The 56,697-nt window shown below is 71.5% G+C and carries 49 protein-coding genes, 2 pseudogenes and 1 riboswitch (2 of these 52 running past the window's edge); of the genes and pseudogenes, 14 read left to right on the forward strand and 37 right to left on the reverse strand.

The window, feature by feature from the left end; genetic code table 11:
* The 3 genes from ACWD1U_RS10070 to ACWD1U_RS10080 all read right to left on the reverse strand — a co-directional run.
* Positions 1–317, reverse strand: the 5' portion of a protein-coding gene (locus ACWD1U_RS10070; protein ID WP_451106109.1) for a roadblock/LC7 domain-containing protein. 115 nt of this gene lie to the left of the window's left edge; the window shows 317 of its 432 coding nt (coding positions 1–317); the start codon lies at positions 315–317; its stop codon lies beyond the left edge, outside the window.
* Between the two features lie 68 nt (positions 318–385).
* Positions 386–2,608 (reverse strand): ATP-binding protein, encoded by a 2,223-nt coding sequence (locus ACWD1U_RS10075; protein ID WP_451106110.1) that lies wholly within the window; start codon positions 2,606–2,608, stop codon positions 386–388.
* 530 nt (positions 2,609–3,138) lie between these two features.
* Positions 3,139–4,404: an MBL fold metallo-hydrolase gene (locus ACWD1U_RS10080; RefSeq protein WP_451106112.1), complete on the reverse strand. Its 1,266-nt coding sequence runs from the start codon at positions 4,402–4,404 to the stop codon at positions 3,139–3,141.
* Between the two features lie 140 nt (positions 4,405–4,544).
* Between ACWD1U_RS10080 and ACWD1U_RS10085 the strand changes: the two are divergent.
* Positions 4,545–4,763, forward strand: a pseudogene (locus ACWD1U_RS10085) (glutamate dehydrogenase); the annotation flags it as partial.
* Positions 4,764–5,145: 382 nt separating this feature from the next.
* Here ACWD1U_RS10085 and ACWD1U_RS10090 read toward each other — a convergent pair.
* The 4 genes from ACWD1U_RS10090 to ACWD1U_RS10105 form a co-directional block, all read right to left on the reverse strand.
* Entirely contained in the window at positions 5,146–5,931 is a 786-nt protein-coding gene (locus ACWD1U_RS10090) for an SGNH/GDSL hydrolase family protein (protein ID WP_451106419.1), read from the reverse strand.
* 145 nt (positions 5,932–6,076) lie between these two features.
* A complete protein-coding gene (locus ACWD1U_RS10095; RefSeq protein ID WP_451106113.1) occupies positions 6,077–6,358 on the reverse strand; it encodes a DUF6250 domain-containing protein in 282 nt (93 codons plus the stop codon).
* A 70-nt stretch (positions 6,359–6,428) separates the two neighbouring features.
* A complete protein-coding gene (locus tag ACWD1U_RS10100) occupies positions 6,429–7,367 on the reverse strand; it encodes a M23 family metallopeptidase (protein WP_451106115.1) in 939 nt (312 codons plus the stop codon).
* 4 nt (positions 7,368–7,371) lie between these two features.
* A riboswitch (cyclic di-AMP (ydaO/yuaA leader) is annotated at positions 7,372–7,526 on the reverse strand.
* Between the two features lie 318 nt (positions 7,527–7,844).
* The gene (locus ACWD1U_RS10105) at positions 7,845–9,920 is read right to left on the reverse strand and encodes an alpha-galactosidase (protein ID WP_451106117.1); all 2,076 of its coding nucleotides are present in this window, start codon (positions 9,918–9,920) and stop codon (positions 7,845–7,847) included.
* 179 nt (positions 9,921–10,099) lie between these two features.
* On the opposite strand from ACWD1U_RS10105, the gene ACWD1U_RS10110 reads away from it, so the two are divergent.
* Positions 10,100–10,897, forward strand: a complete 798-nt coding sequence (locus tag ACWD1U_RS10110; protein ID WP_451106119.1) for a tyrosine-protein phosphatase — start codon at positions 10,100–10,102, stop codon at positions 10,895–10,897.
* Between the two features lie 15 nt (positions 10,898–10,912).
* Here the strand turns inward: ACWD1U_RS10110 and ACWD1U_RS10115 are convergent, their stop codons facing one another.
* From ACWD1U_RS10115 to ACWD1U_RS10210, 20 genes are all read right to left on the reverse strand, one after another.
* Positions 10,913–11,032, reverse strand: coding sequence for a DUF6126 family protein (locus tag ACWD1U_RS10115; protein ID WP_451106121.1), 120 nt, complete (start codon positions 11,030–11,032; stop codon positions 10,913–10,915).
* Positions 11,029–11,676 (reverse strand): helix-turn-helix domain-containing protein, encoded by a 648-nt coding sequence (locus ACWD1U_RS10120; RefSeq protein WP_451106123.1) that lies wholly within the window; start codon positions 11,674–11,676, stop codon positions 11,029–11,031. Before ACWD1U_RS10120 ends, ACWD1U_RS10115 begins: the two co-directional genes overlap by 4 nt.
* Before the next feature lie 59 nt (positions 11,677–11,735).
* On the reverse strand, positions 11,736–13,151 hold the full coding sequence (locus tag ACWD1U_RS10125) for an aspartate aminotransferase family protein (RefSeq protein ID WP_451106124.1): 1,416 nt from the start codon (positions 13,149–13,151) through the stop codon (positions 11,736–11,738).
* Positions 13,148–15,043 (reverse strand): 1-deoxy-D-xylulose-5-phosphate synthase, encoded by a 1,896-nt coding sequence (gene dxs / locus ACWD1U_RS10130; protein WP_451106126.1) that lies wholly within the window; start codon positions 15,041–15,043, stop codon positions 13,148–13,150. Before dxs ends, ACWD1U_RS10125 begins: the two co-directional genes overlap by 4 nt.
* Positions 15,044–15,071: 28 nt before the next feature.
* Positions 15,072–16,229: a flavodoxin-dependent (E)-4-hydroxy-3-methylbut-2-enyl-diphosphate synthase gene (gene ispG / locus ACWD1U_RS10135; protein ID WP_451106128.1), complete on the reverse strand. Its 1,158-nt coding sequence runs from the start codon at positions 16,227–16,229 to the stop codon at positions 15,072–15,074.
* Between the two features lie 4 nt (positions 16,230–16,233).
* Positions 16,234–17,256, reverse strand: a complete 1,023-nt coding sequence (gene hpnH / locus ACWD1U_RS10140) for an adenosyl-hopene transferase HpnH (protein ID WP_451106130.1) — start codon at positions 17,254–17,256, stop codon at positions 16,234–16,236.
* Positions 17,257–17,261: 5 nt separating this feature from the next.
* Entirely contained in the window at positions 17,262–17,903 is a 642-nt protein-coding gene (locus tag ACWD1U_RS10145) for a phosphorylase family protein (protein ID WP_451106132.1), read from the reverse strand.
* A complete protein-coding gene (gene shc / locus ACWD1U_RS10150; RefSeq protein ID WP_451106134.1) occupies positions 17,903–20,014 on the reverse strand; it encodes a squalene--hopene cyclase in 2,112 nt (703 codons plus the stop codon). Before shc ends, ACWD1U_RS10145 begins: the two co-directional genes overlap by 1 nt.
* Positions 20,015–20,136: 122 nt before the next feature.
* Positions 20,137–21,204: a polyprenyl synthetase family protein gene (locus tag ACWD1U_RS10155; protein ID WP_451106136.1), complete on the reverse strand. Its 1,068-nt coding sequence runs from the start codon at positions 21,202–21,204 to the stop codon at positions 20,137–20,139.
* Between the two features lie 65 nt (positions 21,205–21,269).
* Positions 21,270–22,688, reverse strand: a complete 1,419-nt coding sequence (gene hpnE, locus ACWD1U_RS10160; RefSeq protein WP_451106138.1) for a hydroxysqualene dehydroxylase HpnE — start codon at positions 22,686–22,688, stop codon at positions 21,270–21,272.
* Positions 22,688–22,819: a DUF6380 family protein gene (locus ACWD1U_RS10165; RefSeq protein ID WP_451106140.1), complete on the reverse strand. Its 132-nt coding sequence runs from the start codon at positions 22,817–22,819 to the stop codon at positions 22,688–22,690. The genes hpnE and ACWD1U_RS10165 overlap by 1 nt, the downstream gene beginning before the upstream one ends.
* Complete coding sequence (hpnD, locus tag ACWD1U_RS10170; RefSeq protein ID WP_451106142.1) at positions 22,816–23,766, reverse strand: presqualene diphosphate synthase HpnD; 951 nt, start codon at positions 23,764–23,766, stop codon at positions 22,816–22,818. The genes ACWD1U_RS10165 and hpnD overlap by 4 nt, the downstream gene beginning before the upstream one ends.
* On the reverse strand, positions 23,763–24,665 hold the full coding sequence (gene hpnC / locus ACWD1U_RS10175; protein ID WP_451106144.1) for a squalene synthase HpnC: 903 nt from the start codon (positions 24,663–24,665) through the stop codon (positions 23,763–23,765). The genes hpnD and hpnC overlap by 4 nt, the downstream gene beginning before the upstream one ends.
* A 359-nt stretch (positions 24,666–25,024) precedes the next feature.
* Positions 25,025–25,813: an ABC transporter ATP-binding protein gene (locus ACWD1U_RS10180; protein WP_451106146.1), complete on the reverse strand. Its 789-nt coding sequence runs from the start codon at positions 25,811–25,813 to the stop codon at positions 25,025–25,027.
* On the reverse strand, positions 25,806–26,735 hold the full coding sequence (locus ACWD1U_RS10185; RefSeq protein ID WP_451106148.1) for an ABC transporter permease: 930 nt from the start codon (positions 26,733–26,735) through the stop codon (positions 25,806–25,808). Before ACWD1U_RS10185 ends, ACWD1U_RS10180 begins: the two co-directional genes overlap by 8 nt.
* A 99-nt stretch (positions 26,736–26,834) precedes the next feature.
* The gene (locus ACWD1U_RS10190) at positions 26,835–27,707 is read right to left on the reverse strand and encodes a glycosyltransferase family 2 protein (RefSeq protein WP_451106420.1); all 873 of its coding nucleotides are present in this window, start codon (positions 27,705–27,707) and stop codon (positions 26,835–26,837) included.
* A gap of 5 nt (positions 27,708–27,712) precedes the next feature.
* A complete protein-coding gene (locus ACWD1U_RS10195) occupies positions 27,713–28,492 on the reverse strand; it encodes a CDP-alcohol phosphatidyltransferase family protein (protein ID WP_451106150.1) in 780 nt (259 codons plus the stop codon).
* Positions 28,470–29,531: an iron-containing alcohol dehydrogenase family protein gene (locus ACWD1U_RS10200; protein ID WP_451106152.1), complete on the reverse strand. Its 1,062-nt coding sequence runs from the start codon at positions 29,529–29,531 to the stop codon at positions 28,470–28,472. The genes ACWD1U_RS10195 and ACWD1U_RS10200 overlap by 23 nt, the downstream gene beginning before the upstream one ends.
* Positions 29,519–30,271, reverse strand: a complete 753-nt coding sequence (locus ACWD1U_RS10205; protein WP_451106154.1) for a phosphocholine cytidylyltransferase family protein — start codon at positions 30,269–30,271, stop codon at positions 29,519–29,521. Before ACWD1U_RS10205 ends, ACWD1U_RS10200 begins: the two co-directional genes overlap by 13 nt.
* Complete coding sequence (locus ACWD1U_RS10210; protein WP_451106156.1) at positions 30,268–32,085, reverse strand: DUF5941 domain-containing protein; 1,818 nt, start codon at positions 32,083–32,085, stop codon at positions 30,268–30,270. The genes ACWD1U_RS10205 and ACWD1U_RS10210 overlap by 4 nt, the downstream gene beginning before the upstream one ends.
* 277 nt (positions 32,086–32,362) lie before the next feature.
* Between ACWD1U_RS10210 and galE the strand changes: the two genes are divergently transcribed.
* The 3 genes from galE (at position 32,363) to idi (ending at position 35,302) form a co-directional block, all read left to right on the forward strand.
* On the forward strand, positions 32,363–33,334 hold the full coding sequence (gene galE / locus ACWD1U_RS10215; protein ID WP_451106157.1) for a UDP-glucose 4-epimerase GalE: 972 nt from the start codon (positions 32,363–32,365) through the stop codon (positions 33,332–33,334).
* Positions 33,335–33,480: 146 nt separating this feature from the next.
* Complete coding sequence (locus ACWD1U_RS10220) at positions 33,481–34,416, forward strand: cation diffusion facilitator family transporter (protein ID WP_451106159.1); 936 nt, start codon at positions 33,481–33,483, stop codon at positions 34,414–34,416.
* 292 nt (positions 34,417–34,708) lie between these two features.
* Entirely contained in the window at positions 34,709–35,302 is a 594-nt protein-coding gene (gene idi / locus ACWD1U_RS10225; RefSeq protein ID WP_451106161.1) for an isopentenyl-diphosphate Delta-isomerase, read from the forward strand.
* Positions 35,303–35,321: 19 nt separating this feature from the next.
* Here the strand turns inward: idi and ACWD1U_RS10230 are convergent, their stop codons facing one another.
* On the reverse strand, positions 35,322–35,828 hold the full coding sequence (locus ACWD1U_RS10230) for an ATP-binding protein (RefSeq protein ID WP_451106422.1): 507 nt from the start codon (positions 35,826–35,828) through the stop codon (positions 35,322–35,324).
* 218 nt (positions 35,829–36,046) lie between these two features.
* On the opposite strand from ACWD1U_RS10230, the gene ACWD1U_RS10235 reads away from it, so the two are divergent.
* The gene (locus tag ACWD1U_RS10235; protein WP_451106163.1) at positions 36,047–36,802 is read left to right on the forward strand and encodes an enoyl-CoA hydratase/isomerase family protein; all 756 of its coding nucleotides are present in this window, start codon (positions 36,047–36,049) and stop codon (positions 36,800–36,802) included.
* Here the strand turns inward: ACWD1U_RS10235 and ACWD1U_RS10240 are convergent.
* Both ACWD1U_RS10240 and ACWD1U_RS10245 read right to left on the reverse strand, forming a co-directional pair.
* Positions 36,789–37,424, reverse strand: a complete 636-nt coding sequence (locus tag ACWD1U_RS10240; protein WP_451106164.1) for a DJ-1/PfpI family protein — start codon at positions 37,422–37,424, stop codon at positions 36,789–36,791. The genes ACWD1U_RS10235 and ACWD1U_RS10240 overlap by 14 nt on opposite strands.
* Before the next feature lie 70 nt (positions 37,425–37,494).
* Complete coding sequence (locus ACWD1U_RS10245; RefSeq protein ID WP_451106166.1) at positions 37,495–38,454, reverse strand: GlxA family transcriptional regulator; 960 nt, start codon at positions 38,452–38,454, stop codon at positions 37,495–37,497.
* A gap of 127 nt (positions 38,455–38,581) precedes the next feature.
* Here ACWD1U_RS10245 and ACWD1U_RS10250 point away from each other — a divergent pair, with 127 nt between their 5' ends.
* The 4 genes from ACWD1U_RS10250 to ACWD1U_RS10265 all read left to right on the forward strand — a co-directional run bounded on the left by ACWD1U_RS10250 (position 38,582) and on the right by ACWD1U_RS10265 (position 42,858).
* Positions 38,582–39,451 carry an SCO6745 family protein gene (locus ACWD1U_RS10250; protein ID WP_451106168.1) on the forward strand — a complete coding sequence of 290 codons (870 nt, stop codon included), beginning with the start codon at positions 38,582–38,584 and terminating at the stop codon, positions 39,449–39,451.
* Positions 39,452–39,579: 128 nt separating this feature from the next.
* Entirely contained in the window at positions 39,580–39,711 is a 132-nt protein-coding gene (locus ACWD1U_RS10255) for an LPFR motif small protein (protein ID WP_252100478.1), read from the forward strand.
* Positions 39,712–39,810: 99 nt separating this feature from the next.
* On the forward strand, positions 39,811–42,189 hold the full coding sequence (locus ACWD1U_RS10260) for a Tex family protein (protein ID WP_451106170.1): 2,379 nt from the start codon (positions 39,811–39,813) through the stop codon (positions 42,187–42,189).
* 108 nt (positions 42,190–42,297) lie between these two features.
* A complete protein-coding gene (locus tag ACWD1U_RS10265; RefSeq protein ID WP_451106172.1) occupies positions 42,298–42,858 on the forward strand; it encodes a putative glycolipid-binding domain-containing protein in 561 nt (186 codons plus the stop codon).
* A 93-nt stretch (positions 42,859–42,951) separates the two neighbouring features.
* On the opposite strand, the gene ACWD1U_RS10270 is transcribed toward ACWD1U_RS10265, so the two are convergent.
* Complete coding sequence (locus ACWD1U_RS10270; protein ID WP_451106174.1) at positions 42,952–44,592, reverse strand: ABC-F family ATP-binding cassette domain-containing protein; 1,641 nt, start codon at positions 44,590–44,592, stop codon at positions 42,952–42,954.
* A gap of 25 nt (positions 44,593–44,617) precedes the next feature.
* Positions 44,618–45,640: an oxidoreductase gene (locus ACWD1U_RS10275; RefSeq protein ID WP_451106176.1), complete on the reverse strand. Its 1,023-nt coding sequence runs from the start codon at positions 45,638–45,640 to the stop codon at positions 44,618–44,620.
* A gap of 66 nt (positions 45,641–45,706) precedes the next feature.
* Here ACWD1U_RS10275 and ACWD1U_RS10280 point away from each other — a divergent pair, with 66 nt between their 5' ends.
* Positions 45,707–46,657 carry an FAD-dependent oxidoreductase gene (locus ACWD1U_RS10280; protein ID WP_451106177.1) on the forward strand — a complete coding sequence of 317 codons (951 nt, stop codon included), beginning with the start codon at positions 45,707–45,709 and terminating at the stop codon, positions 46,655–46,657.
* Between the two features lie 277 nt (positions 46,658–46,934).
* On the opposite strand, the gene ACWD1U_RS10285 is transcribed toward ACWD1U_RS10280, so the two are convergent.
* The 3 genes from ACWD1U_RS10285 to ACWD1U_RS10295 form a co-directional block, all read right to left on the reverse strand.
* Positions 46,935–48,659, reverse strand: a complete 1,725-nt coding sequence (locus tag ACWD1U_RS10285) for a BCCT family transporter (RefSeq protein ID WP_451106179.1) — start codon at positions 48,657–48,659, stop codon at positions 46,935–46,937.
* Positions 48,660–48,741: 82 nt separating this feature from the next.
* On the reverse strand, positions 48,742–50,028 hold the full coding sequence (locus tag ACWD1U_RS10290; RefSeq protein WP_451106181.1) for a M14 family metallopeptidase: 1,287 nt from the start codon (positions 50,026–50,028) through the stop codon (positions 48,742–48,744).
* Positions 50,025–51,980 carry a Xaa-Pro dipeptidyl-peptidase gene (locus ACWD1U_RS10295; RefSeq protein ID WP_451106183.1) on the reverse strand — a complete coding sequence of 652 codons (1,956 nt, stop codon included), beginning with the start codon at positions 51,978–51,980 and terminating at the stop codon, positions 50,025–50,027. The genes ACWD1U_RS10290 and ACWD1U_RS10295 overlap by 4 nt, the downstream gene beginning before the upstream one ends.
* A 130-nt stretch (positions 51,981–52,110) precedes the next feature.
* Here ACWD1U_RS10295 and ACWD1U_RS10300 point away from each other — a divergent pair.
* Together ACWD1U_RS10300 and ACWD1U_RS10305 are read left to right on the forward strand one after the other, a co-directional pair.
* Positions 52,111–52,403, forward strand: a pseudogene (locus ACWD1U_RS10300) (M1 family peptidase); the annotation flags it as partial.
* Positions 52,404–52,553: 150 nt separating this feature from the next.
* Positions 52,554–52,862 (forward strand): arginase family protein, encoded by a 309-nt coding sequence (locus ACWD1U_RS10305; RefSeq protein ID WP_451106424.1) that lies wholly within the window; start codon positions 52,554–52,556, stop codon positions 52,860–52,862.
* A 29-nt stretch (positions 52,863–52,891) separates the two neighbouring features.
* Here the strand turns inward: ACWD1U_RS10305 and ACWD1U_RS10310 are convergent, their stop codons facing one another.
* A complete protein-coding gene (locus ACWD1U_RS10310; protein ID WP_451106185.1) occupies positions 52,892–54,358 on the reverse strand; it encodes an amino acid permease in 1,467 nt (488 codons plus the stop codon).
* A gap of 272 nt (positions 54,359–54,630) precedes the next feature.
* On the opposite strand from ACWD1U_RS10310, the gene ACWD1U_RS10315 reads away from it, so the two are divergent.
* Positions 54,631–55,347, forward strand: a complete 717-nt coding sequence (locus tag ACWD1U_RS10315; RefSeq protein WP_451106426.1) for a MerR family transcriptional regulator — start codon at positions 54,631–54,633, stop codon at positions 55,345–55,347.
* Here the strand turns inward: ACWD1U_RS10315 and ACWD1U_RS10320 are convergent.
* Positions 55,333–56,697: the 3' portion of a 3-hydroxyacyl-CoA dehydrogenase NAD-binding domain-containing protein gene (locus tag ACWD1U_RS10320; RefSeq protein ID WP_451106186.1), read on the reverse strand. It continues 822 nt past the right edge of the window; 1,365 of the gene's 2,187 nt are visible here — the last part of the coding sequence; the start codon falls outside the window, past its right edge; it ends in the stop codon at positions 55,333–55,335. The genes ACWD1U_RS10315 and ACWD1U_RS10320 overlap by 15 nt on opposite strands.

Consider the following 56,697-nt stretch of genomic DNA (forward strand, 5'->3'; position numbering starts at 1 on the left):
CGGCCGGCGAGCACGGCCAGGCACGTGCCGGAGCCGGCGGTGGTGACGAACAGCAGGGTCGCGGCGAGTTCGACGACGACCTGCCGTACGTCACCGCCGTCGCCGAAGCGGACACCGGCGCTGCGGCCGAGCGAGTACAGGCCGGACGCCAGGGCGGCCATGTGGTCGGCGCTGTCCGGGTCGAGGCCGTGCACGGACTTCACGAGCCCGTCGCAGGACAGGAGCACCGCGGCACTCGTGTGCGGTACGCGCTGCACGAGGCCGCTCATCAGCCAGTCGAGATCGGATACATGGGCGGTCGGCGCATCGCTCGCCATGGTGGATCGACTCCTTGGGGTACGAAGGTCTGCGGGAGCGCTGGGGGTGGGGGTGGATACGCGAGTGGTCATCCGGCGGGGGCGCTCCCGTCCTGCCGGGTGGTGGTGCTGTGGTCGGGGCGGGGCCCGGGGGCCGGGGCGGCCGAGGAGGACCGCTCGCTGGGGAGCGGCTCGAGGTGCACCGGCCGCAGGGGCCTGAAGTCCCCGTGCGCGGACTCCTGATGTGTCGGATCCCTGTGTTTCGGATCCCCGTGCGCGGGCGCCGTACGGGTCGACTCCACGGGTGGGAAAGCCACATGCGTCGCATCCATGTGCGCTGACTCCATGTGCGCTGACTCCATGTGGGCTGACTCCATGTGGGCCGGCGCCGTGTCGCCCCACTCCATGTCCCCGGCCTCCAGGTGCTGTTGGGCCTCGGCGAGGCTGATACCGCGCTGGAAGGCCGCCATCAGGCCGGGGTCGTGGCCCACGAGGAACTCGGGGTCCTGGCGCGGTGTCGGACCGTCGCGCAGCTGCGGTGCGATGTGCTCCTGGGCGCGGCGGCGGGGCAGTTGGGGCTTGCCCATGGTGCCGCGCACGGTGCCGTTGCGGGGGGTGGGCGGCGCGTCCCCGTGCTCGGCGAGGGCCCGCCGGTCCTCGGGCTTGATCCCGGGCCGTGCCTCGGCCGGAGTGGTCCGCTCCCTGCGGGCTCCGCGCACGGGCAGGGGCGCGGGGCGTCCGCTCCGCGCGCTTGCGTCCAGGGCCGGTTCGGCCGCGTGCTGCTGCCCGTGAGGAGCGGTGGGTGACCCGAGCGGGATCGAGGACCATACGTCGGACGCCGGCACCGACGCTGAGGGGTACTTGGGCGCGCCCCCCTCGTCCGGGGCCTGCTCTCCGAAGCCGCCACCGCCTCCGGCCCCGAAACCGACTCCCACCACGGCACCAGCACCAGCACCAGCCGAAGACGGGCCGTTCTGCCCGAGCTGCGACGGCTGCCCCGCCGACGGCCCTGACGGCCCAGGCTGCCGCATCGGCACCGCCGGACGCTCGGCCCCCGCCGCCCCGCCCTGCGGCTCCGCTCCCCCGGTCGCCCCCGCCTCCGCCCCGAGCATCGCCTGCGGCACCACGAGGACGGCCTGCACTCCGCCGTAGATGTTGGTCTGCAGGCGGACGGTGATGCCGTGCCGCCGGGCGAGCTGCGAGACGACGAACAGACCGATGCGACCGTCGGCGAGGAGCCGCGCGACGTTCACCTGGTCCGGGTCGGCGAGCAGGGCGTTCATCCGTGCCTGCTCCTCGACGGGCATGCCGAGGCCGCGGTCCTCGACCTCGACGGCGAGCCCGGAGGTGACGAGGTTGGCACGCAGCAACACCTGGGTGTGCGGGGCGGAGAACACCGTGGCGTTCTCGACGAGTTCGGCCAGCAGGTGGATGACGTCGGCGACGGCGTGCCCGCGCAGCTGTCCGTCGATCGGCGGGACGAGCTTGACCCGCGAGTACTGCTCGACCTCGGCGATGGCCGACCGCAGAACCTCGGTCATGGGGACCGGGTTGCTCCACTGCCGGCGGGAGACGGCCCCGCCGAGCACCGCGAGGTTCTCGGCGTGACGGCGGATACGGGTGGCGAGGTGATCGACGTGGAAGAGCCCTTTGAGCAGGTCGGGGTCCTCCATCTCGTTCTCGAGCTCGTCGAGGATGGAGATCTCGCGGTGGACCAGGGACTGCAGGCGCCTGGCGAGGTTGACGAACACCTCGAGCTTCTGTTCGCTGCCCGTCTGGCTGGAGAGCTGGGAGGCGTGGACGACGGCGGTGACGGCGCCGTCGTGCGCTCGGGCCAGGTCGGCGGTGAGGAGGTCGAAGTCGTCGGCGTCCTCGCCGGGGCCACCGGGCCTGCTCTGCGGATCGTGCTGCGGCGGGCCGTCGCCGCGGCGCAGCGCCTCGACCAGGGCGCGCAGATCCGCCTCACGGCGCGCGGTGGTGCGGCGCAGGAGGCCGACGCGGTCGTGCACGGTCCGGGCGGCCCGGTTGGCGGCCACCGCGGCGACGACGATGCCCACGAGGGTCACCGACACCGCGCCACCGAGCACGGCCCACAGGGTGAGGCCCGGCCGTACTCCGGTGGACCGGACGGTGAAGAGGACGGCCGCGCAGCCGCTGAGGGCGACGGCGACGGGCGGCAGTACGGCGATGCGCAGCAGTTGGGAGCGTATGTGGGTCTCGGGCAGCGCGGGTGCCGTGCGGGTGGCCGGGCGGCCGTGCCGCCCGCCCTCACGGCGTTCTGTGCGTGCGGCCGGGGCTCGGAGGTGAGACATCGGTGTCCTCGTACTCGTCCGTCGGGCCTGAGTGCCAGGGGGGCTTGCGGAGGTGCGCCCGGGCTCGGGGGGCCGCTTCCGCACGCCCCGACCGCCCGCGGTCTCACCCCGCTGCCGCCCGGCGCCGGCGCGAGCGGGGTCCGTGTGCCGCCCCGGGCCGGGGCCGACGGCGGCACCCGTGCCGGCGTCGGTGGTGCGCGGGCAGCGGGGATCCCCCTCGTGTCGGCTCCCTCGTCCGCCTTGCGCCTGCACGTGCCTGTCCCCCGCTCCCTGATCCGCACTGTTTCCCGACGGCCACTGACAGTAGTCGCCAGCGCATCATGTGCGGTGGGCAGTTGACAAACTCATACGGAGAGCGTCCCGCTCTGGTATGAGCTCTCGTACGACAGACCGATAACCCCCATATGAATCCGGCCAAGAACAGTCATGGTTCGATCCGACCTGGTCAGAAAGGGTCATACAGAAACGGCGAGGGGCCGGGGAGCCATCTGCTCCCCGGCCCCTCGCCGTCCGTCTGCCGTAGGCCCCGGTCAGCCCGCCGTGAGCGTCCCGGAATCCTCGGTCCCCTTGGCGCCCCTCCACCCTTCGTCACTCACTGTGTCGGTCTGGGCCAGGGCTGCCCGGTCCGACACGGTCTTGATCGTGGCGTCGGAGACGGCCTCCGCGACCGGACGGCCACCCGCCGGGGCGAGCGCCACCCCACGCCACCACGGCTCGGACGGGACGGTCCCGGCCGTGGGCTCGAAGGGCTCGCCCGGCCGGGGCAGGGCGATCCGCGCGCCCACGGCGCGCCCGGCCTCGAGCGTCCCCTCGCCGGGTTCCGCCCACGGGTGCGTGGCCAGATTGAAGGTGGCCCAGTGAATCGGCAGCATCGGTCCGTGCTGCGGTCCTCCCTGGAGGTCGAGATGGGCGCGCAAGCCCTCCTCGGGCGTCATGTGGATGTCGGGCCAGAAGCCGGAGTACGCGCCGATCTGGATCATCGTGGCGTCGAACGGGCCGTGCTCGGCACCGATCTCCTTGAAGCCGTCGAAGTAGCCGGTGTCGCCGCTGTGGTAGATCCGGCGCTCCTCGCCTTCGACGACCCAGGAGGCCCACAGCGTGTGCTGGGTGTTGCGCAGGCCCCGGCCGCAGAAGTGCCGGGCCGGGGTGGCGGTCAGGGTGAGGCCGCCGATCCTCGTCGACTCGTGCCAGTCCAGCTCGCGCAGCCGGCCGGCCGACACGCCCCAGTGCTCCAGGTGGGCACCGACGCCGAGCGGGACCGCGAACAGCGTGTCCGTGCCGGCCAGAGCCTTGATGGTGGGCATGTCCAGGTGGTCGTAGTGGTCGTGCGAGATGACCACGACGTCCACCGGGCCGAGCGCGGCGAGCGGCAGGGGCACGGGGTGCAGCCGCCTGGGACCGGCGAAGGCGAACGGGGAGCAGCGCTCGCCCCACACCGGGTCGAACAGGACCCGCCGGCCGTCGATCTCCGCGAGCACGCTGGAGTGCCCCATCCAGGTCAGCCGCAGCCCGGTGGCCGGGGGCCGGGCGATGTCGGCGAGGGTGGTGGCGTGCACCGGCACGGTGCCGTTGGGTATGCGGCGGGTGCGGGTCTCCTTGTCGAAGAAGACCTTCGCGAAGTCCAGGGCCGAGCCCGAGGGCCGGGTCCGCGCGACGCCGCCGGGGTTCTGGAAGACCCCGTCCTTGAAATGGGGCGATCTGCGGATGCGCGCCATGCGCTCACCGCGCGGGTCCGCGCCGAACGCCCCGGGCCGCAGCGCGCGGAGCCCGGAGCTCAGGGTACGGAAGCCGGCCACGGTACCTCCAGGTGGAGTCGGTCAGGCTTTCCATTATGGTCGGCCCCTACGACACCACTGGGGCGCAGGTGTCCCACTGACGGAGATACTGACCGACCATTCAGAAACCCGGTGGCGGAGGCTCCCCTGCGGCCAGCCCCCTGCTGTCCCTGGCCCGGGCCGATCATCACGGCCGGCAGGGCTTCCTGGTCGTCGACCGGCTGGTGCGCGGTGTCGCCGGCGGCGGTCTGCGGATGCGGGCGGGCTGCACCCTGGACGAGGTGACGGGCCCCGCCCGCGGCATGACCGTGAAGGAAGTCCTGCGCTACGCCCCCGCGAACCGCTACAAGCCGCTCGGCGGCGCCGAGGGCGGTATCGACGGGCTCGCCGCCCATGTGACGTCCTACGCCGGCGCGGTACCGCGGACGCGGGCGCAGCAGTGGGTGGAGGAGGCACTGTCGCGTGAACTGGCCCTGTAGTCACCCGCCTCGGCCCGGCCACAGGTTTCGCGGCACTGCGGGCGGGCCCGGCAAAGGCGCTGCGACGGGAGCCGTGACGCTCCCGCAACCGCCGGACGTCGGAAGGGGCCGTCTCAGGGTGTCCGCCCGCAGCGGTCGGCGCGTCGACGCCAGTGAGCCGGTAGGACACCCCATCACGCCGTTCCGAGGGCGTACCCCCCGGCGGCCCGGACCACCCACCGGCGTCATGCGCAAGCGCGCACCCCCACCGGCCAGCCACAGGCCACCGCAGGCACCCGCACCCTCACGCCACCGGAGCGATCCGCATCCGGATGTCCGCCGGGGACAGTGCCCCCTTGGCCGTCACATGGTCACCCGACGACTGCCCGCGCAGCCGGCGCCCGATCCACGGCACCAGGAACTCGCGTGCCCAGTGGACGTCGTCGCGCCGGATGTCGAGGGTGCCGCGCGGCGGCAGCGGTGGCCAGGGCTGCTCGGGGTCGGCCGGCACGTCGAGGCCGAGCACCTGGCCCGCCCGGAGCGCCACGCGCGTGTGCCCCTCGGGCGACAGGTGCAGCCGGTCGGCATCCCACGCCCTGCGGTCCTGGACACTGCGCAGGGACCACAGGTCGAGCACCGGGCAGCCGTACCGGTCGGCGATGGCCCGGACATGGCCGTTGTACGTAGCGATCTTGCCGCGCAGATGCTTGAGCACGGGCACGCCGCGGGTGTCGAATCCGGTCGTCACCATCACCGTGCCGGCCACGGCCGTGAGCTGGGCGAGAGCCCGCTCGAAACGCTCGGCCACCTCGTCCGGGTCGGTGCCGGGCCGGATGATGTCGTTGCCCCCGGCGCAGAACGAGACGAGGTCGGGGGCCATTTCGACGGCCCGCGGAACCTGGTCCGCCACGATCTGGTCGAGAAGCTTCCCGCGCACGGCGAGGTTGGTGTACTGGAAGTCGCCTTCAGGCCGGAGGTCGGCGAGCAGGACGGCGAACCGGTCGGCCCAGCCGACGAACGCCCCGTCGGGGCCGGGATCACCGACGCCCTCGGTGAAGCTGTCCCCCACCGCCACGTACGACCCGATCACTGCTCTGCTGTCACTCTTCGAATCGTCTGCCACAGCCGTTTATGATTCACCCTCGAATGTGACCTACGCGACCGTAGGCCGGGGTTGACGGGCGGTGAGAAAGGCCACTCCTAAAGTGTTCGCCAACTCCGGAATAGGCAGCCTGTCAGGGATGTTTCGGAGTGGACCGCCAAATCCGGAGGTCGGTGCGGTTCGGTTGGTTCGGGACCAGCAGCGTCTCGGTGCGGTCGTGGAACAGGGAGCGGACGCCGGATTCACCCACGTGACGGCGGAGCCCGGTGGTGGGGTCGCAGTTGTCGCCGTAACCGGCGTAGCAGGCCGTGGGGTGGTCGTACTCGTCGAGGGCACCCCCGCGCGGCGTGTCGAAGGGGGCGTCCGGGGACCGGACGTCGGTCGCGTTCCAGAAGTTGTTGATGGGTGCGCACACACCGAAGGCCGGACCCGGGGATCGGGGTCCGGCCTTCGGCCGCGTGTCGGGCAGGTGGTCGTGCGGTCGGTCAGCCGACGGAGACGCCGTGCGAGCGCAGGAAGGCGACCGGGTCCACGTCCGAGCCGTAGTCCGGCGTGGTGCGGATCTCGAAGTGCAGGTGCGGTCCGGTGACGTTGCCGGTCGCACCGGACAGGCCGATCTGCTGCCCGGCGGTCACGGTCTGGCCGGCCGAGACCGAGAGCTGGGACAGGTGGGCGTACTGGGCGTAGTAGCCGTCGTCGAGCTTGATGACGACCTGGTTGCCGTACGCGCCGCCCCAGCCGGCGGAAACGACCGTGCCCGCGCCGACGGCCTTCAGGGAGGTGCCGGTCGGGACGACGAAGTCGACACCGGTGTGGTAGCCGCTGGACCACATGCTGCCGGCCATGCGGTACGGCGTGCCGACGACGGCACCGGCCACCGGGAGGGTGTAGCCGCCGGCGTTGGTCTGGGCGGCCGGCTTGGCGGCGGCCGGCTTCGCAGCGGTCTCCGCCTTCGCGGCGGTCTCCGCCTTCGCGGACGACTCGGCGGAGGAGGACTTCTTCGCCGGCTTCTCGGCCGAGGCCTTCGGCGCGGACGAGGACGGCTTCTCGCTCGAGGCCGCCTTCTTGCCGATCGAGAGCTTGAGGCCCGGGTGGATCAGCGACGGGTCGTCGCCGACCGCGTCACGGTTGTCCGCGTAGAGCTTCTTCCAGCCGCCGCTGACGTGCTGGTCCTCGGCGATCTTCGCGAGCCAGTCGCCGGCCTTCACGGTGTACGTGCGGGTATCCGTGGCCTTTTCGGCGGCCTTCTTCTCGGCGGCCGGAGCGGACTGGACGGCCTTTTGCGGAGCCGACTGCGGGGCGGCCTGGGCGCCGGCGGCCCCCATGAGCGGAAGCGCGAGGGCGGCCCCGCCGGTTCCGGCGACGGCGATGGAACGGGTGAAACGCTGGGTCTTCGGGCGGCGGTGCTTACCCTTCGCGGGCATGGCGAATTCCTCTCCGTCGCCTGCGAGGTGAGCTGTCGGGTGCGGGCTGGAGATGCCCGGCCGCGCCCAGGCGCGGCTTAACCCCAAGCCGTTCCGGGAACCGGAACAGGCGTCTTACCTGTGGGTCCCCCGCTCCTGCCGTACGTCGGGTCAGTGTGTGGGGCTCCGGGCGGCGGCAGGATTAGGCGTCCGTCCGGATTGGTGTGGAACGTAAGCGACCAAGACGCAATGGGACAAGCTTGCGGTTGCCTGTGAAGCTCTTTTTCTTGACGCGTCGGCACATTTCATCGTCACCCAGCGTGGATTACCGATCTCCGGCTTTCACCAAGAACCCTGAATAACGCCAGAATTACGTGCACATGGCAACAACGCATCGTCACGAATATGACGATGGTCACGCACCCCGACCCCATCTCCTTTACGATCGGGGCACGTTATGGCTAAATGGCGAGAAAGCCCCCCATTAGGACATAAGGGCTACTTCTGTTTGAGGTGGACGACAGTAGCGTCCAGGTCGCCACGCAGACCGACCCGCAGGCCGTGATGCAACAGCACGGCGCCTCGGTGAATTTCGCCCGTTTCGAGGCATTCGTACGTTGCTGCCGGGTTGATACCGTGCAGCCGGAGCGCCGGCACGGGCTCGCCGTAGCGCTGCGCCTGGAGCCAGGCGAGGACGACGGTCTCGTCACCGAGGACGTACTGCACCGCGCTCAGACCACCCTCCGGGGGCCGCAGCCGATAGAGGTCGCCGCGCTGCACCACGGGCCGGATCTCCTTGTACAGCCCCACCCACTCCCGGGCCTCGGCGAGCTCCTCCTGCGTCCACCGCGTGAGGTCGCCGCCGACACCGAGCACCCCGGCCATGGCGCTGACGAACCGGAACCGCAGGGAGCTGGCCCGGTGGTTGAGCATGGCGTTCGGGCTGTCGGTGACCCAGGCGGCCATGACCCGGGCCGGGTGGATCTGGCTGAAGCCGTGCTGGACGGCGAGCCGGTCGAGCGGGTCGGTGTTGTCCGAGGTCCACACCTGGTCCGTCCGGCTCAGCACCCCGAGGTCGATCCGCCCGCCGCCGCCCGAGCAGGACTCGAAGGCCACGCCCGGGTGGGCGGCCCGCAGCCGGTCCAGCAGGGCGTACAAGCCCCGGACGTGGTCGACCCACAGCCGCTGCGGATAAGAGTCATCCGGCCAGCCGGCGTCGGTGAAGCAGCGGTTGAAGTCCCACTTGACGTAGTCGATCGGGGCACTGGAGAGGAGCCCGTCGAGCTGCTCCCACAGGTACTCCTGAACATCCTCGCGGGCAAGGTTGAGTACGAGCTGATTGCGGAATTCCGTCCGCTTTCGTCCGGGTTGGTACTGCACCCAGTCGGGGTGGGCGCGATACAGATCGCTGTCCGGATTGACCATCTCGGGCTCGACCCAGATCCCGAACTGCATGCCGAGGTCGTGCACCTGGTCGGCGAGCGGCCTGAGCCCGCCGGGGAAGCGGTCGGGGTTGGGGGTCCAGTCGCCGAGCCCGGCCCGGTCGCTGGTACGCGTCCCGAACCAGCCGTCGTCGACGACGAACAGTTCGACCCCCATGGCCGCGGCCCGCTCGGCCAGCGCCCGCTGCTGCTCCTCGGAGATGTCGAACTCGGTGGCCTCCCAGGAATTGAACAGCACCGGCCGGTCCCGCTCGGCGTCCGGGATCACGTGGGTCCGCTGATAGGCGTGCCAGGCGCGGCTCGCCCCGCCGAAGCCGCCGTCGCTCCAGAGTCCGGCGAAGACGGGGGTCGTGTACGAGTCCCCCGTGCCCAGCATCAGCAGGCCCGAGTCGTCGTGGCCGGCGCCGCCGGTGATCTGCACGCGTGCGTCCGGGAGTTGGGCCACGGCGATGCGCCAGGAACCGGACCAGCCCAGGGCGCAGCCATAGACCTCGCCGCTCTCCTCGGTGGCGTCGGTGTCGAGGGCGACCCACGGCAGGTGCTGGTGGGAGGTGTGGCCGCGGCGGCTGCCGATGACCTTCTCGCCGTGGGTGAGGGCGGAGCGGGCCAGCCGGGACTCGGCGCCCCAGCGGCCGTGCAGTTGGGACAGCCGCCAGGTGTCGCGGTCGGGCAGCGTCCAGGTGGCGGAGTCGGCGCGCAGCACCTCGACGGCCGGGCCCTGATTGTCCAGGGTCACCCAGCGCTCGACGACATCCGTCGAGGAGCGCATCCGGTAGTGCAGCGTGACGGCCAGGTCGCCGTCACGGAAGCGGAGCCGCAACTCGTCGTCGCCGGCGTCATGCCCCTCGTAGAGCCACTCGGTGCCACGCCGCTCGCCGGTGCGGACGGACAGGGCGGGCCGGGCGAAACGGGGGCCGCCCTCGACCGGGTACTCCTCACGCCCGTCGAGCGGGGACTCGAAGGGCCAGTAGTCAGGCAGCGGCCGGACGGCGAGGGCCTCGGCGTCGGCGAGGGTGATGCGCGGTCCCCAGTGCAGGTGCAGCAGCTCGTCGCGGCCGGTGACATGGATGGCATAGCTACTGGCCGGGCCCGAGAGCACCCACGTACGACCGTCTTCGGAGATGTCCAGCATCAAGGCCTCACAGATTCGAACAAGCCCGACCAGGTGCGACCAGGCCCCAACATCATCAAGGGCTGCCGGGGCTCCGGGCAACGCCTGTGGACAACTCATTGCCCCAGGCAGGCATGTCGTATCGTCGTGTGGTGCCCGCCGACGAGCCGCGCCGGCGGCGCCGAAGGGGAGGAGCCCTCGTGACACAGCAGGTCCCGTCGACCGAGCCCGAGCTGGCCGGAGTGCGCAACTTCCGTGATGTGGGCGGACTTCCGACCGTGGACGGTCGGCGGGTGCGGCAGGGAGTGCTGTTCCGCAGCGGCCACCTCGCCCACGCGACCGGGGAGGACGCCGCCTTCCTGACCACCCTGGGCCTGCACACGATCTTCGACTTCCGCAACGCGGCCGACCAGAAGCTCGAAGGCCCGGACGTCGAGCTGCCGGGCGTGCGCAATGTGAACCTGCCGCTGAGCGACCCGGCCGACGGCGCCGAGTTCTGGAAAATGGTCCGCGACGGCGACCTGGACCAGCTGCGCGCGATCCTCGCGGACGGCAAGGGCGCGGACCGGATGATCGCCTCCTACCGCATGATCATCAAGGACCGCACCGCCGAGCACTCCCAGGTGCTCCATGCGCTGGCCGAGGACAGCGTGCCCGCGCTGATGCACTGCGCGGCGGGCAAGGACCGCGCGGGCCTGTCCGTCGCGGTGACGCTGCTCGCCGTGGGCGTCGAGCGCGAGGCGATCGTCGACGACTACCTGAAGTCGAACGCCAAGCACCGCCGCTACAAGGTGCACCGCAGCAGCTCGCACGCCTCGGCCTACTCCCCCGAGGTGATGGAGCTGCTCAGCCCCCTCTTCGACGCACGCGCCGAGTACCTGACGGCGGCCTTCGACACCATCGAGGAGACCTGGGGCGGCGTCGACACCTACCTGGAGAAGGGCCTCGGCCTCACTCCGGAGACCCGGGAGCGGCTGCGCGAGCGGCTCCTCGACTGAGGCTCCAGCCGACGGTCACTTCGCCCCCACCTCGAACAGCAGGTACACGAACGCGGCGAAGACGTGCCCCAGCACGAGACAGATGAGCAGCCGCACCCACAGGGCGCGGGGGAACTTCTCCTCCATGTTGCTCATGACAGGTCCCCAGGCGTGGGACCAAGGCACAGGGCGGCCGTCGGGCTCTGCAGCAGGGTGTGGACGAAGAGCAGCTCGACGCCGTCGTGGTCCTCGGCGGCGATCCGGTGCGGGGTGAGCGAGTCGAAGTGGGCACTGTCGCCGGCCTCCAGCCGGTGTGCGGCGTCCCCGAGGCGCAGCCGAAGCCGACCGCGCAGGGCATGGAGCCATTCCTCCCCGGGGTGGACGCGCACGATGTCGCCCTGGGCGCCGTACGGGACGTGGACCCGCAGGGCCTGCATCCCGCAGCCGGGGCCGCCGGCCTGCCAGCAGGTCCAGCCGCCCGCCGTGGTCGGTTCCATGTCGGCCGCGCGGATGACCGCGTCCCGATCGGCGACCGTCTTGCCGAGCAGTTCGGAGACCGTCGTACCGTAGACGCGGGCGAGCGCGAGCAGCATCGGCAGCGAGGGCTGGCGCTGCCCGGTCTCCAGACGGGAGAGGTGGGCGGGCGACAGCCCGGCGGCGCGGGCCGCGGTCTCCAGCGTCAGGGAGGCCTGGCGCCGCAGCGCCCGCAGCCGGGGTGCGACGACGGCCGGCAGCATGCCGGGCGCCTGGTCGGCCGACGAATCGGCTCCCAGGGGCCGCTCGGTCTCGGAGGAACTCACGGCTCCATTAGCCGGAGCCTTGCCTCAGCGGCAAATCTCTTGCCTCACAGGCAAAAGGATCAGTGGTCGGCGACCGCCTGCTTGACGAGCGTCTTGCCGAAGTCCCACATCAGCCCGCCGTTGTGCGCGTCGTCCATCACGGCCGTGAAGGCGTCGACGAACCGGTCCACCTCCCGCTCCCCGATGATCAGCGGCGGGATGAGCTTGATCACCTCCATGTGGTCGCCGGAGACCTGGGTGAGGATCCGGTGCCTGCGCAGCAGCGGCACCACGACCATCTGGGCGAACAGTCCCTTGCGCGCGGCCTGAAGCACGGTCCAGCGGCTGCGCAGCTTCAGCGACTTCGGCCGGCCGAACTCGATGCCGATCATCAAGCCCCGGCCGCGGACCTCGGCGAGCATCTCGTACCGGTCCGTCAGCGCCGCCAGCCGCGACCGGAGCTGCTCCCCCGTGGCACGGACCTTGGCGACGATCTGCTCGTTCTCCATCACCGACAGCACCGCCAGGCCGGCCGCCATGGCCTGCGCGTTGGACCCGAAGCTCGCCGAGTGGACCAGGACCCGGTCCATGGACGAGTAGACCTTCTTGAAGATCCAGTCCTTGCCGATGGTGGCGCCCACGGGCGCATAGCCGCCGGACAGCGCCTTGGCCACGCACACCAGGTCGGGCTCCACGCCGTCCTCGTGCTGGTAGCCGTAGAAGTCACCGGTCCGGCCGAGGCCCGTCTGCACCTCGTCGGCGATGAGCAGCGCCTTGTGCCGGTGCAGCAGCTCCTGCGCGGCCCGCAGCCAGCCGGGCGGGCCCTCCAGCACGCCCTTGCCCTGGATCGGCTCGATGATCAGGGCGGCGACATCGCCCTTCTTCAGCTCCCGCTCCAGGGCGTCGAGATCGCCGAGGCGTACGGCCGTGTCGGGCAGCAGCGGGGCGAAGCCGTCCCGGAAGGCGGACTCGCCGTTGACGGAGAGGGAGCCGGTGGTCAGGCCGTGGAAGGCGTGCGCGCAGTACAGGATCCTGGGCCTGCCGGTGACGAACCGTGCGAACTTCAGCGCTCCCTCGACCGCCTCCGTGCCGCTGTTGCCGAAGAACACCCGGTCCAGGTGGGGGCTGTGCGCGAGGAGCTTCTCGGCCAGCAGGCCCGGCAGCGGCTGGCAGTCGAAGCGGGTGAGGTCGGCGAGGCCGGCGTCAAGGACGTCGTGCAGCGCCTTGCGGACGACGGGGTGGTGGCGGCCGAGCCCCATCACCCCGAACCCGGCGAGCATGTCCAGGTAGTCGTTGCCGTCCGCGTCGTAGAAGTAGGCGCCCTCGGCGCGCTCGTAGACCTTGTCGAAGCCGATGGTGTGCAGCATGCGCGGGAGCTGGTGGTTGAGGTACCGGGTGTGCAGCTCGTAGCGCTCGGCTCCGCGCTCGGCCAGCAGCTTGCCGAGGTCGAACTCCCCGGCTTTCGACGACTCCGACGCGGATTCGGCGGTGGTCATTCCTGTGGCTCCTTGGACTGCTCTTCCTTGACGGTCAGGCTCGCGCTGATCCGTCCGGCGACCTCGACGGGTGTCAGGCCGATGTCGGCGAGCACCTCGCCGCGCTTGGCGTGCGCGAGGAACTGCTCCGGGATGCCGAAGCGCCGTACGGGCACGTCGACTTCGGCGTCACCGAGGGCCAGCGCCACGGCCGAGCCGACCCCGGCGGCCCGGCTGTTGTCCTCGACGACGGCGACCAGTCGGTGCTTCGCGGCGAGGCCGGGCAGCTCCGGGCCGACGGGCTTGACCCAGCGGGGATCGACGACGGTGCAGCCTATGTCGCGCGCTGCGAGCAGCTCGGCGGCCTGGAGGCAGACCGGCGCCATGACGCCGACGGCGACCAGGAGCACCTCGGGGTCGTCGGCGCGGTGCAGCACGTCCAGTCCGCCCACCCGGTCCACCGCCGGGACCGCCGGGCCCACGGACTCCTTCGGGAAGCGCAGCAGCGTCGGCGCGTCGTCGACGGCGACGGCCTCGCGCAGCTGGGCCCGCAGCTGGCCGGCGTCCCGCGGTGCGGCGATCCGCAGCCCGGGAACGACCTGGAGGACGGACATGTCCCACATGCCGTTGTGGGAGGCCCCGTCGACACCGGTGACTCCGGCCCGGTCCAGGACGAAGGTCACGCCGCAGCGGTGCAGCGCCACGTCCATCAGGAGCTGGTCGAAGGCCCGGTTGAGGAAGGTGGCGTAGACGGCGACGACCGGGTGCAGGCCCCCCGTCGCCAGGCCCGCCGCGGACACGGCCGCGTGCTGCTCGGCGATGCCGACGTCCCACACCCGGTCCGGGAACCGCTCGGCGAACTTCCCGAGGCCGACCGGATGCAGCATGGCGGCGGTGATCGCCACCACGTCCTCCCGCTCCTCCCCGATCCGCACGATCTCGTCGCCGAACACCGAGGTCCAGGAGGGGCCTCCCGCTGGGGACAGCGGCACGCAGGTCAGCGGGTCCATGACGCCGACGGTGTGGAAGTGATCCTCCTCGTGGGCGAGGGCGGGCTCGTAGCCGCAGCCCTTCTCCGTGAGGCAGTGGACGAGGACCGGCCCGTGGAAGCGTTTCGCGCGCCGCAGCGCGGACTCCACGGCCCCGATGTCGTGTCCGTCGATCGGGCCGACGTACTTCAGGCCCAGGTCCTCGAAGAGGCCCTGCGGGGCGAACGCGTCCTTGAAGCCCTTCTTCGCGCCGTGCAGGGCCTCGTAGACGGTGTTGCCGACCAGGGGCGTGGCCTGGAGCACGTCCTTGCCCCAGGCCAGAACCCGCTCGTAGCCGTCGGTCGTGCGCAGCGTCGCGAGGTGGTCGGCGAGGCCGCCGATGGTCGGGGCGTAGGAGCGTTCGTTGTCGTTGACGACGATGATCAGTGGGCGGTTCTTGGCGGCCGCGATGTTGTTCAGGGCCTCCCAGGCCATGCCGCCGGTGAGCGCCCCGTCACCGATGACCGCGACGACGTGGCCCTTCTCCCCCCGCACCTGGCGGGCCTTGGCGAGCCCGTCGGCCCAGCCGAGTGAAGCAGAGGCGTGGCTGTTCTCGATGACGTCGTGCTCGGACTCCTCGCGCGAGGGGTAGCCGGACAGGCCGCCCTTGCCGCGCAGCTTGGAGAAGTCCTGGCGTCCGGTCAGCAGTTTGTGGACGTAGCTCTGGTGGCCGGTGTCCCACAGGATGCGGTCGACCGGTGACTCGAAGACCCGGTGCAGGGCGACGGTCAGCTCGACCACGCCCAGGTTGGGTCCCAGATGCCCGCCGGTCCTGGCGACCGCGTGCACCAGGAACTCCCTGATCTCGCCGGACAGTTCCCCCAGTTCAGCCTCGGACAGCGCCTTCAGGTCACGTGGTCCCCGGATGTTCTCCAGCAGCGTCACGCTCGGGCCCCCTTCGGTTCCGTGCTGCTCAGCTCACGGTGACGGCGGGCTCCCCCGGCCCCACGCGGTCCTGCTCCATCTGCTCGGCGAGTTTCATCGCCTCGTCGATCAGCGTCTCGACGATCTTCGACTCGGGGACGGTCCTGATGACCTCGCCCTTCACGAAGATCTGCCCCTTGCCGTTTCCGGAGGCCACCCCCAGATCGGCCTCCCGCGCCTCGCCGGGTCCGTTGACGACGCAGCCCATGACGGCGACGCGCAGCGGCACCTCCATGCCCTCGAGTCCGGCCGTGACCTCCTCGGCCAGCTTGTACACGTCGACCTGGGCGCGCCCGCAGGACGGGCACGACACGATCTCCAGCCGGCGTTCCCTGAGCCCCAGCGACTGCAGGATCTGGATGCCGACCTTGACCTCCTCGGCCGGCGGCGCCGACAGCGACACCCGGATCGTGTCGCCGATGCCCCGGGACAGCAGCGCGCCGAACGCCACCGCCGACTTGATCGTGCCCTGGAACGCCGGGCCCGCCTCCGTCACGCCCAGGTGCAGCGGGTAGTCGCACTGCTCGGCGAGCTGCCGGTAGGCCTCGATCATCACGACCGGGTCGTTGTGCTTGACGGAGATCTTGATGTCACGGAAGCCGTGCTCCTCGAACAGCGAGGCCTCCCACAGGGCACTCTCGACGAGCGCCTCCCGGGTCGCCTTGCCGTACTTCTGCAGCAGCCTGCGGTCCAGCGACCCGGCGTTGACCCCGATCCGGATCGGGGTGCCGTGGTCCTTGGCCGCCTGGGCGATCTCCTTGACCCGGTCGTCGAACTGCTTGATGTTGCCGGGGTTGACGCGCACGGCCGCGCAGCCCGCCTCGATGGCCGCGAAGACGTACTTGGGCTGGAAGTGGATGTCCGCGATCACCGGGATCTGTGACTTGCGCGCGATGGTGGCCAGCGCGTCCGCGTCGTCCTGCGTGGGGCAGGCGACCCGGACGATCTGGCAGCCGGACGCGGTGAGTTCGGCGATCTGCTGCAGCGTGGCGCCGATGTCCGACGTACGGGTCGTCGTCATCGACTGCACGGACACCGGGGCCCCGCCCCCGACGGGCACCGGACCGACCTGGATCCGGCGCGACGCGCGCCGCTCGGCGACCGGCCGGACCGGAACCTCGGGGACACCCAGCGAAATGGCGGTCATGGTGTCACTCCCGGTTCCCGGAGACCGTCTCGCGCATGGCGCGCAGGGACTCCTTCAGCGATCCCATGGTGGCGAGGACGGCGGTGGGCTCGTAGCCGCAGTGCGCCATGCAGTTGGCGCAGCGCGGGTCCTTGCCGCGGCCGTACTTGTCCCAGTCGGTGTCCTCGACCAGTTCCCGGTACGTCGGCACGTACCCGTCGCTCATCAGGTAGCAGGGGCGCTGCCAGCCGAACAGCGAGTAGTTCGGGATCGCCCACGCCGTGCACGGGAAGTCGACCTTGCCCTCCAGGAAGTCGAGGAAGAGCGGGGAGTGGTTCAGCCGCCAGCGCCGCCGGTTGCCGCCGGAGAAGGCCTTCTTGAACAACTCGCGGGTCTGCTCCACGCCCAGGAAGTGCTCCTGGTCGGGGGCCTTCTCGTAGGCGTAGGCGGGCGAGATCATCATCTCGTCGACCTGGAGGTCGTCATTGAGGAAGTTCAGCACCTCGACGATGGTCTGCGGGGTGTCGGTGTTGAAGAAGGTCGAGTTGGTGGTGACCCGGAAGCCGCGCCGCTTGGCCTCCTTGATCGCCTCCACCGCCTCGTCGAACACGCCCTCCTTGGCCACCGACTCGTCGTGCCGCTCGCGCAGCCCGTCGATGTGCACCGCGAAGGCGAAATACGGAGAGGGCTGGAACTTCTCCATCTTCTTGCGCAGCAGCATGGCGTTGGTGCACAGGAAGACGTACTTCCGCTTGGCCACCAGCTGACGCACGATCTCGTCGATCTGCGGGTGCATCAGCGGCTCGCCCCCGGCGATGGACACCATCGGGGCACCGGACTCCATGACCGCCCCCACCGCCTGGGCGACCGGCATCCGTTGCTTCAGCACCCCGGCCGGATGCTGGATCTTGCCGCACCCCTCGCACTTGAGGTTGCAGGCGAACAACGGCTCCAGCTCGACGATCAGCGGGAACTTGTCCCGTCGGCGGAGCTTTTGTTCAGCCAAGTATGTAGCGACCTTGATGGACTGTCGGAGCGGCATGGCCATCTGGCTCACCTCCTGGGGAGCAGCAAGGAACGGTGCCATTCGAAGAAAGCGGGAAGGACGGAGCGAAGGACACGGAAAGCTGATATTCCACCGCGCACCGTGCCGATCCGGACGAGTTCATGTTCAGGAGCGTCCACGACCACCCGGACGGCCGCAACCGGGCGCTCGCCCCCGCGCACCGCGCTCAGGAGCGTGACCGCGGACTCCATGTCGACCGCGATCGCGCCGGTGGCGCGCAGAGCGGAGCGTTCGGGACCGCGTACGACGTGGTCGGAGCCGGTGAGCGGCCCGGTGTGCACGGTCCGCCCGGGCACGGCGCGGGCCAGCGCCTTGACCAGCAGCTCCGTCCCCACGCAAGGGGTCGTGCCGTGCGGGTCGCGGGTCTCCTCGGCGACCACCAGGTCGCCGGGGTGCATGCCCGGCGCGAGCCCCGCGCAGAAGCCGGTGGCGAGCACGGCGGCGTCGCGCAGGGCCGGGTCGGCGAGCATCCGCCTGACGGCCCGCTCGGCCGCCGCCGGTCCCATCCCGGTCCGCAGCACGGTGACCGGCCCGCCGGGGCCGCCCCGGCCGCCCGCGCGCAGGGCGAACTGCTCGATGCCGAGCGCGCAGGCGATCAGCAGCGGGACCGGGGCGGGCTGAGCGCTCATCAACTCCCCTTGGCCTCGAAGAGCAGTGTCCCAACCTCTCCGCTTCCCCCGGCGTCGGCGAGCGGCCGTGCGGTCTCCCCGCCCGCCTTTGCCTCGGTGAGCGGCCTCCCGCTCTCCTGGCCTCCCTGGACCTTCTCGGCGAAGGGCTCCCCGTGCAGGTACCGGCCGAGCGCCGTGAGCGGGAAGACCTGCCGGTAGAGGTGGTAGTTGATCGAGAAGTCCCAGGGGAAGCCGGTCCCCGTGAAGTACGGCTCGTCCCAGGAGCCGTCCTCCCGCTGGGTGGCGGCGAGCCACTCGACACCGCGTTCGACGGCCTTGGAGTCCCGTTCCCCCGCCGCGAGCAGGGCCATCAGCGCCCACGCCGTCTGCGAGGCGGTCGAGGCGCCCCTGCCGCTCCACTCCGCGACGTCCTGGTAGGAGCGCAGGTCCTCGCCCCAGCCGCCGTCGTCGTTCTGGACCGACTCCAGCCAGGCCACGGCACGGCGGATCGCCGGGTGCGCGGCCGGGATGCCGGCGGCGGTCAGGGCCGGGACGACGGACCCGGTGCCGTAGACGTAGTTGACGCCCCAGCGCCCGAACCAGGAGCCGTCCGGTTCCTGCTCGGCGAGCAGCCACTCGATGCCCCGCCGGGTGCGCGGGTCGTGGGCGAGGCCCTCCACGGCGAGCATCTCCACGACGTGCGCGGTGACGTCGGCGGAGGGTGGGTCGATGACCTCGCCGAAGTCGCAGAACGGAAGCCGGTTCGGGAAGGGGCTGGTGTTGTCGACGTCGAAGGCGGCCCACGCGCCGTTCTTCGACTGCATGCCGAGCGTCCAGCGCATGCCGCGCACGATGGCCTTGTCGACCCGCTCCGGGTCGTGGTGGGCGATCCGGCGCAACGCGAGGATCACCTCGGCGGTGTCGTCGATGTCGGGGTAGTTGTCGTTGTGGAACTCGAACGCCCAGCCCCCGGGCGGCAGCTCCGGCCGCCGCACCGACCAGTCGCCGGGCCGGACGATCTCCTCGCCCAGCATCCAGTCGGCCGCCTTCACCAACTGCGGGTGATCGGCGGGCAGTCCGGCGTCCACGAGTGCGATCGCGGCGAGGCAGGTGTCCCAGACCGGCGACTGGCAGGCCTCGATCATCCGGGCCCCGTCCTCGCGCCACACGGCGAACCGGTCCAGGGACGCGAGTCCCTCCCGCATCACGGGGTGCTCCAGGTCGTAGCCGAGCAGGTGCAGGGCGATGATCGAGTACACGGCGGGGGGCTGGATGCCGCCCCAGCAGCCGTCGTTCTCCTGCCGCTCGATGATCCAGCGGGCGGCGGAGTTCATGGCGGCCCTGCGCAGTCCGCGCGGCGCGACCTTCCGCAGGGCGTGCAGGCCCTTGTCCATCCGCTGGAAGGCCCCGTCCCAGCTGAGCGCCGCGGCAAGAGGCTTGGCCGGGCTCGGGTGGTCCGGGTCGGTGTGCAGCTCGTCGAGCGGGAAGGGCGCGGGGCGTACCGGCCGCTTCGCGGAGACGATCGTCAGCGGGACGATCGTCTGCCGGGCCCAGCAGCCGAAGTCGTAGATGTTCAGCGGCACCCACTTCGGGAAGAAGATGAGCTCCGGCGGCAGTTCGGGCAGGTCCTCCCACTTCCACCAGCCGAACAGGGCCAGCCAGATCCGGGTGAAGACCCGGGCGGCGGCGATGCCGCCCCGCGCGCGGATCCAGGCGGAGGCCTTCGCCATGTGCGGGGCGTCGGGCGCGTCACCGGCCAGGCGGAGGGCGACGTAGGCCTCGATGGACGCGGAGAGCTCGCCGGGGCCGCCGTAGAAGGTGCCCCAGGTGCCGTCCTCGCGCTGCTCGCCGCGGATGAAGAGCGCGGCGGCCTGCGTGGTCTTCTCGTCGCGGATGCCGAGGAACTGACGGAGCAGCAGATCCTCGGCATCCATCGTGACGTTGGTCTCGAGGTCGCCCTTCCACCAGCCCTGGGAGTCCTGGCGGGAGAGCAGGAAGTCCGTGGCGCGCCGGGCGGCGCGAGCGGCGGCTTCCGGTACCCCGGCCGCCCCGGGGGTGTCCGTGTCGGTGTCGCTGGCCGCGGTGGCGCGGGGTGGCAGGGCCCCGGTGCTTCCGTCGGTCGTCGCTGTCATGGCTTCCCCTTCGTGCAGTGGTGCAAGGTGTGCATCTGCTGTGGGTCCGCCGTCGGCCGGTGCTCCGTACTGGCTCGCGGCACCGGCCGGCGACTACGCGAGGGCTATTCGGCCGATAGTGATCATCTCTTTCGTACGACGACGAAGTCCGCGAGCGCCGTGAACTGTGCCCGCACCCGGTCGGGCATGTCGACGGCGTCCAGGGCCTCGATGGCGATGGTGTGCTGACGGCGCGCCTCTTCGGCGGTCCACTGGCGGCCGCCGGCCTCCTCGATGAGGGCGGCGCGGGCCGCGAACTCCTCCTCGGAGAAGTTCTCGGAGTCGCTGCTCCCGGCGTCGGCGGCGAGGATCTCGCCGAGTCGCTCGGATGCGGGGCCACCGGCCGCGAGCGCGGCCACCACCGGCAGGGACTTCTTGCGCTGGCGCAGGTCGCTCCAGGTCTGCTTGCCGGTGGAGACCGGGTCGCCCCAGATGCCGAGGAGGTCGTCGACGGCCTGGAAGGCGAGGCCCAGGTGGTAGCCGTACTTCTCCAGGGTGTCGGCGGTGTGTTCGTCGGCGCCGCCGAGGACCGCGCCGATGGAGCTGGCGCAGGCGAGCAGGGCACCGGTCTTGTTGCCCTCCATCTCCAGGCACTCCTCGACGCTGACGCGGTCGCGGTGCTCGTAGGAGATGTCCTGTGCCTGACCGTCGATCAGGGCGCGGGTGGCGGTGGTCAGGCGGCGGGTGGCGCGGCCGGCCTCGACGGTGCCGAGTTCGAGGAGCACCTCGTTGGCGAGGGCGAACAGGGCGTCGCCGACCAGGATCGCCTGGGCGGGGCCGTGCACCTTCCAGACCGTGTCGCGGTGGCGGCGCTGCTCGTCGCCGTCCATGAGGTCGTCGTGGAGGAGGGAGAAGTTGTGGACGAGTTCCACGGCGACGGCGCCGGGGATGCCGGTCTCGGGGGCGGCGGACATGACCTCGGCGGACAGCACCGCCAGGGCGGGGCGCACGGCCTTGCCGCCGTCGCCCTCGGCGGGCCTGCCCTGGGCGTCGATCCAGCCGAAATGGTAGGCGGCAACAGAGTCCATGGGAGGTGCCAGGCGGTCGACGGCCGCCCGCAGTACCGGTGTGGCAAGGGTCCGGCCGCGTTCCAGCAGCGCGGTCACGTCCACCGCCTCGGCAGTCTTCGAGGCCGGGGGCACAGTGGGCACAGTCTCTCCTCTTGTTGCGGTACCGGGGGTGCGGGGGCCGCCTGCCGCGCCGTGCTGAGCGAGCATCACGCCGCCTCCTCGAACTCGAAGAGGTGCTGCGGGCGGGGCCGGCCCAGGGCGCCCAGCACGGCGTCCGCCGCGCTCACACCACTGCGGACCGCACTCTCCATGGTCGCGGGCCACCCGGTGGCGGTCCACGCTCCGGCCAGATAGAGGCCGGATGCCTTGGTGCGGGCGCCGGGTCTGAGGCGCCCGACGCCGGGGGTGGGAGCGAACGTCGCGGTGCGCTCCCGGGTGACGAAGAAGTCCCACACCTCGGCGCCGCGGGTCAGCGGCAGCAGCCGCTCCAACTCGGGCAGGTACCGCTCGCGCAGCACCGCCACCGGCGCGTCGATCTCGTCCTGGGCAGCCGACTGCGACAGCGCGAGGTACTGCCCTTCCCGCAGCCCGGAAGCCTCGGTCCGGTCGAACACCCACTGCACCGGGCTGCCGAGGGCGGTGAAGAACGGCCGGGCGAGCACCTTGCGGTCGTACACCACGTGGACGTTGAGGATCGGCGCGGTCCCGATCTCCAGGAGTCGTTCGGGGGCGTCCAGAGCACCCGCGGGCAGCAAATCGTGCGCCTCGCGCTGCGGTACGGCGAGCACCACCGCGTCGGCCTGGAGCGTCTCGCCGGCGACATCCACGTTCCACCGGCCGTCCCGCTGGGCGGAGACGGAGGTGACGCGGGTACGGACCTCGGTGCGGACGCCCGCGCGGTCGAGCGCCTTGCGGGCCAGCCGGTCGTGCAGGTCTCCCAGCGGGACGCGCGCCCAGCCGATGTCGGCCGCACCCGGATCGGACAGCAGACCGGTCTTGAACACCATCGCGGCGAGGGACAGGGAGGCGTCGGCAGCGACCGCGTTGAGGGTGGCGACCCCGACGAGGTCCCACAGCGCCTCGACGGCACGCGCGGACTGGCCGTGCGCGGCCAGCCAGCTGCCGAAGTCCTGCGCGTCCAGAGCCGGGTCGTCGAGGTCGAGGCCCTTGAGGGCGAGCGCGGCCCGGCCGACCTTGGCGCGGTCGGCGAGCGACAGGTGCGGATAGGTGGCGAGGCTGCGCCCCAGGTGCAGGGGCACGGGCAGGGCGTCGCGCCGCAGCCTGCCGAGCCGCCGCCCCTCGGGCCGCGCGGCGTCCAGGACGGGGACGTCGAGCCGGTCCTGCAGCGGGGCCAGAGCCGCGCCGTCGATCCGGTCGAGGAACCAGCGGTAGGCGGTGCAGCAGCGCAGGTACACGTGCTGGCCGTTGTCGACGGTGAGGTCGCCGCGCCGGAAGGAGAAGGCCAGGCCGCCGAGTCTCGGCCTGCCCTCCAGCAGGGTGACGCGCACGCCGGCGTCGGCGAGCGCGAGCGCGGTGGTGACGCCGGCGAGCCCGCCGCCCACCACGACGGCGTGCCGCCCTTCCGCGACCGGTCCGTGGGACCGCGTTCCGTGGCCGTGGGTCATCACGCACCCTCCCCTGCGCGGCGGCCGTGCCGAACGAGCCGTGCACGACCGGCCGTCTCCGTCAGGGACGCGGCCTCGTACGGTAGGGTTGCCCGCCGCTTTCCGCCGACAGCGGCACCTTCGTCCCTCACGCACGCCTCCTGACGGCCCGTCGGGTCACATGCCGGGCGTCCAGGCCGGACAGGCCGCGCACGGCGACGTAGGCCTTCTCGCGGCCGGGCAGCGAGACCCGGCCGCGCAGCACGGCCTCCGGGTCGCGTTCGATGCGGTCGAGGAGGCGTCGGTAGATGCCGGCCATGGCGGCGACGCAGGCGCCGCTGCGCCGGTCGAGCATGGGCAGCAGCCGGTAGCCCTCGGCGAACAGAGCGCGGGCCCGTCGCACTTCGAAGTGCACGAGGCCCGGGAAATCGGAACCCTCCGGTGGGCGCGGCCCGCTGAATCCCGCCGAGCAGCCGAACTTGGCGAGGTCGTCGGCGGGCAGATAGGTACGCCCACCCTCTGCGTCCTCGCGGACGTCTCTGAGGATGTTGGTGAGCTGGAGCGCGAGCCCGAGTGTGTCGGCATACTCCGGCGCGCGGTCGACGCCGCGCGCCCCCGGTTCCGTACCGAACACGCCGAGCGAGAGCCGCCCGATGGCGCCGGCCACACAGCGGCAGTAGACCTTCAGGTCGCCCCAGGTCTCGTACGTCTCGCCTCGGACATCCATCTGGACACCGTCGATGAGCTCGTCCAGGCCGCCCAGCGGGATCGGGAAGTGCCCGGCGGCGTGCGTGAGAGCGACGGCGACCGGGTCGATGTCGTCCTCGTCGACCTCGCCCGCCCGGATCCGGGTGAGCAGTGCCCGGGTCTCCTCCAGCCGGGCGAGCTTGACGTCGTCGGCGAGCGCGCCGTCGCCGATGTCGTCGACCCGCCGCGAGAACGCGTAGAGCGCCGACATCGCACGACGCTGGGGCGTCGGCAGCAGGCGGATGCCATAGGCGAAGTTACGGGCCTGCCGCCCGGTGACGGCCTCGCAGTAGCTGTAGGCGGCGAGTACCGGTGCGGACGTGTGCGGTTCCGCCTCCACGCTCCGGATCACCCCTCTCCTCGCAGGGTCACGCCCACCTCACGCAGCAACTGGACCTTGCCGGGCTTGGGCGGGCCGGGAAGTACGTCGAAATCGGCGGCGGCGATCGCGCGGACGGCCGCCCTTCCCCCCGCCACGAACCCTGCGAGCAGCAGCTTCAACCTGCCGTGGACGCTACCCACCAGGGGGGCGCCTTCATTCAGGAGATCGCGGGCCCTTTGCGCTTCGTACGCAATCAGCTCACGGACCGACACGCCGGCGGTTTTCGTGGCGAGATCCGCCTCCTGGACGTGAAAACGCTTCATGTCGGCGGCGGGCAGGTAGACGCGGTCGCGGCGGAGGTCCTCGGCCACGTCCTGCAGGTGCTCGACGATCTGGAGGGCGGTGCAGATCATGTCGGAGCGGCGGATCCGCTCGGGTGTCGAGGTGCCGGTGACGGCGAGGACGAGACGGCCGACGGGGTTGGCGGACAGCTCGCAGTAGGCGAGCAGGTCGTCGTAGGTCTCGTAGCGGCTGACCAGCTGGTCCTGACGATTGGCGGCGATCAGGCCGAGGAACGGCTCGGGAGTCAGGGAGCGGCGGCGGACGGTCGGCTGGAGGCGGCGCAGCAGGGGGTGGCGGGGGGTCGAGTCGAAGACCCTGCGCAGGTCGGCCTCGAACGCGTCCAGCAGGGCCAGCCGGTCCTCGGCCTCCCGCGGGGAGAGGCCCAGCAGCCGGGCGTCGGCGCCGCCGGGGGCCAGGTCGCCGTCGCCGATGTCGTCGACGAGGCGGGCGAAGCCGTAGACGGCCATGAGGTCGGTGCGCCAGGCCCGGGGCAGGAAGAAGGGGGCCACGGGGAAGTTCTCGCCCGCGGCCTTGTCGAGCGTGCCGCGCTCCGGGTGAAGGGCGCGTGCCGTGCCGGTTCCCGTCACCGCCGGCTGCCCGGCGCGGGGACGGCACGTGCTGCGTGGAGCTGGGGAGTTTCCGTAGCCATCGCCGTCACATCTCCCGTTCTACACCGCCGACCCAATACACACTATTTCGGACACGCCGCCCAGCCGTCCGCACGGTGGCCCGACGGGCGGTGTCGCGCATTATTGCCCTGATTGCCGTGTTTCGGGACCGGTACAGCTTACGTTGTACAACGCACCGCGGTTCGCCAGGGTGTCCCGCCCCGCACGAGAACACACCGATCGGCCCCAAGATTCCCGACAAGGGCCGGAGTTGACGTTTCCTTTGCAGACGCGGGGCCCCGCCGGAACAGTTCCGCCGGGGCCCTGGCCGAGCCGGTCTACTTGCCGGTGAACTTCTCGTACTCCTTGAGCACCTCGTCGGTCGGGCCGTCCATGCGCAGCTCACCGCGCTCCAGCCACAGGACGCGGTTGCAGGTGTCGCGGATGGACTTGTTGTTGTGGCTCACCAGAAACACCGTGCCGGCTTCCTTGCGCAGCTCCCGGATGCGGTCCTCGGAGCGCTTCTGGAACTTGCGGTCGCCGGTGGCGAGGGCCTCGTCGATCATCAGGACGTCGTGGTCCTTGGCCGCGGCGATGGAGAAGCGGAGCCGGGCCGCCATGCCGGAGGAGTAGGTGCGCATGGGCAGGGTGATGAAGTCGCCCTTCTCGTTGATGCCGGAGAAGTCGACGATGTCCTGGTAGCGCTCCTTGATCTCCTCGCGGGACATGCCCATGGCGAGCCCGCCCAATATGACGTTCCGCTCGCCGGTCAGGTCGTTCATCAGGGCCGCGTTGACGCCGAGCAGAGAGGGCTGGCCGTCGGTGTAGACCTTGCCCTGTTCGGCGGGGAGCAGGCCGGCGATGGCGCGCAGCAGCGTCGACTTTCCCGAGCCGTTGGAGCCGATCAGGCCGATGGCCTCACCGCGGTAGGCGACGAAGGAGACGCCGCGCACCGCGTGCACCTTGCGTACCCCGCGCGCCGCGTCGTCGGAGCCCCGCTTGAGGATGCGGCTGAGGGCGGCGGTGGCGCTGCCCTTGCCGCTCTTGGCGCCGTTGACGCGGTAGACGATGTGCAGATCGTCCGCGATGACGGTGGGGATCCGCTCGTCCTGCCTCTGCTCAGCCACGGCCGTACCTCTCCTCCGCCTTCCAGAAGTACACGAAGCCGCCGAGCGCGAACAGCGCGGCCCAGCCGCCCGCGACCGCCCAGACGTGGTCGGGCAGGTACTGCGAGCCGAAGTCGTCGATGAGGGCGAAGCGCATCAGGTCCATGTAGATCGCGGCCGGGTTCCACTGGAGGATGTTGGCGATCCATGCCGGCTTGTCCTCCAGGAAGATCGGGATGGAGAACATCACCCCGGACGCGTACATCCACGTCCGCATCACGAACGGCATCAGCTGCGCGAGGTCGGGGGTCTTGGCGCCCGCCCGGGCCATGATCAGCGCGAGGCCGGTGTTGAAACAGAACTGCAGGACGAGCACCGGCACGATCAGCGCCCAGGACAGGTCCGGGTAATGACCGAAGCCCACCGCGACGGCGAACAGCACGATCATCGAGAACAGCAGCTGCTGGAGCTGCTGCAGGGCGAAGGAGATCGGCAGCGAGGCGCGCGGGAAGTGCAGGGCGCGGACCAGGCCGAGGTTGCCGGAGATCGCGCGCACGCCCGCCATCACCGAGCTCTGCGTGAAGGTGAACACGAACACGCCCGTGACCAGGAACGGGATGTACACCTCGCGGGACATGCCCCGGTCGGCCTCCAGGAGCAGGCCGAAGATGAAGAAGTACACGGCCGCGTTCAGCAGCGGCGTGGCCACCTGCCACAGCTGGCCGAGCTTGGCCTGGCTGTACTGTGCGGTCAGCTTCGCGCGGGAGAAGGCGAGAATGAAGTGCCGCCGGTCCCAGAGCTGACGGACGTACTCGATGAGGGACGGCCGGGCGCCGCTCACGCTCAGCCCGTGCCTGGCGGCGAGCTCCTTCGCCGTGAGGCCCTCGTCGGGCGCCGCGGGCGCGCTCACCGCGGCCGGGGCGTCGTGCGTTGTCTCACTCACTAGTGGAAACTTTCGTCTTCGAGATACGCGGCCTGTGCGGGCCTGCATGAGCCGGGGCCAGGGTACGGCCCCTCCCGGATGGTCCCGGATACGAGCTTGTCAGATGACGGGGGGCCGGCCCAGCCGGGTAAGCCGCCACACCGTACGCCACTTCATGGGCCGGCGGGGGCCGCACGGGGTGGTCCAGCCCTCTCGGAATCCGCCGAACCAGGCCCGCAGGGCCGGGCGGGAGGGACGGCGGACGAGGGTGAGCAGCAGCCACACGCCCAGATAGACCGGGACGAGGAGCGCGGGGAGATTGCGGCGGGCCAGCCAGACGCGGTTGCGGGCGACCATGCGGTGGTAGACCGCGTGCCGTGAGGGAGCGGTCGTGGGGTGGTACAGCACCATGTCGGACCGGTAGTCGATCATCCAGCCCGCGTCGAGGGCCCGCCATGCCAGGTCGGTCTCCTCGTGGGCGTAGAAGAATTCGTCCGGGAGTCCGCCGCAGTCGGCGAAGACGCGGGTGCGGACGGCGTTGGCGCCGCCGAGGAAGGTGGTGACCCGGGAGGAGCGCATCGGGTCGGCGGCACGCAGCCGGGGGACGTGCCGGCGCTGGGTGACGCCGGTCTCGGGGTCGGCTATGCGGAAACTCACGATGCCGAGTTTCGGGTCGGCTTCGAAGGCCTCGCGGCACAGCTCGGCTGTGTCGTGGCTCGCGAGCAGCCCGTCGTCGTCCAGGAACAGCAGGATGTCGACGTCCCGGCCGGCCGGGCCGAAGGCCTCGATGCCGACGTTGCGGCCGCCGGGGATGCCGAGGTTCTCGGGCAGCTCGATCGTGCGGACGCCTTCGGGGACGTCCGGGACGGGCGAACCGTTGCCGACGACGACCACCTCGACCGGGTCGCCGTCCTGCTTGGCGACGGAGTCGAGAAGCGCGCGCAGTTCGTCGGGGCGGTTGCCCATGGTGATGATGACGGCACCGACCTTCATGCCGCTCACTTCAGCCTGCTCGAAGCGAGGATGGACACGAGGTGCAGCAGGGTCTGCACCAGCGCGATGCCGGCCAGCACCGCCACGCCGAGCCGGGAGAAGAACAGGTCGCCGCGCATCTGGTCGACGATCGCCAGGACCAGGATCAGCAGGGACGCCTCGATGCCGAGGATCAGGCGGTGGAACCTCAGGGCGCCGGCGGCCCTGCGGGCCAGTGCCATGCCGGAGGAGCGCATCTCGGAGGCGGCCTCCTTGACCGGCGGCTTTCCGGCCTGGTGCCGGGCGACGCCGACGAGGTCCGTCTCGGCCTTGATGAGGATGGCGCCGAGGGCGGCCAGGGTGCCGAGGAAGGCCCACAGCCAGTCGATGCGGCCGGTGCCCCACAGGTCGGCGGCGCGCAGGCCGAAGCCGGTGAGCACCGCGGCGTCGGTGAGGTAGGCGCCGACGCGGTCGAGGTAGACGCCGTTGAGCGAGTACTGCTTCTTCCAGCGGGCGATCTCGCCGTCGACGCAGTCCAGCAGCAGGTACATCTGGACGCACACCACGCCGAGGACGGCGCCCGGGATCCCCGGCACCAGCAGGGCCGGGGCCGCGAGCACACCGAAGACGGTCATCAGGTACGTGAGCTGGTTGGGCGTGACCCTGGTGTTGACCAGGTAGCGGTCGACCCGCAGGGACACCTCACGCATGTAGAGGCGTCCCATCCAGTGCTCACCGCTGCGCCGGTCCTTCACCCCTGCGGGGTGAACGACGGGGCGTAGTTCAGCTACCGATGGCCTTGACATAGTCGGTGTAGGTGTCCTTGATCTGTTCGGGGTTCAGGTCGAGGTGTTCGAGGATGGTGTAGCGGCCGGGCCGGGTCTCGGGTGCGAACTCGACGGCCCTGACGAACTCGTCCGTGGTGAAGCCGATCTCGTCCGGCAGCACGGGCAGTCCGTGCCGGCGCAGCACCCCGGCCATGTACGCCGACTCCTCGTGCGCTCCGCGCAGCCACATCGCGAAGGCCGCGCCGAGACCGCACTGCTCGCCGTGGGCGGCGGCCCGCTTCGGGTAGAGCAGGTCGAAGGCGTGGTTGATCTCGTGGCACGCCCCGGAGGACGGCCGCGAGTCGCCCGACACCGACATGGCGATGCCGCTGAGGACCAGCGCCTCGGCGAGCACCTGGAGGAAGTCGTTGTCCCCGATGCCGCCCGGGTGCCGCAGCACGGCCTCGCCGGCCTGGCGGGCCATGGCCGCGGCGAGTCCGTCGATCCGCTCGCCCTTGACGCGGCCCGCCAGCTCCCAGTCGGCGATCGCCGAGATGTTGGAGACGGCGTCGCCGATGCCGGCGCGGACGAAGCGGACCGGGGCCTCACGGATGACGTCCAGGTCGATGACGACCGCGATCGGGTTCGGCACACCGTAGGAGCCGCGGCCCGCGTCGTTGTCGAGGGTGGCGACCGGCGAGCACAGGCCGTCGTGGGCGAGGTTCGTGGGCACGGCGACCAAGGGCAGGCCCACGCGTGCCGCGGCGAACTTGGCGCAGTCGATGATCTTGCCGCCGCCGAGGCCGACGACCGCGTCGTAGTGGCCGGCCTTTATGTCGCTCGCCAGCCGGACCGCGTCGTCGAGGGTGCCGCCGCCGACCTCGTACCAGGTGGCGCCGGGCATGCCGGGCGAGATCCGCTCGCGCAGTTTGGCGCCGGAGCCGCCGCTGACTGCGACGGCGAGGCGGCCGGAGTGCGAGATACGCTCGTCGGCGAGGACGCAGGCCAGATCGTCGAGGGCACCCGGGCGGATGTCCACGACGAGCGGCGAGGGGATGAGCCGGGTCAGTACTGGCATGCGATCTCCCGTCCCCGGGCGAGATCGTCGTGGTTGTCGATCTCCACCCACTTGACGTCGCCGATCGGCGCCACGTCGATCCGGAAGCCGCGGTTCACCAGCTCCTGGTAGCCGTGCTCGTAGAACTGCTGCGGGTCGGTCTCCCACACGGTCTTCAGGGCGTCGGCCAGCTCGGGGGCCGCGTCGCCCTCGATGAGGGTGACGCCGATGTACTCGCCCGTGGCCTCGGCGGGATCCATCAGCTTGGTGATCTTCGTCATGCCCTTCTCGGGGTCGACGACGACCTTCATCTCCTCGTCCGCGAGCTGCTTGACCGTGTCCAGGGCGAGGATGATCTTCCTGCCGTCGCCGCGGGCGGCGAGCAGCGTCTTCTCGACGGAGACCGGGTGGACGGTGTCGCCGTTGGCGAGGATCACCCCGTCCTTGAGGGCGTCACGCCCGCACCACAGGGAGTAGGCGTTGTTCCACTCCTCGGCCTTGTCGTTGTCGATGAGAGTGAGCTTGAGGCCGTACTTCGCCTCCAGCGCTTCCTTGCGCGCGTACACGGCCTCCTTGCGGTAGCCGACGATGATCGCGACCTCGGTCAGACCGATCTCGGCGAAGTTGCCGAGGGTGAGGTCGAGAACCGTGGGTTCGCCCTCTATGCCCGCGGGCCCCACCGGCACCAGCGCCTTGGGAAGGCTGTCGGTGTAGGGGCGCAGACGCCGTCCGGCGCCGGCCGCCAGCACGAGGCCGATCATGCGGGTTCTCCTTCATCGTGTACGGCGGGCGCGCCACCCTGGTGGGCGGCCACCCAGAAGCGGATGCTCTCGACGAGCACCACCAGGGACACGGCCACGGCGAGGACCGTGAGCGCGACCGTGAACTGCGAGGCGGTGAGCAGCGCGGCGAGGACGGTGACGAGCAGCGTCCGGCCTTCGTGCCCCCCGATGGAACGCACCAGCCAGGCGGGGGGCGCTCCGGCGTCGCCGCGGATGCGGTACACCGTGTCGTAGTGATGGTAGGCGACCGCCGCCACCAGCCCGAAAGCCGCAGGAAGGGCCCCGTTCACGTCCGCCTTCGCGGCGAGGACCAGGACGGTGCAGTATTCGGCGGCGCGCAGGAACGGGGGAACGAGCCAGTCGAGTGCGCCCTTGAGGGGGCGGGCGACGGCGAGACCCGAGGTCAGGGCGTAGCCGAGGGCCGCGACGATCGGCCAGGGCCCGCCGAAGCCGGTCAGGGCGGCCGTGAGAACGACGGCGAGAGTTCCGAGGAGGGCGAGTGCGGGGGCGGTGAAGCCCGGCAGCTTGCGCACGGGCCTCTTGAGGGCCTGCGCGAAGCCCTGCGCCAGGGGGCCGCTGTCGGCGAGGTCGGCCAGGGCGCCGGCCGCCCGGTCGGTCCGCTGCGCCTTGCGGGTCAGGGAGCGCAGCACCCGGCCCGCCGTCGTGTACGTCGCCGCGAAGGCGCAGCCGATGAGCAGCGCGTAGAAGGTGATGCGGGGGGTGGTGACCGCCGTGAGGACCGCGATCATCGCCCAGCGCTCGCCGATGGGCAGGACGATCATGCGGCGGACCCAGACCGTCCAGCCGACGCTGTCGAGCTTGTCGGAGAGGGCGGCGGTGGGGCTGGTGTTGGCCGTGGCGTCGTGGTTGGCCTCGTTGAAGGAGAAGTCCACGACGTGCCTGCAGGTCTGCAGGACCATGGCGCCGAGGGCGAGGGCCCATACATCGTCATGGCCGCTGCGGGCGGCACCGAGGGCGAGTCCGGCGTAGTAGGCGTACTCCTTGGCCCGGTCGAAGGTGGCGTCCAGCCAGGCGCCGAGCGTGGAGTACTGCAGGTCGTAGCGGGCGAGCTGGCCGTCGGTGCAGTCCAGCACGAAGGAGGCGATCAGCAGGACGCCTGCCGCGACGAAGCCACCGCGGGTGCCGGTGGCCGCGCAGGCCGCCGCCATGAGGGCGGTGAGCAGCGAGGCGGTGGTGACCTGGTTGGGGGTCAGGCCGCGGCGCGCGCACCAGCGGGCGATGTAGCGGGAGTACGGGCTGATGCAGAAGGTGGTGAAGAACCCGTCCCGGGACTTCACGGCCGACTTCAGGCGTACGGCCTCGTCGTCGACGTTCGTCACCGCCTGCCGGGCCTCGTTGCGGGCCTGCGGGTCGGTGGGGACGGCGGCGACGAGGCTGCCCAGCTCGGGGCGGTGCACCGCGGTGCCGTCGGCGTCCAGGGCGGCGAGGACGCGATCGGCGAGGCTGTCGACGAGGGTGGTGCCGCCGCCGGCGGAGTTCTCGCGGGCCATCGCCCGGGTCAGGGCCTGGCGGCCGGCGGGCCGGGCGGTGACGGCGCCCGGGATCGCGGCGAGCGGGAAGCGGGGGTCGGTGAGGCCCAGGCGCAGCGCGTGCACATGACCCACGAACCGGGCGTCGACCAGGGCGACCCGCTCCTCACCCGGAACCTCGGCGAGGAGGGTCTCGGCCTCGGCGGCGTCGGCCGCGACCCGCACGTCGAACCCGAGGGACCGCAGATCGCCCTCGATCGACGATCCGGGGACCGGCTGCCCGGTGAGGATGGCGGTCGACAACCGAATTCACTCCCTGGGTACCGACGCGCCGCGCCGGTGCTGTACATGATGGGGGCGGCCGCGCCGGTGACTCCCGGGCGGCATGTCGGCAGAGGCTATCGGATGCCGGGAAGGCCGTGTTCACCGCCCGTTGGGCGCATCGATCAGCGGAGTTCGCCCGAGCCCTTGCCACGATCATCATCGTGGATCCGGGGCCCGCCCCACAAACCGCGCTCCGCAGACCGGACATCGGGGACATTGCGCAGGGCCCGGCCGGGGCGGCATAGGGTGGACGACCATGACTTGGCTGATCACCGGCGGGGCCGGCTACATCGGGGCCCATGTGGCCAGGGCCATGACCGGGGCCGGGGAGCGCGTCCTCGCCCTGGACGACCTGTCCGCCGGGGTGCCCGCGCGGCTCCCGTCCGAGGTCCCGCTCGTACGGGGCTCCTCGCTCGACGGGGGACTGCTGAAGCGGGTCTTCGCCGAGCACGGGGTGACGGGTGTGGTGCATCTCGCGGCCCGCAAGCAGGTCGCCGAGTCCGTCGCGCAGCCGACGCGCTACTACCGGGAGAACGTCGGCGGCCTGGCGACCCTGCTGGACGCGGTCGCCGAGGCCGGGGTCCGGCGCTTGGTGTTCTCCTCGTCGGCGGCGGTGTACGGCGACCCCGGCGTGGACCTCATCACGGAGGACACGCCCTGCGCGCCGGTGAACCCCTACGGCGAGACCAAGCTCGCCGGGGAGTGGCTGGTGCGGGCGGCGGGCCGGGCGCACGGGATCTCCACCGTGTGTCTGCGCTACTTCAACGTGGCGGGCGCGGCCGCGCCCGAGCTGGCCGACACCGGCGTCTTCAACATCGTCCCGATGGTCTTCGACCGGCTGACCCGGGACGAGGCCCCGAGGATCTTCGGGGACGACTACCCGACGCCGGACGGCACCTGTGTCCGTGACTACATCCACGTAGCCGACCTGGCCGAGGCGCACCTCGCGGCGGCCCGGCGCCTGGCCGAGGGCGGGGGCACGGGAGACCTGACGGTCAACGTCGGGCGCGGGGAGGGCGTCTCGGTCCGCGAGCTGATCACGGTCATCGGCGAGGTCACCGGCGACCGGCGGCCCCCGGTCGTCGAGGAGCGCCGCCCCGGGGACGCCCCGCGGGCGGTCGCCTCGGCGGCCCGGGCGGCTGCGGAACTCGGCTGGACCGCCCGGCGCGGGGTGCGCGAGATGATCGAGTCGGCCTGGCGGGGCTGGCTGCTGCGCCACGGTTCCTGACCCGCCCGGGGTGCTGACCCCGGCAACGTTTCCCCAGGTCAAGGCACATGACAACGGTGTTCAGTGCCGCGTTGCGGATACCCCCTCCCCGTAGTTCACTGGGCTGCCCGAGCACGAATCAGGCGGACGCAGGAGGGTGACGTTTCATGGGGGCTGGGCACGATCACGGGCACGCGCACGGCGCGGCCGGCGGTACGGCGACCTCGGCGTATCGCGGCAGGCTGCGGGGGGCGCTGGCGATCACGCTCGGCATCGTCGTCGTCCAGGTCGTCGGTGGGATCCTCGCCGACTCGCTCGCGCTCGTCGCGGACTCGGCGCACATGGCGACGGACGCACTGGGCCTGGCCATGGCGCTGCTCGCCATCCGCTTCGCGAACCGCCCCCCGAGCGACCGCGCCACCTTCGGCTACGCCCGCGCCGAGATCCTCGCCGCCCTGGCCAACTGCCTGCTGCTGCTCGGGGCCGGGGGCTACGTCGTGTACGAGTCGGTACAGCGCTTCATCACTCCGGCGGACACCGAGGGCCGGCTCGCCCTCCTGTTCGGTGTGATCGGCCTGGTCGCGAACCTGGTGTCGCTGTCGCTGCTGATGCGCGGCCAGAAGGAGAGCCTGAACGTGCGCGGCGCGTTCCTGGAGGTGGCGGCGGACGCCCTGGGTTCCGTCACGGTGATCATCTCGTCCCTGGTGATCATGCTCACCGGCTGGCAGCCCGCCGATCCGATCGCCTCGCTGGTCATCGCGCTGATGATCGTGCCCCGGACGTGGAAGCTGCTGCGCGAGACGCTCGACGTACTGCTGGAGGCGGCCCCCAAGGGCGTCGACATGGCGGAGGTGCGGGCGCACATACTCGCCACCGACGGTGTGCACGACGTCCACGACCTGCACGCCTGGACGATCACCTCCGGCATGCCGGTGCTCTCCGCCCACGTGGTCGTCAGCTCCGAGGCGCTGAACGCGATAGGCCACGAGAAGATGCTCCACGAGCTCCAGGACTGCCTCGGCGACCACTTCGACGTGGAGCACTGCACCTTCCAGCTCGAGCCGAGCGGGCACGCGGAGCACGAGGCGCGTCTTTGCCACTGACGCGCCGGTTCCTGAGGCGCATGTGGCTGGTGGGGCGCACTCCGCCCTGCGTGCGCCGGGTAACGCAGCCCTCCGGCGCGCGCCCCGGCCCTGGCTCTCACAGCACCCGCGGGGACGATTTCCGGCCCATCGGGCCGGGCACGCTCCCCTCCTGGGTCCCTCTTCCGGCACCCGAGCGGCGCCGTCCGCGCTCCGCCTCACCGTGCGGGACATGCGGGCTCGCAGCGAAGTGCCGGGAGTGCCGGATTCGTACGGCAGACTTGGGGCGCGAAGACCGATGTGAAGGATGGGTATGCCGATCACACCTGCCACCGCGACGCACAGCCCGTCGAGCGGCACCGCAGACGCGATTTTGCTGGAACTGGTCGACGAGGACGGCGTGACGATCGGCACCGCGGAGAAGCTCGCCGCCCACCAGCCGCCCGGACAACTGCACCGCGCGTTCTCCGTGTTCCTCTTCGACGAGTACGGCCGGCTGCTGCTGCAGCAGCGCGCGCTGGGCAAGTACCACTCCCCCGGCGTGTGGTCCAACACCTGCTGCGGCCACCCCTACCCGGGTGAGGCGCCCTTCGCGGCGGCGGCGCGGCGCACGTTCGAGGAGCTCGGCGCCTCCCCGTCCCTGCTGGCCGAGGCGGGCACGGTCCGCTACAACCACCCGGACCCGGAGTCGGGGTTGGTGGAGCAGGAGTACAACCACCTCTTCGTCGGCATGGTGCAGGCCGTGCTGCGGCCGGATCCGGAGGAGGTCGCGTCGACGGCGTTCGTGACCCCGCCGGAGCTGGCGGAGCGGCACGCCAAGGACACCTTCTCGTCCTGGTTCATGACCGTTCTGGACGCGGCCCGGCCTGCGATCAGGGAGCTGACGGGTACGTCGGCCGGCTGGTGACGCGGGGTCCGGACAGGGCCTAGGAGAAGGGCGCGGGTTCGAGCGGCAGGGCGGCCCAGATCACCTTGCCGCCGCTCGCGGTGTACTCGACCTCGCAGAGGCCGCCCGCCTCCCGGGTGATCTCGCGCACCAGGAGCAGCCCGCGGCCGCCCGTCCGGCCGTGGTCGGCCTCCAGGGCCGTGGGCCGGTACGGGTGGTTGTCCTCCACGGACAGGCGCAGCCACTCGGCGCCGACGGCCACCTCCACGGCGATCGTCGGCGACAGCACCGCCGCGTGCTTCACGGCGTTCGTCACCAGCTCGGAGACGATCAGCAGCAGCCCTTGGGCCAGGTCGTCCGAGACGGGCACGCCCTGACGCAGCAGCAGGTCCCGTACCGCGTGCCGGGCCTGCGGGACCGAGGCGTCGACCGCCGGTGCGGTGAACCTCCAGACCCCTTCGTACGGCAGCGGATCCGCGGGCCCGGGGCCGAGGGGCGCCGCGCCGCCCTCTGGGCGTGGGCCGAACCCACGCCCGTCGTCGTCCATCGTCCGGTCGCCACCCTCGCGTTCGATTGTCGCCACACGTCGAGTGTTGGTAACGATGCGCTCCCGACCCCGGGGCTGAACACAAGTCAGCAACTATCGAGCGCTTCTGACCGTTGGCGTATGACACGGTCAGTTGTGGGACTGGTCCTGTCCCTGTTGTGCCGTCTCGGCGAACTATTCGGGTTGTACGGGTTTGGCATGCGGATAGCATCCGGCGCATGGAGCCGCAGTTGCAGTACGGCGTGACCGACTCGGTCGCGACGGTCGTCATCCGCAATCCGGAGAAGCGCAACGCCATGACGGCCGCGATGTGGGGCGCCCTGCCGCCGCTGCTGGAGGAGCTCGCGGGCGATTCCTCCGTGCGGGCGCTGGTGCTCACCGGCGAGGGCGGGACGTTCTGCGCCGGGGCCGACATCTCGACGCTGCGGGTCGCGCCGGAGGAGGCGCAGGGGCTGGCCGTGCGGGCCGAGGAGGCTCTGGCCGGTTTCCCGAAGCCGACACTGGCGGCGGTCCGGGGGCACTGCGTAGGTGGCGGGGCACAGTTGGCGGCGGCCTGTGATCTGCGGTTCGCCGAGGAGGGGGCGTTGTTCGGGGTGACGCCCGCGAAACTCGGCATCGTGTATCCGGCGTCCTGGACCCGGCGGCTGGTGTCCCTGGTGGGGCCGGCCACCGCCAAGTATCTGCTGTTCTCCGGGGAGCTGATCGACGCGGAGCGGGCGCTGCGCACCGGTCTGGTCGACGAGGTGCTGCCCGAGGGTGAACTCTCCAAGCGTGCCGCCGAGTTCACTCGGAGCCTGGTGTCCCGATCGCAGCTGACGCAGGCGGCGGCGAAGGAGTTCGCGGACGGGCGTGCGGACCGGGACGCGTACTGGGCCGGGCAGGCGCGCGGGAGCGGCGACACCGCGGAGGGCGTCGCCGCGTTCCTGGAGCGCAGGCAGCCGCGGTTCCGCTGGAGCGTGCCTAGGTCAGGATGACGTCGGCGTGCGACCGGAGCAGGTCGACGATGTGGGCGGGTGCCTTCTCGGGTGATCCGGCGTCGTAGGGCGGCTGTGGGTCGTACTCGGTGGCGAGCTGGACGATCTGTGCGTGGTCGTCGCCCGCGATGCGGCCGAGCAGGGTCAGTCCCATGTCGATGCCGGAGGAGACGCCGGCCGCGGTGACGTACTTGCCGTCGGTGACGACGCGCTCCCCCGTGGGCTCGGCGCCGTACAGCTTCAGCTCGTCCAGGGCCAGCCAGTGGGAGGTCGCGCGGCGGCCCCGGAGGAATCCGGCGGCGGCGAGCAGCAGCGAGCCGGTGCACACGGACGTCGTCCAGGTGCTGGTGGCGTCCGCGGTGCGCAGCCAGGTGAGCAGAGGCCCGTCGGCCGCCAGCGGGAGCGGGCCGGGACCGCCGGGGACGACGATGATGTCGGGGTTCGGCACGTCGGCCAGGGTACGGTCGGCGACGAGCGCGAGGTTGCCCGAGTCGTTCCGGACGGGGCCGGTCTCCTCGGCGACGAAGACGGTCTCCGCGTCCGGGAGGCGGCCGAGGGTCTCGTACGGACCCACGGCGTCGAGGGCGGTGAAGCCTTCGTAGAGGACGATGGCGATCTGCATGAGGTCCCTTCGGTCGGTGCGGTGGTTGCGGAGTGGTCGACTGGCCCGGGCGCCGAGGTCGGGCTTCCGTTCAGGGCGCCGTGGCGGGGCGGAAGCGGCGGCGGTACTCCGCCGGGGGCGCGCCGAGGGCCTTGACGAAGGCGCGGCGCATGGCCTCGGGGGTGCCGTAGCCGCTGGTGCGGGAGATCTCCTCGATGCCGTCGGCGGTGTCCTCCAGCAGGCGGCGGGCGTGTTCGAGGCGGACACGGTCCACGTAGCGGCCCGGTGTCATGCCGGTCTCGGCGCGGAAGGCGCGGGCGAAGTGGCGGGGCGAGAGGCGGGCGCGGGCGGCGAGGGTTTCGACGCAGAGGTCCGCGTCCGGGTGGCCGGTGATCCACTGCTGGACGGCCCGCAGGGGCTCGCGGTGGGCGGTCTGGGCCGCCAACTGGGCGCTGAACTGGGCCTGGTTCCCGGGCCGGCGCAGGAACACCACCAGGTGGCGGGCGATGGTGAGGGCGGCGTCCCGGCCCAGGTCCTCCTCGACCAGGGCGAGGGCGAGGTCGATGCCGGCGGTGACCCCGGCCGAGGTGGCGATGTGCCCGTCGCGTACGTAGACGGGGTCGGGGTCGATCTCGACGGCCGGGTGGTCGCGGGCGAGCCGGTCGCAGTACGCCCAGTGGGTCGTGGCGCGGCGGCCGTCCAGGAGACCCGCCTCGGCGAGCACGGCCGCACCGGTGCACACGGAGACCAGGCGGGCGGCACGCGGCCCGTGCTCGCGCACCCAGTCGACCAGGCGCGGGTCGGGCCGCAGGCTGCCCGTTCCGCCGGGGACGAGGAGGATGTCCGGGTCGGCCGCGGTGGTCAGGGACTCGTCGGGTACGAGGGTCAGGCCGCTGGTGGTCCGCACGGGCGCGCCGTCCAGGGACGCCGTGCTGATCCGGTACGCGCCCGGGGAGAGCAGGTCCGCGCCCGCGAAGACCTCCACGGGCCCGGTGACGTCGAGACTCTGCAGGCCGTCGAAGAGGACGACGAGAACCGTGCGCTGGGCCATGCCCTCGATTCTTCGCCGGTCCCGAGCATGACCGCAATGACGGGTCCCCCACCTTTCCTGCCATACGGCTCCGCCGTGCGGGACACCGGCCCGGAAGCCGTACCAAGCGGTTGGTAACCTACCCGGCATGACGAGTGCCGCCCTGGAACCGCGCGCCGGCCGACGCTGCCAGCACGTGCTCAACTCCCTGCACGCGACGCACTACTTCTCGCCGGACCTGGGACGGGAGCTGGGTGCCGTCGGCGTCTGCGACCCCCACGCCGTGAACTTCGCCGTGCGGGCCGCCGCCCTCGGGCCGGTCGGGGCCGGGGCGGTGGCAGCCGCCTTCTACAACTACAAGTACGAGCTGGTGGCCCGGCACGTGCCGGCCGTGTGGGAGACGGCCACGCCTGGGCAGGTGCTGGCAGCACGCGTGCGTGCGGTCGACGCGACCCTGCGCCGCCTGCTGGGCGAAGAGGCACTGGCGTCGGCGGAGATGGCCGAGGCCGCGCGGCTCGCCCTGCGCGCCGCCGAGGCCTGTGGGCGCGGAGCGAGGCCGCTGTACGCCGCCCATGCGGACCTGCCCGTGCCCGAGGAGGCGCACCTCGCGTACTGGCACGCGGCGACGCTGCTGCGCGAGCACCGGGGCGACGGGCATCTGGCCGTGCTGATGTCGGCGGGGCTGGACGGTCTCGAGGCGATGGTGACCCACACGGCGACCGGCAAGGGCATGACGCCGAAGTGGGTGTTCACCACCCGCGGCTGGAGCCAGGAGGAGTGGGACGCGGCGGCGGACCGGCTGCGGGAACGCGGGCTGCTGGACCAGGCCTGTGAACTCACGGAGCGCGGCCTCGCCCTGCGCGAGGAGATCGAGCAGGAGACCGACCGCCTCGACCGGGCGCCGTACGAGCACCTGGGGCCGGAGGGCGTGGCCCGGCTGACCGAGCTGGGGGCGTCGTTCGCCCGGGCGGCCGTCACGGCGGGGGCCTATCCGGTGGGGCTGTTCGGCAAGCGGTGAGGCGCGCTCCGCTGCGGCTGCGAGACCCGCGTCGGGCATGGGTGTTCGGTCGTGACGCATGGTGAGGCGTCTGCGAGGTACCCGCTCTTCACCGGCCGGTGCGGCCGGAGTGGAGAAAGGGGAATTTCGTGTTCCGTGCTATCGCAGACGTGCTGCGCCAGATCGGCGGCGCCATCGCCACCGTGGTGACGCTTCCTTTCCGGGCCCTGGCCCGGCTCTTCGGCGGGGCCTCGTCCTCGACCCGCAGCCGCAGGGCCTGATTCGGATTTCCGACCTGCCGGGGTCGCCCTGATCCCCGAGTGTCGGTGTCACCTGCCACAATTGCCGCGCAACCTCAGTGGAGAAGGCGGTACGGGATCGTGACGACACCCGGGTCCATCGAAGTAGGGTCCATCGAAGGCAGGATCGCCGAGGAACTCGGCGTAAGGGAGCGGCAGGTCAGGGCTGCCGTGGAGCTGCTCGACGGCGGTTCTACGGTGCCCTTCATCGCCCGCTACCGCAAGGAAGCGACCGAGATGCTCGACGACGCGCAGCTGCGCACGATCGAGGAGCGGCTGCGCTATCTGCGGGAGCTGGAGGAGCGGCGGGCGGCGATCCTGGACTCGGTGCGCGAGCAGGGCAAGCTCACCGAGGAGCTGGAGGCCCGGATCCGGGGCGCCGAGACAAAGGCCCGCCTGGAGGACGTCTACCTCCCGTACAAGCCCAAGCGGCGCACCAAGGCGCAGATCGCGCGCGAGGCCGGTCTCGAGCCGCTGGCGGAGGGGCTGCTCGGCGATCCGAGCGTCGAGCCCCTCGCCGCGGCCGCCGCGTTCGTCGACGCCGGCAACGGCGTGGCCGATCCGCAGGCCGCCCTCGACGGTGCCCGGGCGATCCTCACCGAGCGGTTCTCCGAGGACGCCGACCTGATCGGCGAGTTGCGCGAGCGGATGTGGGTGCGGGGGCGGCTGGCCGCCAAGGTGCGGGACGGCAAGGAGGAGGCGGGGGCGAAGTTCGCCGACTACTTCGACTTCGCCGAGCCGTTCACGGAACTGCCCTCGCACCGCATCCTCGCGATGCTGCGCGGCGAGAAGGAGGAGGTCCTCGACCTCGTCCTGGAACCTGAGGAGCCGACGGACGGACCGTCGTCGTACGAGGGGATCGTCGCCAACCGGTTCGGGATCGCCGACCGGGGCCGCCCCGGCGACAAGTGGCTCACCGACACGGTCCGCTGGGCGTGGCGCACCCGCATCCTCGTCCACCTCGGCATCGACCTCAGGCTGCGGCTGCGCACGGCCGCCGAGGACGAGGCGGTGCGGGTCTTCGCGGCGAACCTGCGCGACCTGCTGCTCGCCGCCCCGGCCGGCACGCGCGCGACGCTCGGCCTGGACCCCGGTTTCCGTACCGGCGTGAAGGTCGCCGTGGTCGACGCGACCGGCAAGGTCGTCGCCACGGACGTCATCCACCCGCACGTCCCGGCCAACCGCTGGGACGAGGCCATCGCCAAGCTGGCCCGGCTCGCCGAGGAGCACGCGGTCGAGCTGATCGCGATCGGCAACGGCACGGCGTCCCGCGAGACCGACAAGCTCGCCGGGGAACTGATCGCCAAGCACCCGGAGTTGAACCTCACCAAGGTGATGGTCTCCGAGGCCGGCGCGTCCGTGTACTCGGCGTCCGCGTTCGCCTCCCAGGAGCTGCCCGACATGGACGTGTCGCTGCGCGGCGCCGTGTCGATCGCCCGACGGCTCCAGGACCCGCTGGCCGAGCTGGTGAAGATCGACCCGAAGTCGATCGGTGTCGGCCAGTACCAGCACGACCTGTCCGAGGTGAAGCTGTCGCGCTCGCTGGACGCGGTGGTGGAGGACTGTGTGAACGGCGTGGGCGTGGACGTCAACACGGCGTCGGCGCCGCTGCTTTCCCGGGTCTCCGGCATCACCTCGGGGCTCGCCGAGAACATCGTGGCGCACCGGGACCAGAACGGACCGTTCACGTCCCGCGGCGAGCTGAAGAAGGTGGCGCGGCTCGGCCCGAAGGCCTACGAGCAGTGCGCGGGCTTCCTGCGGATCCGCGGCGGCGACGATCCGCTGGACGCCTCCAGCGTGCACCCGGAGGCCTACCCGGTCGTCCGGCGCATGGTGAAGACGGCCGGGCAGGAGGTCGCCGCGCTCATCGGGAACACCTCCGTGCTGCGGTCGCTGAAGCCGCAGGACTTCGTGGACGAGTCGTTCGGTCTGCCGACCGTCACCGACATCCTCAAGGAACTGGAGAAGCCCGGCCGCGACCCGCGCCCGGCGTTCAAGACGGCCGCCTTCAAGGAGGGCGTCGAGAAGATCTCCGACCTGGCGGCCGGGATGATCCTGGAGGGCGTGGTGACGAATGTCGCCGCCTTCGGGGCGTTCGTCGACGTCGGCGTCCACCAGGACGGCCTGGTGCACGTCTCCGCGATGTCGAAGACCTTCGTGAAGGACCCCCGGGACGTGGTGAAGCCGGGGGACATCGTCAAGGTGAAGGTCCTCGATGTCGACATCCCGCGCAAGCGGATCTCCCTGACGCTGCGCCTGGACGACGAGGCGGCTTCGCAGGGGCAGGGCGACGGGTCCGGCGAGCGCCGGCAGCGCGGCGGGCGTCCCCCGCAGCAGCGCCAGGGCGGCGGTCGCGGGGGCCAGGGCGGCGGTTCGCGTCAGGCGCCGCCGGCCAACGGCGCGATGGCCGACGCGCTGCGCCGGGCCGGGCTGGTGAATCCGAAGAACGGCAAGCGCTGACGGCTCCGCCGCGCAGACGGTGGGGAGCTGCGGGTCCGCCGCGGCCGGCGCAGTTCCCCACGCCCCCGAAGAGGCGCTTGGAGCCTCTTCGGACCTAGAGTGATCTGCATGTTCACTTCGCGTGTCCTCACCTGGGACGTGTCCGGCAGCCGGGGGCTCGAGACCGCCTGGGTGCAGCGCGGGGACGGCGTGCTCCGGGCGCGCGGACGGGCCGTCGGGACCGATCCGGAGCCCTACTGGGTCACGTACGACCTCGACGCGGCCGACGGGTTCGTGACCCGTCGGCTGCGGGTGACGGTCGAGTCCGCCGGCGGAAGCCGCACGCTCGACCTGCGGCACGACGGCGGGGGCGGGTGGACCGCGAACGACGAGCGGTTTCCGGAGGTCGACGGCGCCCTCGACTGCGATCTCGGGCTGTCCCCGCTCACCAACACCATGCCGGTGCTCCGGCACGGCCTCCATCGGGCGCCGGGCGAACTGGAGTTCCTGATGGCCTGGGTGTCCGTGCCGGACCTGACGCTGCGCCCGTCGCGGCAGACGTACACGCATCTCGGACCGGGACGGGTCCGCTATGCCTCCGGTGGCTTCCGCAGCGACCTGGAGTTCGACGAGGAGGGGTACGTCGTGGACTACCCCTCCCTGGCGACCCGTCTGGCGGCGGCCCCTTAGGGTCCTGGTAGCGGAGCCACCTGGGCGCTTCGGCAACGCGGCGAGGCGCGGTGCCGGGCCGCGCGACCCGGGCGGGCACAGTGGAAGGACCCCTCAGCGCTCGGTCACCTTGCCGTCCGCCACCTCCAGGCGGCGTGTCACGTGTACGGCGTCCAGCATGCGCCGGTCGTGGGTGACCAGCAGGAGCGTGCCCTCGTAGGCGTCGAGGGCCGACTCCAGCTGCTCGATGGCGGGCAGGTCGAGGTGGTTCGTGGGCTCGTCTAGGACGAGAAGGTTGACGCCCCGGCCCTGGAGCAGCGCCAGCGCGGCTCTGGTGCGTTCACCCGGGGAGAGGGTCGCCGCCGGGCGCAGGACGTGGTCCCTTCTGAGGCCGAACTTGGCCAGCAGGGTGCGGACCTCGGCCGGTTCGGTGTCCGGGACAGCCGCGCGGAAGGCGTCGAGCAGGGACTCCTGGCCGTGGAACAGATCGCGGGCCTGGTCGACCTCGCCCAGCAGGACGCCCGAGCCGAGCGCGGTGTGCCCGACGTCCAGCGGGACGCGGCCGAGCAGGGCGGCGAGCAGCGTGGACTTGCCGGCGCCGTTCGCGCCCGTCACCGCCACCCGGTCCGCCCAGTCGATCTGGAGGGAGACCGGGCCGAGGACGAAGCCGTCGCGGCGCACCTCGGCGTCCCGCAGAGTCGCGACGACGGCGCCCGAGCGCGGGGCCGACGCGATCTCCATGCGCAGTTCCCACTCCTTGCGCGGTTCCTCGACGGTCTCCAGCCGCTCGATCATGCGTTGGGTCTGCCGGGCCTTCGCGGCCTGCTTCTCGCTGGCTTCGCTGCGGAACTTGCGGCCGATCTTGTCGTTGTCGCCGCCCGCCTTGCGGCGCGCGTTCTTCACTCCCTTGTCCATCCAGGAGCGCTGCATCTGCGCGCGGTCCTGGAGCGCCGCCTTCTTGTCGGCGTACTCCTCGTACTCGTCGCGGGCGTGCCGGCGGGCAACGTCCCGCTCCTCCAGGTAAGCCTCGTAGCCGCCGCCGTAGAGGTTGATCTGCCGCTGGGCGAGGTCGAGTTCGAGGACCTTGGTGACGGTGCGGGTGAGGAACTCGCGGTCGTGGCTGACGACGACCGTGCCGGCGCGCAGGCCGCTCACGAAGCGTTCGAGGCGCTCCAGACCGTCCAGGTCGAGGTCGTTGGTCGGCTCGTCGAGGAGGAAGACGTCGTAGCGGGACAGCAGCAGGGAGGCGAGGCCGGCGCGGGCCGCCTGGCCGCCTGACAGGGACGTCATCGGCTGGTCCAGGCCGACCGCGAGGCCGAGGGAGTCGGTGACCTCCTCGGCGCGTTCGTCGAGGTCGGCGCCGCCGAGGCCGAGCCAGCGCTCCAGGCTCGTGGCGTAGGCGTCGTCGGCGCCGGGCGCCCCGTCGACCAGGGCCTGGGTCGCCTCGTCCATGGTCCGCTGGGCCTCGGCGACGCCGGTGCGGCGGGCCAGGAACGCCCGTACGGTCTCGCCGGGGCGGCGGTCCGGCTCCTGCGGGAGGTGGCCGACGGTGGCGGTCGGCGGGGCCAGGCGCAGCTCCCCCTGCTCGGGCGCGGTGAGGCCGGCGAGCATCCTCAGCAGGGTGGACTTGCCCGCACCGTTGGCCCCGACCAGGCCGATCACGTCGCCTGGGGCGACGACGAGGTCGAGTCCGGTGAACAGGGAGCGGTCGCCGTGGCCGGCGGCGAGGTTCTTGGCGACGAGGGTGGCAGTCATCAGAGCGCCGATCCTAATGGGCCGCTCAGTGGGTCACGGCCGTCACCAGGACGCTGGTGGAGGTGCGCGCCACGACGAAGGACCGCCCCCTGACCGCCTTCGCGTCGAGGGCGACTCGGTGGCGGCCCGGTTGGAGGACGCCGTCGAAGAGTTCGTGGGTGTGGCTGCGGGAGAGCCGGTCGAGGCGGTACGCGGTGAGGGTGACCCGGCAGGCGGAGGTGACCTCGACGTCCGCACCGTCGCCGTCGGCGGTCAGGCCGGTGAGGCGGCGCTGCCCGGCCGGGCTGTGGTCCAGGGCGTGCTCGATCTGGGCGACGAGGAGGGGCACGATCGGGGCGAGGCCGTCGACGCAGGCGACCGGGACCCCGGCGCGTTCGAAGGCCCGGCGGACGGCGGCGCGTTCCCGCTCGCCGGTGCCCTGGCCGAAGGCGACGGCGCCGTAGCGGCGCAGTTCGTCGGCGGGTACTCCGTGGGCGTCATGGGCGATGTCGGCACCGACGCCGATGGTGCGTAACGCCGCGGCGAGTCTGGCGAGGACGGCGACACGGGCGCCGATCAGCAGGACGCGGCGGCGGACGTCGGGGGCGGAGCCGTTCAGCAGGGCGCTCAGGGCCGCCCGGTACTCGGCGCCGGGGAAGCGGAACGGGCCGATGCCGCGGAAGCCGTTGAGGTCCAGATCGGCGTGTTCGCCGGTCTGCCAGGCGAAGTCCCGCCAGATGAAGTCCTCGCCGTCCCGCTGGATGACCGCGGTGACGGCGCCGCAGGCCAGGTCCTCGCACTCGGGACAGCCGTAGACGACGTACCGGCCGCCGGGCAGGGGGGCCGGGCTCTCCAGGAGCAGGCTGCGGACCTGCGCGGTGAAGATCGCGGGTGGGACGTCGGAGGCGAGCGGGGAGACCGCGTCGAGGTCGGAGAGCTGGAACAGCAGCGGGCGTCCGTCGACGATGAAGTCCACGAAGTCCCGGTGGACCTGGTAACCACCGTCGGTGAGGACTCCCCCGGCCCGCATCGCGGGAGCCAGGCCGAAGGTCGCGTACTCGGCACACATGCTGTGAGTATCCCCGCACAAGGGGTGATGTCAGCACGGCATGACACATTCCGCTACGGTCCGGGCATGTCGAGTGAGCTGAGTGACGGGATCGTGGTCGTCGGTGGTGGGGTCGTCGGGCTGACGACCGCCGTGGTTCTCGCCGAGCGGGGGCACCGGGTGCGGGTGTGGACGCGGGACGCCGTCGAGGCGACCACCTCCGCCGTCGCGGGTGCGCTGTGGTGGCCGTACCGCATCGAGCCGGTCGCGCTCGCACGGGCGTGGGCACTGCGGTCGCTGGAGGTGTACGAGGAGCTGGCGGCGGGGACCGAGCGGGCCGGCGTACGCATGGCCGAAGGGGTACTGGGTGACACCCGGCTCGACGAGGTCTCCGGGTGGTTGGCGGGGCGGGTGCCGGGGCTGCGGGCCACGACGGCCGGGGAGTACGCCGGGACGGGCGTCAGGGCGCGGCTGCCGCTGATCGACATGCCGGTTCATCTGCCGTGGCTGCGGAAGCGGTTCGTCGCCGCGGGCGGGGTGGTGGAGGCGCGTACGGTGTCCTCCTTCGCGGAGGCCGACGCGCCGGTCGTGGTCAACTGCACGGGGCTCGCGGCGCGGGAACTGGTGCCGGATCCCTCCGTGCGTCCGGTGCGCGGGCAACTGGTCGTGGTGGAGAACCCGGGGATCGACACCTGGCTCGTCTCCAGCGACGCGGCCGGGCAGTACGCGTACATGTTCCCGCAGCCGGGCGGGCTCGTCCTCGGCGGTACGACCGAGGAGGACGCCTGGTCCCTGGAGCCCGACCCCGCCACGGCCGAGGCGATCGTCCGGCGCTGCGCCGAGCTGCGGCCGGAGATCGCCGGGGCGCGGGTACTGGAGCACCGGGTGGGGCTGCGCCCCGTCCGGGACACGGTGCGCCTGGACCGCGAGGAACTCCCGGACGGGCGCCTGCTGGTGCACAACTACGGCCACGGGGGCGCGGGCGTCACGGTGGCCTGGGGCTGCGCGCAGGAGGCGGCGCGGCTGGCCACCGGCTGAGAGCGGCCGCAGCGCTGCCGGGTGACATCCGGCTGACGGCGGTCGCGCTTCCGCTGCCGGACAGGCCCGGCGACGGTTCCGGACCGACAGGGCGACAGCCCTGAGCGGCAGGCCCACGGCCGACGGGCACGAGCCGACCCGGCTGAGAGGAGCCGAGCCGCCTGGCCTCGGTCCCCGGCCGAAGACGTTCGCCGTCGGGCCCGTCCGGTCGGCATCGACCTGGCCCACCTCAGCCGAAACGGCGGAACCGGGCGGCCCGAGCCGCCCGGTTCTCCGCTCAGTGCTTGCCGACCGGGTCTCCCTCCACGTCCGGGCCGCGGCCCGGGCCCACGCGGAACTCGAAATCGCCGTCGTACTTCCTGTGGCCCTCGATGACGGCCAGTTCGACGGCCTCCGAGCCCATCTGCTCGCGGACGATCACCGGGTCGCGGCGCAGGTCGCGCATGAGGGCGACGCACATGAAGATCATCACGATGACGAACGGGGCCGCCGCGAGGATCGTGAGGTTCTGCAGACCCGTCAGGGCGTCGCCCTGGCCGCTGCCGACCAGCAGCATGATCGCGGCCACCGCACCGGTGACCACACCCCAGAACACGACCACCAGACGGCCCGGTTCGAGCGCGCCCTTCTGCGACAGGGTGCCCATGACGATCGAGGCCGCGTCGGCGCCGGAGACGAAGAAGATGCCGACGAGGATCATCACCAGCAGGCTCGTGACGGTGGCGAGGGGGAACTGCTGGAGCACGTCGAAGAGCTGGCCCTCCGGGGTCGCCTCCTTGCCGAGCCGGCCCTGCTCCTGCATCTTCATCGCCGAGCCGCCGAAGATCGCGAACCAGAGCAGGCTCACCGTGCTGGGGACGAGGATGACACCGCCGACGAACTGCCGGATCGTCCGGCCCCGGCTGATCCGGGCGATGAACATGCCGACGAACGGCGTCCAGGAGATCCACCACGCCCAGTAGAAGACGGTCCAGCTGCTCAGCCAGTCCGCGACGCCCTTGCCGCCGCTGGCCTCCGTGCGCCCGGCCAGCTGGGGCAGGTCGCCGAGGTACGCGAAGACGGACGTGGGCAGCAGGTCGAGCACGATGATGGTGGGGCCCGCCACGAACACGAACAGGGCCAGCACCAGCGCCAGCACCATGTTGGTGTTGGACAGCCACTGGATGCCCTTCTCCACACCGGAGATCGCGGACGCGACGAAGGCCAGGGTCAGCACCGCGATGATCGCGACGAGCAGCCCGGTACTCACCTTGTCCATCCAGTTCAGCTCCTGCATACCGGAGCCGATCTGCAGCGCGCCGAGCCCCAGGGAGGCGGCGGAGCCGAAGACGGTCGCGACGATCGCGATGATGTCGATGACGCGCCCGGCGGCGCCGTTCGCGTGCTTCTTGCCGATGAGCGGGGTGAAGACGGCGCTGATGGTCTGCCTGCGCCGCCTGCGGAAGGTGCTGTAGGCGATGGCGAGCCCGGCAACCGCGTAGATCGCCCAGGGATGGAGCGTCCAGTGGAACAGGGTGGTGGCCATGGCCGTCTGCATGCGTTCGCCGGAGTCGGCCGGGTCGGTGCCCGGCGGGGCCGTGCCGTAGTGCGACAGCGGCTCGCTCACGCCGTAGAACATCAGGCCGATGCCCATGCCCGCGCTGAACATCATCGCGACCCAGGACACCGTGCGGAATTCGGGCTCCTCGCCCTCCGCCCCCAGGTGGATACGGCCGTAGCGGCTGATCGCGAGCCAGAGGGCGAAGACGACGAAGCCGGAGGCGGCGAGCATGAACGCCCAGCCGCCGTTGTGCATCAGCCCGCTGAGCAGGCTGGTGGAGACGTCTTCGAGCGAATCGGTCGCCGCGGCGCCCCAGACCACGAACGCGAGGGTGAGTACCGCCGTGACGCCGAAGACGATCCGGTCGGTCCGGGGCCTCTCCTGGCCGGGGAGGCCCGCTTCCGAACCCGGCAGCGCGCCTCCCGCATGGGGATCCTTGTCGCTTGGTCGGTCGTGCGTCACAGGCGGCACCTTTCATAGGAACGTAGGAGAGACGTAAGTCCTCCGTAACGCCCCTACCACGTATGGCGCAAATTCACCCCCCTCAACATTGCGTTTCGGACTCGGCCGCCGTCAGGTGGTACGTGGCCCGCTCGTCGAGCAGCAACGGCACGAGCGCCCGCAGGGGCTGGCGCAGGGGCACGAGCACGCCCTCGCCGTCCTTGCGTACGCGCACACCGTGCAGCGCGAGTTCGTCGCCCACCTCGGTGTACTGGCCGGCGGAGAGCCGGTAGGCGCAGGGTGGGTTCTGGATGGTTTCATCCGGTTCGGGCGCGTCGTTGTCGGCGCCGCCCACGTAGACGGGGCCGGTGTCGGTGTAGCCCGCGAGCCGTGCCCTGGCCGTTGCCGCCTCGATCCGTGCGCGGCGCTGGTCGGTGTATCCGAACAGGCCGTTGAGCGCGTTCAGTTGCGAGGTGACCCGGCGCCGGTTGTTCAGCGCCTCGTCCGCCTTCTCCGCCTCGGTGAGCGGGTCCACGCGGCTTTCGATGAGCAGCCCGACGGAGTGCTTCACACCGGACATGTTGCGCAATATGCGCTCCTGTCCGTCTCCGGCGACCTGTCTGATCGGCTCGCCGGTCTCGGGGTCGGTCCAGATGCCGTAGGTGCCGGTCGAGTGGCCGGCCAGCTGCGCCGCGGGGCGGACGTAGGCCTCGGAGAGGGTCTTCGCCTCGTCGTGGACCGCCTCGTGGGTGTTGAGGTTGCGCGGCCACAGGTCGAAGAGGTCCTTGTCGTAGTACGGGGGTGTGGCTCCGTACTCATGCAGGTCGTAGACGATGTCGGGGCGCCGGTCGCGGATGACGGCGGCCAGGGCGCGGCCCTCGGCGGTCCGCAGGGCGAGGTGGTCGCGGTTGATGTCGACGCCGTCGCCGTTGCCGCGGGTGCCGGCCGCCAAGCCGTCGGGGTTGGCGGTGGGCACGACCAGGACGGTGGTGCGTTCCAGGAAGCGCCGGGTGCGGCTGTCACGGGCGTGGGCGAGGTCCCGGACGGTGGTCAGGCAGGCTTCGCGCCCGGAGGGTTCGTCGCCGTGCTGGCTGCACACGAGCAGCACGGTGTGGGGGCTCGGGTGGGTGCCGATGCGGACCAGCTGGAGCGAGCGGCCCTGCTTCGTCGTGCCGAAGCGGGTCATCGAGACGCGGCTGCTCGACCGGTCGACGGCCTCGAGGAAGTCCCGCTCCTCGGACTGGGTGGTCCAGCGGGCGCCGTTCGTCTGCTCGAAGCCGGTGCGCGGCGGGGAGTCGGTGGCCGCCCGGGCCGGTGCGGCGACCAGGGACGCCGCGAGGGTCGCGGCGGCCAGGATCAGGGCGCGGACGCGGGTCGTGTCGCGGGTCACCGGCTTCCCTCCGGGACGCGGTGGGCGGTGCGCGGCTCGCGTACTCCGTCCAGGAACGCGGTGCCGCGCACGGCGGACGCGGCACCCGTGGTGGCGCGGGCGAAGGCGGCGGTTCCGCCGACGAAGGGCACGCGCGCCGAGGTGCGGGAGAGGTCGAGCGTGAGCTTCGGCTTGTCGACGGGAGGGTCGATGAGGCCCCGGTCGGTGCCCGCGACGATCAGTGCCAGACGGTGGCCCTTGGGGACGACGTGGTCGGTCGCGGCCAGGTCGAGGGTGATCGTGTACCGCTTGCCCGGGGTGAGCGGGGAGCCTCTGTGATCGGAGGCGTGGTTGCCGAGGTCGGCCCAGCCGCGGCTGACGACCGTGTAGTCGACGTCTGCGGTCTTCGCCTGCGTCTCCTTGAAACAGGAGCTGTCGCCGGCGGTGCTCGCGCCCCAGCAGGTGCGGTTCGTGAGGGTGGCGATGCCTTCGCCGGCGTCGGCGTAGTCGCGGATCGTGGCGGGGCCGATGTCCACGAGGACGGCGGAGAGGTGGGCCGTCGGGGTGGAGGTCTTCGCGGTGACGGTGACCTCGGAGGAGCCGGACAGGCGCAGGTCGCGGGTGAGCGGCCCGGTGACGAAACCGGCTTTCTCCGGTGTCGGCGTGTCGATCCGCGCGGCCCAGTCGGCCTCGCTCCGCTCCGGGTCGTCCGTGAAGGATTCGGTGCCTCGGCCGCGGTGCAGGCCGAGGGTGCCCACGCCGGCCTGGGTGCCCTGGTCGGGGCGCAGGGTGGCGGCACGGGTGCCGCTCGGCGGCCAGGTCCTGGAGGTGGTCCACTGGTCGGGCGCGCGTTCGATGTCGGCCATGGGCTCGCGGTCGATGCCGTTGTCGTAGCCCATGAGTTCGTGGTCGAACCAGCGGTGCAGCGTCTCGACCCAGGCGCCGCGCCGGAAGTCGAAGGGGTCGACGTGGCCGGTCTGAGAGAGCCAGATCTTGCGCTCGACGCCGTTCTTCGCGAGGGCGTCCCACCACTGACCGACGTGCTTCATACGGACGTTGAGATCCTGCATGCCGTGGATCAGGAAGACGCTGGCCCTGACCTTGCGCGCGGCCTTCACGTAGTCGCGCTCGGTCCACAGCGGGGTCCAGTCGCCGGTGCGCGGGGCGCCGTCGACGAGCTCACGCTGGACGGCGGCGCACTTGTCGCGGGCGGCGGGGCTGTTGACGTAGTCGGACAGCCACTCGGGGCCGGAGTCGTAGAGCGGGGCGCCCTGCTGGAAGTAGTAGTCGTACCAGGAGGAGATGGCGCTGATCGGGACGATGGTCTTCAGGCCCTCGACGCCGGTGGCTGCGACGCCGTTGGCGATGGTGCCGTCCCAGCTCTTGCCGATCATGCCGGTGCGGCCGTTGGTCCAGCCGGCTTCGGCGCGGGTCGTGCCGGTGCGGGTCGTGTAGGCCTTGGCGCGGCCGTTCAGCCAGTCGACCACGGCCTTCGCGGACTGGATGTCGGAACGGCCGCCGACGTCGACGCAGCCGTCCGAGCGGTTGGTTCCGGCCAGGTCCACGCCGACGAAGGCGTAGCCGCGGGGGACGAAGTAGTTGTCGTAGTACAGCGGCATCTGTGCGACGTCGCCGTTCGGGTCGTACGTCTTCTTCTGGCTCTCGTTGCCGCGTCCGCAGCAGGAGTAGTACGGGCTGGCATCCATGATGACGGGGACCTTGCGGCCCTGCCGGGCGGGTTCGCGGGGGCGGACGATGTCGACGGCGACCCGGTCGGCCTTTCCGTCTCGGTCGCCGTCGAGCCCGGTGTCCACCCAGACGGCCTCGCGGATGGCGTTCTCGTAGGAGTGGACGGGTTCGCTGCCGCGCGGGGCGGCGTGGGCCGCGGCCGGGGTGAGCAGGGTCGCCATCAGGGCGGCGGTGGCCGCCGTCGCGAGCGGTCTCCAGGTCGTGAAGCGCGTGCGTTTCGGCATGCGCCGGACGCTACATGGGTGAACTCCTGTTCAGAAGAGGACAGCTGACGGACCGGCGTGTCCGGGAAAGACGGCGGAAAGGTGGTGTCCGACGTCGGCCGAATGGCGATCGCGTGACAACGGGGGCCACCTGTCGAGCTTCAACCAGCACTTCCTGCTGGGCGTCGACGAGGTGCGCGTCAACGGCGCCAGGGCCTCGTTCCGGGCGTCGGGCGATCACGAGCTGGAGATCACGCCGAAGACCCCGCCGGCCAAGGGCACGCCCATCACGGTCGTGGTGCGCTACCGAGGGGTGCCGTCGTCGAAGCGGGCCTACGGTTTCACCAGTTGGCACCGCACGCCGGACGGGGGCGTGGCGGCGAACGAGCCCGAGGCGGCGGCGTGGTGGTTCCCGACGTGTCCGTGCTGGTCCCGAACGGCACATAGGCCGTCTCCAACGGCAGGCTGCCGTCCACGAGTTCACGGCTCGGCTGCTCCAGCGAAGCCGAGGGCGCGGCCGAGGCGGGCCGCCGGGCGGTCGGGCTGCTGACCGGCGACAGCGCCGGGTACTGGGTCCATTTCGACGTCGACGTACTGGACGACGCGGTCATGCCCGCCGTCGACTACCGGCAGCCGGACGGGCTGACCTGGCAGGAGCTGGAGACCGTCCTGCGCACGGCCCTGTCCGGCGGCGGGGCCGTCGGCCTCGACGTCGCGATCTTCAACCCCCGGCTGGACCCCGACGGGACGATCGCGGATCGCCTCGGCGAGTGTCTGGTGCGGGCGTTCGACAGGGACGGCCCGGACCGAGCCGGGCCGGTCGGTCCCGGTGGTCAGTCCCTGTGGCACCGGTGTCCCTTCCGTGCCAGGCGCTCCTCGAACCCGCTGTCACGTTCACCGTAGCCGGGGCCACTGGCAGCGGCCCCGGCCCGCTACTTCGTCAGGTTCGACAGCTCCTGGTCGGCCGTCTGGGACACCCGGCGGCGGATGCCGAACCAGCCCGCGACCAGCATGACCGCGATGACCGGGACGAGGAGCAGCGTCTTGCGGCCGACCTCGGGGTCGTTCCACATCATGGCGAGGCAGGCCAGCAGGAAGGCGATCGTGGTGATCTCCGTGACCGGGCTGCCGAAGAGGCGGAAGGAGGGGCGGCTGACGAGGCCCGACTTGGCGCGGCGCACGAACACCAGGTGGCAGATCATGATGATCACCCAGGTGCTGATGATGCCCAGGGAGGCGACGTTCAGCACGATCTCGAAGGCCTGGGCCGGCACGAGGAAGTTCAGGCCGACGCCCAGTACGCACACCGCGCAGGTCAGCAGGATGCCGCCGTAGGGGACCTGGCTGCGGTTCATGCGGGCGGTGAACTTCGGCGCGGAGCCGGCCATCGCCATGGAGCGCAGGATGCGGCCCGTGGAGTACAGGCCCGAGTTCAGCGAGGACATCGCGGCCGTGAGGACCACCAAATTCATCACGTCGCCCGCCGCGGGGACGCCGATCTTCGACAGCACCGTGACGAAGGGGCTCTGGTCGGCCGAGTAGACCGAGCCGGGCAGCAGCAGGGCGAGCAGGACGACCGAGCCGACGTAGAACAGGCCCACGCGCCACATGATCGAGTTCACCGCGCGCGGGACGACCTTCTCCGGCTCGGCGGTCTCGCCCGCGGCGACACCGACCAGCTCGAGCGCGGCGTACGCGAAGATCACGCCCTGCATCACGAGGACGACCGGCATCACGCCGTGCGGGAAGACGCCGCCGTTGTCCGTGATGACGCTCAGGCCCGGGGTCTGGCCGCCCACCTCGTGCCGCGTGGCGAGCAGGAAGACGCCGATGAGCATGAAGCCGACCAGCGTCGCGACCTTGATGATCGCGAACCAGAACTCCATCTCGCCGAAGATCTTCACCGAGATCAGGTTCACGGCCAGCACCACCGCGAGGGCGACCAGGGCGAGCACCCACTGCGGGATGTCGGTGAACATGCTCCAGTAGTGCGTGTAGAGCGCGATGGCGGTGATGTCGGCGATGCCGGTGGTCGACCAGTTCAGGAAGTACATCCAGCCGGCCACGTAGGCGCCCTTCTCGCCGAGGAACTCGCGCGCGTACGACACGAAGGAACCCGAGGAGGGGCGGTAGAGCACGAGTTCGCCGAGGGCCCTGACCACGAAGAAGGCGAAGATGCCGCAGACCAGGTAGGCGATCGCGAGGGCCGGTCCCGCGTTGTGCAGCCGCCCGCCGGCGCCGAGGAAGAGTCCGGTGCCGATCGCGCCGCCGATGGCGATCATGTTGACGTGGCGGGCCTTGAGGTCCTTGCTGTAGCCGGCGTCGCCCGCGTCCGCGGGCACCTGGGCCGCATCGGTACGCGGCGCGGCCGCAGCCGTGTTCACGGCGTCCTTGCTCACGGGTGGTTCCACTCTCTGGATCGCCCCCGAACGTCGTGGGCCCGGGGGTCCGTACAGTGCAATGGCCCGCACCACCCTTGTGACGCGGCACAGACCAAGCCAGCACCTTCCCATACGCGTCAGCTCGCACACGGTGACCGGCGTCACAGAGCGTGACTTCTCACAAGGTCCACTTGAGGCGGACACAGAAGCCGCCGCCCGTTCACTCCATGGTCATGAACAGGGTGCGGATGAGGTTTCACAGCATGGGTGAGACAGCGATACTGCTGCACATGACGACCGACACCGAGGAGCCGACCCTCACCATCGACGAGCTGGCCGCCCGGGCCGGTGTCACGGTGCGCACGGTGCGCTTCTACGGCACGAAGGGGCTGCTGCCCCCGCCGGTGCTCGGTCCCCGGCGTGTGGGGCACTACGGGCGGGAGCACCTGGCCCGGCTGGCCCTGATCGAGGAGTTGCAGCACCAGGGCATGACGCTGTCGGGCATCGAGCGCTATCTGCGGCGACTGCCTCCGGATCTCAGCCCGCACGACCTCGCCATCCACCGGGCCGTGGTGGCCTCCTGGGCGCCGGACTCCGTCGAGACGGTCACGCGGTCGGAGTTGGAGCGGCGGGCCGGGCGGCGGCTCGGCGAAGAGGACGTCGAGCGGCTCGTCGCGATGGGCGTGGTCCGGCCCGCGGACGGCGGCTACGATGCCGACCTCGGTCTGCTGCGGCTGGGCGCCGGGCTGCTGGAGGTGCCGCTCTCCCAGGAGTCGATCTTCGCGGCGCGCAAGGTTCTCATCGAACACGCGCGCGCCGCGGCCCGGGACCTCTCCCAGCTCTTCCGCGGTGAGGTGGCGGAGCGTGACGCACGGGACGTGCGCTCCCTGTCCGCGCACATGCACCCCTTGGTGGTGCAGGCGCTCCTGACCGCCTTTCAGCGGTCGTTGAAGGAAGAACTGGGCGAGTGGCTGACGGAGTCTTCGGGCGGGTCAGTCCCGGGCTGAGTCGCTGAACCGCTCCCCGTTCTCCGCCTTCTCCACCAGCAGCGCGGGCGGCGTGAACCGGTCGCCGTAGCGCTCGGCGAGTTCACGCGCGCGTGCCACGAATCCGGCCGGGCCTCCCGCGTAGCCGTTGATGTACTGGAGCACGCCGCCGGTCCAGCCCGGGAAGCCGATGCCGAAGATGGAGCCGATGTTGGCGTCGGCGACGGAGGTCAGCACGCCCTCCTCCAGCAGCCGGACGGTGTCGAGCGCCTCGGAGAAGAGCATGCGTTCCTGCATGTCCCTGAACGGGATCTGATGGCCGGGCTGCGTGAAGTGCTCGCGCAGTCCCGGCCACAGGCCGGCGCGCTTGCCGTCCTCGCCGTAGTCGTAGAAGCCGGCGCCGGCGCTGCGGCCCGTGCGGCCGAACTCGTCGACCATGCGGTCGATGACGGCTTCGGCGGGGTGGGTTGTCCAGGTGCCGCCCGCCTCCTCGACCGCCCGCTTCGTCTCGGCCCGGATCTTTCGGGGGAGGGTCAGCGTCAGCTCGTCCATCAGGGACAGCACCTTGGCGGGGTAGCCGGCCTGGGCGGCGGCCTGTTCGACCGAGGCGGGCTCGATGCCCTCGCCGACCATGGCGACGCCCTCGTTGATGAAGTGCCCGATGACGCGGGAGGTGAAGAAGCCGCGCGAGTCGTTGACGACGATCGGCGTCTTGTTGATCTGCCGGACCAGGTCGAAGGCGCGGGCCAGGGCCTCCTCGCCCGTGCGCTCGCCCTTGATGATCTCGACCAGCGGCATCTTGTCGACGGGCGAGAAGAAATGCAGGCCGATGAAGTCGGCTTGGCGCTCGACGCCCTCGGCGAGGGCTGTGATGGGGAGGGTGGAGGTGTTGGAGCACAGCAGCGCGTCGGGGGCGACGACGTGCTGGATCTCCTGGAAGACCTTGTGCTTGAGGGACGTGTCCTCGAAGACGGCCTCGATGACCGCGTCACAGCCGGCCAGGTCCTGAACCTCGGCCGTGGGCGTGATGAGGGCGAGCAGCGCGTCGGCCTTCTCCCGGGTCGTACGGCCCTTGGCGACGGCCTTGGCGCACAGCTTCTCGGAGTAGCCCTTGCCCTTGACGGCCGCCTCCAGGGAGACGTCCTTCAGAACGACGTCGATGCCGGCGCGCGCACAGGAGTAGGCGATACCCGCGCCCATCATCCCGGCGCCGAGGACGGCGACCTTGCGGACCTGGCGGGGCTCGATGCCCTGGGGGCGGTTGGCGCCGGAGTTGACGGCCTGGAGGTCGAAGAAGAACGCCTGGATCATGTTCTTCGAGGTCTGGCCCGCGGCCAGTTCCACGAAGTAGCGGGCCTCGATGATCTGCGC

The organism is Streptomyces sp. NPDC002788 (genome assembly GCF_053592115.1).

Bases quoted from the DNA above. Each gene is read 5' to 3' on its own strand.
- ACWD1U_RS10145 (WP_451106132.1), bottom strand. From the start codon at position 17,903: ATGAGCGCTCAGCCCGCCCCGGTCCCGCTGCTGATCGCCTGCGCGCTC.
- ACWD1U_RS10240 (WP_451106164.1), bottom strand. From the start codon at position 37,424: ATGCAGATCGCCATCGTCCTCTACGAAGGCTTCACCGCCCTCGACGCC.
- ACWD1U_RS10265 (WP_451106172.1), top strand. From the start codon at position 42,298: ATGTTCACTTCGCGTGTCCTCACCTGGGACGTGTCCGGCAGCCGGGGG.
- ACWD1U_RS10220 (WP_451106159.1), top strand. From the start codon at position 33,481: ATGGGGGCTGGGCACGATCACGGGCACGCGCACGGCGCGGCCGGCGGT.
- ACWD1U_RS10315 (WP_451106426.1), top strand. From the start codon at position 54,631: ATGACGACCGACACCGAGGAGCCGACCCTCACCATCGACGAGCTGGCC.
- ACWD1U_RS10125 (WP_451106124.1), bottom strand. From the start codon at position 13,151: ATGACCACCGCCGAATCCGCGTCGGAGTCGTCGAAAGCCGGGGAGTTC.
- ACWD1U_RS10100 (WP_451106115.1), bottom strand. From the start codon at position 7,367: ATGCCCGCGAAGGGTAAGCACCGCCGCCCGAAGACCCAGCGTTTCACC.
- ACWD1U_RS10275 (WP_451106176.1), bottom strand. From the start codon at position 45,640: ATGTGTGCCGAGTACGCGACCTTCGGCCTGGCTCCCGCGATGCGGGCC.
- ACWD1U_RS10295 (WP_451106183.1), bottom strand. From the start codon at position 51,980: ATGCCGAAACGCACGCGCTTCACGACCTGGAGACCGCTCGCGACGGCG.
- ACWD1U_RS10245 (WP_451106166.1), bottom strand. From the start codon at position 38,454: ATGGCCCAGCGCACGGTTCTCGTCGTCCTCTTCGACGGCCTGCAGAGT.
- ACWD1U_RS10270 (WP_451106174.1), bottom strand. From the start codon at position 44,592: ATGACTGCCACCCTCGTCGCCAAGAACCTCGCCGCCGGCCACGGCGAC.
- shc (WP_451106134.1), bottom strand. From the start codon at position 20,014: ATGACAGCGACGACCGACGGAAGCACCGGGGCCCTGCCACCCCGCGCC.
- ACWD1U_RS10195 (WP_451106150.1), bottom strand. From the start codon at position 28,492: ATGTCAAGGCCATCGGTAGCTGAACTACGCCCCGTCGTTCACCCCGCA.
- hpnE (WP_451106138.1), bottom strand. From the start codon at position 22,688: ATGACCCACGGCCACGGAACGCGGTCCCACGGACCGGTCGCGGAAGGG.
- ACWD1U_RS10105 (WP_451106117.1), bottom strand. From the start codon at position 9,920: ATGCTGGACATCTCCGAAGACGGTCGTACGTGGGTGCTCTCGGGCCCG.
- ACWD1U_RS10235 (WP_451106163.1), top strand. From the start codon at position 36,047: ATGGAGCCGCAGTTGCAGTACGGCGTGACCGACTCGGTCGCGACGGTC.
- idi (WP_451106161.1), top strand. From the start codon at position 34,709: ATGCCGATCACACCTGCCACCGCGACGCACAGCCCGTCGAGCGGCACC.
- ACWD1U_RS10250 (WP_451106168.1), top strand. From the start codon at position 38,582: ATGACGAGTGCCGCCCTGGAACCGCGCGCCGGCCGACGCTGCCAGCAC.
- galE (WP_451106157.1), top strand. From the start codon at position 32,363: ATGACTTGGCTGATCACCGGCGGGGCCGGCTACATCGGGGCCCATGTG.
- hpnH (WP_451106130.1), bottom strand. From the start codon at position 17,256: ATGGCCATGCCGCTCCGACAGTCCATCAAGGTCGCTACATACTTGGCT.
- ACWD1U_RS10190 (WP_451106420.1), bottom strand. From the start codon at position 27,707: ATGAAGGTCGGTGCCGTCATCATCACCATGGGCAACCGCCCCGACGAA.
- ispG (WP_451106128.1), bottom strand. From the start codon at position 16,229: ATGACCGCCATTTCGCTGGGTGTCCCCGAGGTTCCGGTCCGGCCGGTC.
- ACWD1U_RS10230 (WP_451106422.1), bottom strand. From the start codon at position 35,828: ATGGACGACGACGGGCGTGGGTTCGGCCCACGCCCAGAGGGCGGCGCG.
- ACWD1U_RS10280 (WP_451106177.1), top strand. From the start codon at position 45,707: ATGTCGAGTGAGCTGAGTGACGGGATCGTGGTCGTCGGTGGTGGGGTC.
- ACWD1U_RS10115 (WP_451106121.1), bottom strand. From the start codon at position 11,032: ATGAGCAACATGGAGGAGAAGTTCCCCCGCGCCCTGTGGGTGCGGCTG.
- ACWD1U_RS10205 (WP_451106154.1), bottom strand. From the start codon at position 30,271: ATGATCGGCCTCGTGCTGGCGGCCGGCGCCGGACGGCGTCTGCGCCCC.
- ACWD1U_RS10200 (WP_451106152.1), bottom strand. From the start codon at position 29,531: ATGCCAGTACTGACCCGGCTCATCCCCTCGCCGCTCGTCGTGGACATC.
- ACWD1U_RS10075 (WP_451106110.1), bottom strand. From the start codon at position 2,608: ATGTCTCACCTCCGAGCCCCGGCCGCACGCACAGAACGCCGTGAGGGC.